Origin of the sequence: Leptolyngbya sp. FACHB-671, from assembly GCF_014695745.1 — a bacterium.
Classification (GTDB): domain Bacteria; phylum Cyanobacteriota; class Cyanobacteriia; order Elainellales; family Elainellaceae; genus JAAUTN01.
This window is the reverse complement of sequence record NZ_JACJOV010000147.1, coordinates 1-57,671: the sequence shown is the minus strand read 5'-3', so window position 1 is coordinate 57,671 and position 57,671 is coordinate 1. Positions and strand designations below refer to the sequence as shown.

At 49.7% G+C, this 57,671-nt stretch carries 54 protein-coding genes, 1 tRNA gene and 1 pseudogene; 18 read left to right on the top strand and 38 right to left on the bottom strand.

The window, feature by feature from the left end:
• Positions 1-326 precede the first annotated feature (326 nt).
• Complete coding sequence (kefF, locus tag H6F93_RS23560) at positions 327-962, top strand: glutathione-regulated potassium-efflux system oxidoreductase KefF (RefSeq protein ID WP_190686155.1); 636 nt, start codon at positions 327-329, stop codon at positions 960-962.
• Positions 955-2,832, top strand: coding sequence for a glutathione-regulated potassium-efflux system protein KefC (gene kefC / locus H6F93_RS23555; RefSeq protein WP_190642722.1), 1,878 nt, complete (start codon positions 955-957; stop codon positions 2,830-2,832). Before kefF ends, kefC begins: the two co-directional genes overlap by 8 nt.
• On the opposite strand, the gene map is transcribed toward kefC, so the two are convergent.
• The 7 genes from map to H6F93_RS23520 all read right to left on the bottom strand — a co-directional run bounded on the left by map (position 2,829) and on the right by H6F93_RS23520 (position 8,106).
• Complete coding sequence (gene map / locus H6F93_RS23550; RefSeq protein ID WP_190686150.1) at positions 2,829-3,656, bottom strand: type I methionyl aminopeptidase; 828 nt, start codon at positions 3,654-3,656, stop codon at positions 2,829-2,831. The two genes, kefC and map, sit on opposite strands and share 4 nt — an antisense overlap.
• 236 nt (positions 3,657-3,892) lie before the next feature.
• Positions 3,893-4,393, bottom strand: coding sequence for a cupredoxin domain-containing protein (locus tag H6F93_RS23545; RefSeq protein WP_190686147.1), 501 nt, complete (start codon positions 4,391-4,393; stop codon positions 3,893-3,895).
• Positions 4,394-4,471: 78 nt separating this feature from the next.
• Positions 4,472-5,260: an energy-coupling factor ABC transporter ATP-binding protein gene (locus H6F93_RS23540; protein WP_190686144.1), complete on the bottom strand. Its 789-nt coding sequence runs from the start codon at positions 5,258-5,260 to the stop codon at positions 4,472-4,474.
• A gap of 13 nt (positions 5,261-5,273) precedes the next feature.
• The gene (gene cbiQ, locus H6F93_RS23535) at positions 5,274-6,083 is read right to left on the bottom strand and encodes a cobalt ECF transporter T component CbiQ (RefSeq protein WP_190686141.1); all 810 of its coding nucleotides are present in this window, start codon (positions 6,081-6,083) and stop codon (positions 5,274-5,276) included.
• 3 nt (positions 6,084-6,086) lie between these two features.
• Entirely contained in the window at positions 6,087-6,737 is a 651-nt protein-coding gene (cbiM, locus tag H6F93_RS23530; protein ID WP_190686139.1) for a cobalt transporter CbiM, read from the bottom strand.
• Between the two features lie 2 nt (positions 6,738-6,739).
• Positions 6,740-7,237 (bottom strand): carboxypeptidase-like regulatory domain-containing protein, encoded by a 498-nt coding sequence (locus H6F93_RS23525; protein WP_190686137.1) that lies wholly within the window; start codon positions 7,235-7,237, stop codon positions 6,740-6,742.
• Positions 7,234-8,106, bottom strand: coding sequence for a DUF4382 domain-containing protein (locus H6F93_RS23520; protein WP_190686135.1), 873 nt, complete (start codon positions 8,104-8,106; stop codon positions 7,234-7,236). The genes H6F93_RS23525 and H6F93_RS23520 overlap by 4 nt, the downstream gene beginning before the upstream one ends.
• 296 nt (positions 8,107-8,402) lie before the next feature.
• Between H6F93_RS23520 and rplS the strand changes: the two genes are divergently transcribed.
• Positions 8,403-8,783, top strand: coding sequence for a 50S ribosomal protein L19 (rplS, locus tag H6F93_RS23515; protein ID WP_524538002.1), 381 nt, complete (start codon positions 8,403-8,405; stop codon positions 8,781-8,783).
• 64 nt (positions 8,784-8,847) lie between these two features.
• A tRNA-Trp gene (locus tag H6F93_RS23510) sits at positions 8,848-8,920 on the top strand.
• A 7-nt stretch (positions 8,921-8,927) separates the two neighbouring features.
• Here the strand turns inward: H6F93_RS23510 and H6F93_RS23505 are convergent.
• The 10 genes and pseudogenes from H6F93_RS23505 to grpE form a co-directional block, all read right to left on the bottom strand.
• Positions 8,928-9,614: a DevA family ABC transporter ATP-binding protein gene (locus tag H6F93_RS23505; RefSeq protein ID WP_190686133.1), complete on the bottom strand. Its 687-nt coding sequence runs from the start codon at positions 9,612-9,614 to the stop codon at positions 8,928-8,930.
• Between the two features lie 2 nt (positions 9,615-9,616).
• Positions 9,617-10,849, bottom strand: coding sequence for an ABC transporter permease DevC (devC, locus tag H6F93_RS23500; RefSeq protein ID WP_190686131.1), 1,233 nt, complete (start codon positions 10,847-10,849; stop codon positions 9,617-9,619).
• Positions 10,850-10,874: 25 nt separating this feature from the next.
• Positions 10,875-11,060, bottom strand: a pseudogene (locus tag H6F93_RS33500) (GNAT family N-acetyltransferase); the annotation flags it as partial.
• Between the two features lie 12 nt (positions 11,061-11,072).
• On the bottom strand, positions 11,073-11,360 hold the full coding sequence (locus H6F93_RS33495; protein WP_206755766.1) for a GNAT family N-acetyltransferase: 288 nt from the start codon (positions 11,358-11,360) through the stop codon (positions 11,073-11,075).
• 37 nt (positions 11,361-11,397) lie between these two features.
• Positions 11,398-12,585, bottom strand: a complete 1,188-nt coding sequence (locus H6F93_RS23490) for an HlyD family efflux transporter periplasmic adaptor subunit (RefSeq protein ID WP_190686129.1) — start codon at positions 12,583-12,585, stop codon at positions 11,398-11,400.
• Between the two features lie 117 nt (positions 12,586-12,702).
• Positions 12,703-13,803 carry a small ribosomal subunit biogenesis GTPase RsgA gene (rsgA, locus tag H6F93_RS23485; protein ID WP_190686126.1) on the bottom strand — a complete coding sequence of 367 codons (1,101 nt, stop codon included), beginning with the start codon at positions 13,801-13,803 and terminating at the stop codon, positions 12,703-12,705.
• 3 nt (positions 13,804-13,806) lie between these two features.
• A complete protein-coding gene (locus tag H6F93_RS23480) occupies positions 13,807-14,082 on the bottom strand; it encodes a sulfurtransferase TusA family protein (protein WP_190642736.1) in 276 nt (91 codons plus the stop codon).
• The gene (gene dnaJ / locus H6F93_RS23475; protein WP_190686124.1) at positions 14,079-15,224 is read right to left on the bottom strand and encodes a molecular chaperone DnaJ; all 1,146 of its coding nucleotides are present in this window, start codon (positions 15,222-15,224) and stop codon (positions 14,079-14,081) included. The genes H6F93_RS23480 and dnaJ overlap by 4 nt, the downstream gene beginning before the upstream one ends.
• Positions 15,225-15,335: 111 nt before the next feature.
• On the bottom strand, positions 15,336-17,291 hold the full coding sequence (gene dnaK / locus H6F93_RS23470) for a molecular chaperone DnaK (protein WP_190686121.1): 1,956 nt from the start codon (positions 17,289-17,291) through the stop codon (positions 15,336-15,338).
• 214 nt (positions 17,292-17,505) lie between these two features.
• The gene (gene grpE, locus H6F93_RS23465) at positions 17,506-18,270 is read right to left on the bottom strand and encodes a nucleotide exchange factor GrpE (RefSeq protein ID WP_190686118.1); all 765 of its coding nucleotides are present in this window, start codon (positions 18,268-18,270) and stop codon (positions 17,506-17,508) included.
• A gap of 497 nt (positions 18,271-18,767) precedes the next feature.
• Between grpE and H6F93_RS23460 the strand changes: the two genes are divergently transcribed.
• The 4 genes from H6F93_RS23460 (at position 18,768) to H6F93_RS23445 (ending at position 24,012) form a co-directional block, all read left to right on the top strand.
• A complete protein-coding gene (locus H6F93_RS23460) occupies positions 18,768-20,771 on the top strand; it encodes a GspE/PulE family protein (protein WP_190642740.1) in 2,004 nt (667 codons plus the stop codon).
• Between the two features lie 106 nt (positions 20,772-20,877).
• The gene (locus H6F93_RS23455; protein ID WP_190642741.1) at positions 20,878-22,005 is read left to right on the top strand and encodes a type IV pilus twitching motility protein PilT; all 1,128 of its coding nucleotides are present in this window, start codon (positions 20,878-20,880) and stop codon (positions 22,003-22,005) included.
• 184 nt (positions 22,006-22,189) lie between these two features.
• Positions 22,190-23,416, top strand: a complete 1,227-nt coding sequence (locus H6F93_RS23450) for a type II secretion system F family protein (protein WP_190642742.1) — start codon at positions 22,190-22,192, stop codon at positions 23,414-23,416.
• 11 nt (positions 23,417-23,427) lie between these two features.
• Complete coding sequence (locus H6F93_RS23445) at positions 23,428-24,012, top strand: hypothetical protein (protein WP_190642743.1); 585 nt, start codon at positions 23,428-23,430, stop codon at positions 24,010-24,012.
• Position 24,013: 1 nt separating this feature from the next.
• Here H6F93_RS23445 and H6F93_RS23440 read toward each other — a convergent pair whose 3' ends face one another.
• From H6F93_RS23440 to H6F93_RS23430, 3 genes are all read right to left on the bottom strand, one after another.
• Positions 24,014-26,011, bottom strand: coding sequence for a monovalent cation:proton antiporter family protein (locus H6F93_RS23440; protein WP_190686115.1), 1,998 nt, complete (start codon positions 26,009-26,011; stop codon positions 24,014-24,016).
• Between the two features lie 15 nt (positions 26,012-26,026).
• Entirely contained in the window at positions 26,027-27,409 is a 1,383-nt protein-coding gene (locus H6F93_RS23435; RefSeq protein WP_190686111.1) for an aldehyde dehydrogenase, read from the bottom strand.
• 88 nt (positions 27,410-27,497) lie between these two features.
• A complete protein-coding gene (locus H6F93_RS23430) occupies positions 27,498-28,631 on the bottom strand; it encodes an ATP-binding response regulator (RefSeq protein WP_190686108.1) in 1,134 nt (377 codons plus the stop codon).
• Between the two features lie 416 nt (positions 28,632-29,047).
• Between H6F93_RS23430 and H6F93_RS23425 the strand changes: the two genes are divergently transcribed.
• On the top strand, positions 29,048-29,587 hold the full coding sequence (locus tag H6F93_RS23425) for a L,D-transpeptidase (protein WP_190686104.1): 540 nt from the start codon (positions 29,048-29,050) through the stop codon (positions 29,585-29,587).
• A gap of 18 nt (positions 29,588-29,605) precedes the next feature.
• Here H6F93_RS23425 and H6F93_RS23420 read toward each other — a convergent pair whose 3' ends face one another.
• The 5 genes from H6F93_RS23420 to trmD all read right to left on the bottom strand — a co-directional run bounded on the left by H6F93_RS23420 (position 29,606) and on the right by trmD (position 33,868).
• A complete protein-coding gene (locus tag H6F93_RS23420) occupies positions 29,606-30,310 on the bottom strand; it encodes a hypothetical protein (RefSeq protein ID WP_190686101.1) in 705 nt (234 codons plus the stop codon).
• A 737-nt stretch (positions 30,311-31,047) separates the two neighbouring features.
• On the bottom strand, positions 31,048-31,752 hold the full coding sequence (locus H6F93_RS23415; RefSeq protein ID WP_190686098.1) for a PHP domain-containing protein: 705 nt from the start codon (positions 31,750-31,752) through the stop codon (positions 31,048-31,050).
• A gap of 50 nt (positions 31,753-31,802) precedes the next feature.
• The gene (gene ispF, locus H6F93_RS23410; protein ID WP_190686094.1) at positions 31,803-32,294 is read right to left on the bottom strand and encodes a 2-C-methyl-D-erythritol 2,4-cyclodiphosphate synthase; all 492 of its coding nucleotides are present in this window, start codon (positions 32,292-32,294) and stop codon (positions 31,803-31,805) included.
• A gap of 16 nt (positions 32,295-32,310) precedes the next feature.
• A complete protein-coding gene (locus tag H6F93_RS23405) occupies positions 32,311-33,150 on the bottom strand; it encodes a sialate O-acetylesterase (protein WP_190642751.1) in 840 nt (279 codons plus the stop codon).
• 4 nt (positions 33,151-33,154) lie between these two features.
• Positions 33,155-33,868, bottom strand: a complete 714-nt coding sequence (gene trmD / locus H6F93_RS23400; protein ID WP_190686091.1) for a tRNA (guanosine(37)-N1)-methyltransferase TrmD — start codon at positions 33,866-33,868, stop codon at positions 33,155-33,157.
• 626 nt (positions 33,869-34,494) lie between these two features.
• Here trmD and H6F93_RS23395 point away from each other — a divergent pair.
• On the top strand, positions 34,495-35,346 hold the full coding sequence (locus H6F93_RS23395; protein WP_190686089.1) for a cyanophycinase: 852 nt from the start codon (positions 34,495-34,497) through the stop codon (positions 35,344-35,346).
• 142 nt (positions 35,347-35,488) lie between these two features.
• A complete protein-coding gene (cphA, locus tag H6F93_RS23390; protein WP_190686086.1) occupies positions 35,489-38,254 on the top strand; it encodes a cyanophycin synthetase in 2,766 nt (921 codons plus the stop codon).
• A 50-nt stretch (positions 38,255-38,304) separates the two neighbouring features.
• Here cphA and H6F93_RS23385 read toward each other — a convergent pair whose 3' ends face one another.
• The 3 genes from H6F93_RS23385 to H6F93_RS23375 form a co-directional block, all read right to left on the bottom strand.
• Entirely contained in the window at positions 38,305-38,487 is a 183-nt protein-coding gene (locus tag H6F93_RS23385) for a twin-arginine translocase TatA/TatE family subunit (protein WP_190642754.1), read from the bottom strand.
• 82 nt (positions 38,488-38,569) lie between these two features.
• Positions 38,570-40,162, bottom strand: coding sequence for a serine/threonine protein kinase (locus H6F93_RS23380; RefSeq protein WP_347277350.1), 1,593 nt, complete (start codon positions 40,160-40,162; stop codon positions 38,570-38,572).
• Positions 40,056-41,516 carry a serine/threonine protein kinase gene (locus H6F93_RS23375; RefSeq protein ID WP_190686082.1) on the bottom strand — a complete coding sequence of 487 codons (1,461 nt, stop codon included), beginning with the start codon at positions 41,514-41,516 and terminating at the stop codon, positions 40,056-40,058. Before H6F93_RS23375 ends, H6F93_RS23380 begins: the two co-directional genes overlap by 107 nt.
• A gap of 149 nt (positions 41,517-41,665) precedes the next feature.
• Here H6F93_RS23375 and H6F93_RS23370 point away from each other — a divergent pair, with 149 nt between their 5' ends.
• On the top strand, positions 41,666-42,403 hold the full coding sequence (locus tag H6F93_RS23370) for a phycocyanobilin:ferredoxin oxidoreductase (RefSeq protein WP_190686080.1): 738 nt from the start codon (positions 41,666-41,668) through the stop codon (positions 42,401-42,403).
• 44 nt (positions 42,404-42,447) lie between these two features.
• Here H6F93_RS23370 and larB read toward each other — a convergent pair whose 3' ends face one another.
• Positions 42,448-43,242 (bottom strand): nickel pincer cofactor biosynthesis protein LarB, encoded by a 795-nt coding sequence (gene larB / locus H6F93_RS23365; RefSeq protein WP_190686077.1) that lies wholly within the window; start codon positions 43,240-43,242, stop codon positions 42,448-42,450.
• A gap of 19 nt (positions 43,243-43,261) precedes the next feature.
• Here larB and H6F93_RS23360 point away from each other — a divergent pair, with 19 nt between their 5' ends.
• Positions 43,262-43,417 (top strand): hypothetical protein, encoded by a 156-nt coding sequence (locus tag H6F93_RS23360; protein ID WP_190686074.1) that lies wholly within the window; start codon positions 43,262-43,264, stop codon positions 43,415-43,417.
• 26 nt (positions 43,418-43,443) lie between these two features.
• Here the strand turns inward: H6F93_RS23360 and H6F93_RS23355 are convergent, their stop codons facing one another.
• Entirely contained in the window at positions 43,444-45,291 is a 1,848-nt protein-coding gene (locus tag H6F93_RS23355; RefSeq protein WP_190686069.1) for an ABC transporter substrate-binding protein, read from the bottom strand.
• 381 nt (positions 45,292-45,672) lie between these two features.
• On the opposite strand from H6F93_RS23355, the gene H6F93_RS23350 reads away from it, so the two are divergent.
• Positions 45,673-46,248 (top strand): sll1618 family protein, encoded by a 576-nt coding sequence (locus tag H6F93_RS23350; RefSeq protein ID WP_190686067.1) that lies wholly within the window; start codon positions 45,673-45,675, stop codon positions 46,246-46,248.
• Here the strand turns inward: H6F93_RS23350 and H6F93_RS23345 are convergent.
• The 6 genes from H6F93_RS23345 to H6F93_RS23320 form a co-directional block, all read right to left on the bottom strand.
• Positions 46,191-47,006 carry an O-antigen ligase family protein gene (locus tag H6F93_RS23345; RefSeq protein WP_190686065.1) on the bottom strand — a complete coding sequence of 272 codons (816 nt, stop codon included), beginning with the start codon at positions 47,004-47,006 and terminating at the stop codon, positions 46,191-46,193. The genes H6F93_RS23350 and H6F93_RS23345 overlap by 58 nt on opposite strands.
• 469 nt (positions 47,007-47,475) lie before the next feature.
• The gene (gene wbaP, locus H6F93_RS23340) at positions 47,476-48,840 is read right to left on the bottom strand and encodes an undecaprenyl-phosphate galactose phosphotransferase WbaP (protein WP_242042569.1); all 1,365 of its coding nucleotides are present in this window, start codon (positions 48,838-48,840) and stop codon (positions 47,476-47,478) included.
• Positions 48,841-48,937: 97 nt separating this feature from the next.
• On the bottom strand, positions 48,938-50,065 hold the full coding sequence (locus H6F93_RS23335; RefSeq protein ID WP_190686057.1) for a glycosyltransferase family 4 protein: 1,128 nt from the start codon (positions 50,063-50,065) through the stop codon (positions 48,938-48,940).
• Positions 50,062-50,340 (bottom strand): hypothetical protein, encoded by a 279-nt coding sequence (locus tag H6F93_RS23330; protein WP_190686054.1) that lies wholly within the window; start codon positions 50,338-50,340, stop codon positions 50,062-50,064. Before H6F93_RS23330 ends, H6F93_RS23335 begins: the two co-directional genes overlap by 4 nt.
• A gap of 341 nt (positions 50,341-50,681) precedes the next feature.
• Positions 50,682-51,686 (bottom strand): sulfotransferase family protein, encoded by a 1,005-nt coding sequence (locus tag H6F93_RS23325; RefSeq protein ID WP_190686050.1) that lies wholly within the window; start codon positions 51,684-51,686, stop codon positions 50,682-50,684.
• 252 nt (positions 51,687-51,938) lie between these two features.
• Positions 51,939-52,499 (bottom strand): YIP1 family protein, encoded by a 561-nt coding sequence (locus H6F93_RS23320; RefSeq protein WP_524538001.1) that lies wholly within the window; start codon positions 52,497-52,499, stop codon positions 51,939-51,941.
• Positions 52,500-52,639: 140 nt separating this feature from the next.
• Between H6F93_RS23320 and H6F93_RS23315 the strand changes: the two genes are divergently transcribed.
• Positions 52,640-53,632 (top strand): hypothetical protein, encoded by a 993-nt coding sequence (locus tag H6F93_RS23315; RefSeq protein ID WP_190686047.1) that lies wholly within the window; start codon positions 52,640-52,642, stop codon positions 53,630-53,632.
• A 59-nt stretch (positions 53,633-53,691) separates the two neighbouring features.
• Here H6F93_RS23315 and H6F93_RS23310 read toward each other — a convergent pair whose 3' ends face one another.
• Positions 53,692-54,045 carry a hypothetical protein gene (locus H6F93_RS23310; RefSeq protein ID WP_190686043.1) on the bottom strand — a complete coding sequence of 118 codons (354 nt, stop codon included), beginning with the start codon at positions 54,043-54,045 and terminating at the stop codon, positions 53,692-53,694.
• Between the two features lie 212 nt (positions 54,046-54,257).
• Between H6F93_RS23310 and rfbB the strand changes: the two genes are divergently transcribed.
• The 3 genes from rfbB (at position 54,258) to H6F93_RS23295 (ending at position 56,303) form a co-directional block, all read left to right on the top strand.
• Complete coding sequence (gene rfbB, locus H6F93_RS23305; protein WP_190686040.1) at positions 54,258-55,337, top strand: dTDP-glucose 4,6-dehydratase; 1,080 nt, start codon at positions 54,258-54,260, stop codon at positions 55,335-55,337.
• Positions 55,338-55,738: 401 nt separating this feature from the next.
• On the top strand, positions 55,739-55,996 hold the full coding sequence (locus H6F93_RS23300; protein WP_190686037.1) for a GlsB/YeaQ/YmgE family stress response membrane protein: 258 nt from the start codon (positions 55,739-55,741) through the stop codon (positions 55,994-55,996).
• 100 nt (positions 55,997-56,096) lie between these two features.
• Complete coding sequence (locus H6F93_RS23295) at positions 56,097-56,303, top strand: hypothetical protein (protein ID WP_190686034.1); 207 nt, start codon at positions 56,097-56,099, stop codon at positions 56,301-56,303.
• Between the two features lie 325 nt (positions 56,304-56,628).
• Here the strand turns inward: H6F93_RS23295 and H6F93_RS23290 are convergent, their stop codons facing one another.
• Positions 56,629-56,841, bottom strand: coding sequence for a hypothetical protein (locus tag H6F93_RS23290; protein ID WP_190686031.1), 213 nt, complete (start codon positions 56,839-56,841; stop codon positions 56,629-56,631).
• Positions 56,842-57,671: the final 830 nt, after the last annotated feature.

The following is a 57,671-nucleotide window of genomic DNA, read 5'->3' as shown; positions in this document are numbered from 1 at the left end:
CCTTGGTTGACCGACAAAACTCCTAAAACCATTGATATATCGTAGGTTGGGTGAAGCATCGCGGAACCCAACAGAATCGAGACAGGAGTTGGGTTCTGCTTTGCTCCACCTAACCTAACATCAGAAAATTTGTCAGCCAATGTGCAGGATCTCAGTTCAAGAGTAGGATTTTCCTGCATCCGAAACTTACCCAAAAAACCACTATTCGATCAGTTCTAAAGCTTTCTCTAACCTGTAAGCTAGGCAAAACTGCATAATTTAGCTTATCCTCTATGCCATATAAGTCATAAGCCTTCATCCTTCACTCCTCATCCCTCCCCAAAAACATGAGCAATCCTAACCAGATTTTGATTTTGTTTGCTCACCCAGCCTTAGAAAAGTCACGAGTAAATCGGCGTTTAATTCAAGCGATTCGAGGGTTAGATGCCGTCACTGTTCATGACCTTTACGAGCAATATCCTGACTTTCATATCAACGTAAAAGTTGAGCAAGACTTACTTCTAGCTCACGACATTATTGTTTTTCACCATCCCTTTTACTGGTACAGCAGCCCAGCCATCTTAAAAGAATGGCAAGATTTGGTGCTGGAGCATGGTTTTGCTTACGGCAAAGGCGGAACGGCACTACGCGGTAAAAAGTTTCTCTCGGCGATTACAACCGGGGGCGGAGAGCAGGCTTATTGCCGTCAGGGATACAATCGCTTTTCGGTACGAGAATTGCTGGTGCCATTTGAGCAAACGGCTCACCTGTGTGGCATGGACTATTTGCCGCCCTTTGTGGTTCAAGGAACTCATCAGATTCAAGAACAGGGTCAACTCGTCAAACACACTGAAGACTATCACCAGGTGATTACGGCATTGCGGGATGATCGAGTGAATTGGGAGAAGTTGCCCCAGTTTAAGCACATCAATCACGGGCTCGACCAAATTCTCAAGTCCCAGGAGGTGTCTCACCATGTCTAATGAAAGTCTCTTTTATCAGGCGTTTATTTACTTGGTGGCGGCAGTGCTGTCGGTGCCGATCGCCAAACGCTTGGGACTAGGTTCTGTACTGGGCTACTTACTGGCAGGAGTGATCATCGGTCCATTTGTGCTGGGCTTTGTTGGCAATGAAGGCGAAGATGTGATGCACTTCGCTGAATTTGGCGTGGTGATGATGCTGTTTCTAATCGGCTTGGAGCTACAGCCTGAGCTGCTGTGGCGTTTGCGAGTGCCGATTGTGGGATTGGGCGGACTGCAGGTGTTGGTAACAACGATAGTGTTTGCAGGCATCAGCCTACTTTTTGGACTTCCCTGGCAGATAGCGCTGGCGATCGGCATGACTCTTGCACTTTCGTCAACGGCGATCGTGCTGCAAACTCTGAACGAAAAAGGGTTAGCCAAGACGGATGGGGGGCAGTCTTCCTTCTCAGTGCTGCTATTTCAAGACATTGCGGTGATTCCCATGCTGGCTTTGATGCCGCTGCTGGCTTTGGAAGGTACTGCAACCGCGCAAAATCAGGTCATTTTTGTGGCAGAGGCGGCAGAGGGAACGGGTTTACCTGCCTGGCAGCAAGCGCTACTGGTGATTGGCACAGTAGTTGGAATTATTCTCGGTGGGCGATTTTTGATGCGTCCAATCTTTCGCTTTATTGCTGATACGCGGCTGCGAGAGATGTTTACCGCAATGGCTCTATTGCTGGTGATTGGAATTGCCCTAGCAATGCAGCAGGTCGGGCTTTCTCCAGCGCTGGGAACATTTGTGGCGGGTGTGGTGCTGGCAGATAATGAGTACCGTCATGAACTGGAGTCCGACATTGAGCCGTTTAAGGGCTTACTGTTAGGGCTATTTTTTATCTCGGTCGGAGCCAGCATCGATTTTAATCTGCTCCTTCGGCAGCCGCTATTGATTCTGGGAATGGTGCTGGGGTTGGCGATCGCCAAGTTCGCCGTTCTCTTTGCGCTGGGTCGTATCTTTCGCCTTGAAATCAGCCAAAATTTGCTGTTTGCCTTTGCTCTGGCACAGGGTGGTGAGTTTGCCTTTGTCCTATTCTCATTTGCGACACAAAACCGAGTTCTGCCTCCAGACGTTTCAGAACCGCTGGTTGCAGTTGTGGCGCTATCAATGGTGATCACTCCACTACTCATGATCATCAATGAGAAACTGGTGCAGCCCAGGTTTGTTACGGCGGAAGTGGAACGGGAAGCTGACGAAATTGACGACAACGAAAATCCAGTGATCATTCTTGGATTTGGTCGTTTTGGGCAGATTGTCGGACGGTTGCTGATTGCTAATGGCTGCCGTCCAACGTTACTCGAACATGACCCTAGCCAAATCGATTTGCTGCGGCGGTTTGGCTGGAAGGTGTTTTATGGAGATGCCTCTCGGATTGATCTGCTCCATGCAGCAGGGGCAGAGCAGGCTCGGCTGCTGGTGGTGGCGATCGATGATCCTGAGAAAGCCTTGGAGATTGTTGATCTGACGCACAAGCATTTTCCCCATCTAAAAATTCTGGCACGGGCGATCGACCGTCGCCATGCCTATGAGCTAATTCGTCGGGGTGTGGAGGTGGTTGAGCGAGAAACCTTTAGCTCGGCGCTGGATATGGGTGTGGAGGCGTTAAAGCTGTTGGGGGTTCGGTCGTATAAGGCGCATCGAGCGGCCCGCACGTTTAAGTTTCACGATGTTGAGGCGTTGCGCGACATGGCAGCGGCTGAGGGAGATGAGACGATGGTGTTGGCGCGATCGCGTCAGCTTGCCAAGGATTTGGGGCAATTGTTGCAGTCCGACGATCGCGAGTTGACTCAGGAGGTCGATCGCGCCTGGGATATTTCAGCCTTGCGTAAAGATTAAAGTTGGCTGCGATCGGTCAAAATCTCATATCCATCCGCAGTAACCAGGACAGTATGTTCAAACTGGGCTGAGAGGGAGCGATCGACGGTGACGACTGTCCAGCGATCGCTCAATGTCCGAGTATGCTTCGAGCCAGCATTGAGAATCGGTTCGATCGCCAGGGTCATGCCTGCTTTAAGCTTGACGTTGGGCATTTCGTGAGTCCGGAAGTTAAACACGGATGGTTCTTCGTGCAGGTTGCGCCCAACTCCATGTCCGGTGAAGTCTTCAACAACTTTGAAGCCATTTGCCTCGACGTGATCTTGAATCGCTCCAGCAACGTCCAGTAAATAACTTCCGGCTTTGACTTGCTCGATGCCTTTGTAGAGGGCTTCTTCGGCAACTTGGATAAGTTTTGCGGCGGCTGGGGTAACCTCTCCAACGGCGATCGTGATGCAGGAATCACCGTGAAAGCCCTCGTAGTAGGCACCTGTATCTACTTTTAGTACGTCGCCTCGGCGAATTACTTTTTTGCGGCTGGGAATGCCGTGAACGACTTCGTTGTTGATGCTGGAGCAAATGGAGCCAGGAAACCCGTGATAGCCTTTGAAGCTAGGGGTTGCACCCATTTCCCGGATACGTTTTTCGGCATGGGCATCCAGGTCGGCGGTGGTCATGCCGGGTTCGACGAGTTCTGAGATTTCTTTGAGAACGGTGGCGACGATTTTGGCTGCCTGACGCATGGTTTCAATTTCGGCTGCCGATTTAGTTTCTACGCCGCGACGCTGTTTCTTGATGCGAGGTCCGGGCGCAGGTTGAGGCAAAAGGTTGGTGAGGAAATTCATGGAAGACTCGGTGGGTGAGAGCGGGAGAGTTAGGATTTGCGGGAAATAATACAAGCAAAGTCTTAATTTTATCAATTGTCTCTCGATTTCAGACTTTTTTGAGGGCTTTGCCCCCAAACCCCCACTGGGGGACGAAGCGCGTCCCCCAGTCCCCCTCCGCAAGGGTCTAGGATAGGCAGCATGACGCGCTTCACATCAGTGGGATGCACGGTTCGTCCGTTCTTTGTGAATTCTAATCAGACGGGTTGCTGTTCTGCTACGGTCAATACGCCCCGCATTCCGGCTTCACTGTGTCCGGCAATGGAGCAGTGCAGTTCGTAGGTGCCTGATTTGAGTGGCACGAAGACCCATTCGGCGATCGCCCCCGGCTTAAGTTCGAGTTCGTGAATTGCGCCTTTGACTTCAACGTTGCCTGCTTCTACTTTTTGCGTCCAGATGGCATCGGCAAAATCTTTAGCGGTGAAGTAATGTTTTTGAGAACTGGGGTTATCTAGTACTAGCTTGTAGCGTCTGCCTGCAATGAACTCTAGATGGTCGGGGACGAATTTTAGTTCTTCGGTGGAGTTGCCCAGGTGAACGCTGATCTCTATTAGCGGTTCTGAATGGGAGAGGACAGCGGCGATCGCCCTTCCACTGAACTGCGGTAGTGCTCCCACCCCAATCACAATACTCAAGCTGATTGCCAGCCCCAGAAACCAATGGAAACTAAACCGTAATCCTCGCCACAGAGTAAACATTGACTACCCTCCATCCGTTTGACGTTGCTTGCCCTAATTATCAGGTGAAGAATTTCTGGTTACAAGACAGAATCCTCTTCACCCATGATGGAGATCAACGTGAGGCATGAGGGAATGCGGTTTTTCCAATCCGTGGCGCTCCATCAGTTCCTGGTTGCCCATGATTTGATGGGGATCGCCATCTGCAACGATGCGACCTTCGTCCATCAAAATGACGCGATCGCACACTTCCAAAATCAGCTCCAGATCATGCGCAGAGATCAGCAGGGTTTCTTGCGATCGCTGCAAAAATTGAATCAGCCGACGACGGGCGCGTAAATCCAAGTTTGCGGAAGGCTCGTCATAAAGCATCACGCGGGGACGCATGGCAAGGACTCCGGCGATCGCCACCATTTGTTTTTCACCACCCGATAGGTGATGAGGCGGGCGGTGAGAGAGCGTTTGTAGCCCGGTGAGGGCGATTGCCTCCTGAACCCGCAGATCGACTTCTTCGGGCGGCAAACCCATATTTTGCGGACCAAACGCGACATCTTCTCGCACCGAGGCTGAGAAAAGCTGGTCGTCTGGGTTTTGAAACAGTAAACCGATCTCAGGACGAAAATCTCCCGGCAAAATGGGTTCGCCAAAGACAACAATTTCTCCAGCGTTTGGTTTGAGAACGCCGCAGATTAATCGAAAAAAAGTAGTTTTACCGCAGCCATTGTGACCAATTACGCCAATCCTTTCTCCAGCTTTGACAAGCAAACTAATTTCATGCAAAACATTGGGCTCATCGGGGTAGCAAAAGCACAGTTTTTTGATCTCCAGTGCCAATTGGATCTGCTGAAGTGCGTTACTGGTTTGGGATAGCCGCTCGGTGGAACTCATAGACAAACTAAACCTAAAGAATCTCTGCCACGACTAAACCTGTCGCAATCAGAAGTGTACAGACCAAACCAAAGCCGCTCCAGGTTCTTAATGTTGCGGGTGATGAGGTCGGCCCAGCATAAACTGGGTGAACTTTAAATTTTTCGCTACCATAGCCCCGTAGCCGCATTGCTTTGTAAATTCTTTCGGATTGCTCGTAGCTACGGACTAACAGCGTCCCAGCGAGCGAAGCCAAAAGTTTTAATTCCCGCAGGTCAGGCATGAAGGGCAGGTACTTTTTTTGCTGGGATCTGCCAAACCCTCTCAGCCGCATGGCTTGCTGCATGGTGCTTAAATTTGCCGCAATATCGTACAGGTAGCGATAGGTAAGCAGCGTCATATCAGCAATCAGACTCGGCAACCCTAGCGATCGCATCGTTTTCACGGTCGTCAAAAAGGGAGTTGTGCCCATCAGAATGAGTGCCGTTGTAATAATCGCGAGAAACCGACCGACCACGAGTAGCATGGCTAAAATGCCTTCTTGCCGTAGGGTCAGCACTCCCCACTGCCAGAGTACCGTTTCACCAGAGAAAAACGGCAGCAGCAAAATTACGCCCAGCAAAAAGAAACCCGGATAGCGTAACCGACTGATCAAAAAGGAGAGCGGCATCCGGGAGAGGAGATAGAGTGTGGCGGCGATCGCCAACACCACAGGCACCAGCCGCAAATCTTTAATGAAAGCAAAAGCAAAAATCAGAACCAGCAAGCCAATCAGCTTAAACCGAGGCTCCCAGCGGTGTAGCGGCGAATCAAGATAGGCATATTCGTCTAACTCAAACCTCATGCACTACCCCCGCCGCTCAATTAGTTCTGGCTTCACCCGTTGCAAAAACATGACCAACAACAGCGTAAAAGTACCCTCAATTAGCATCAGCGGCAGGTGAGCCAGCGACAGCCCATAAACGGCCGCTCGTTCCGTCTGCGCATCAAACCCAGACGGAATGTTGGTAATCACCAGAAAGAAGAAGATCACGGCTGCAAGTCCCAAACCCAAAGCTCCAGCAAGAAATGCAAATACATTAGTCGCTAGCTTCTCGCCTAGCTTCTGTCTGAAGACATGACGCAACTGAAAAATGTGAGATGCTACCAGTGCTGGAATGCCCATCATCACTGCATCTACGCCCAATGTTGTTAGCCCTCCATGCCCAAACATAATGGCTTGAAAAAATAGACCCACCAAAATGGCAGGAAAGGCAAAGTAGCCCAAAACACATCCCAACAGTCCGTTTAGCACCAGGTGAACGCTGGAGGGCGGCACGGGAATGTTGATCGAGGAGGCAATGAAAAAGGCGGCTGTTAGCAACGAGGCTTTGGGCAACTCCTCAGTCGGATCTCTGAGCCGATTGATTTGGCGCAGGGAATACCAGGTTACAGGAACGGCGATCGCATAGCCCGCAATGCACACTGAAGCCGGAAGAATGCCATCAGGAATGTGCATCGCTATTTCTTCCTGGCAAGAAAGAACAAAGCAGTACCCACAAATCCCCAAATCACTGAAACAGCCATCAGCCCTTTTTGAGGAATCGAAAGGTTGTCACCAATGCCAGAAGCAATCTGGCTATTTGACTCACCGTCTGCCTCAGATGCTCCTGCATTTGCCCCTAACACGCCTGCTTCTCCACCTACAGGAATGTTGAGAATTTCGCCATGTCCAGCCTGTCTTACCTGCACCTCCCACGTACCAGGAATGGAGGGATCTGGGGCAAACACAAAGCGCCCAGTTTCATCCGCAGTGCCGGTTAGCCAGGGCGTAGATGGATCTTCAGGCGAATAGACCGACACCTGAGCCTCTGCCATCGGCTCACCGCTGTCATAGTTAGCTTGAAGCTCTATTGCTTCGGTTGCCTGGTAGGTGATCCCCACTCCGTGGGCGATCGCCCTCACCTGCCAACTCACAACTGAGATCAGCGCTAGAGGAATAGCAAACGTTCGTCTCATGTCGTTAACTGTGTCTCCTCACAATGACCTTCCCCAACATGACCCAGGCTCGGCAAAATCTCAAGCAGCTTGTTGTAATCTTCCTCAGAAAGATTTTGCCCCAGGTCAGTCGTATCAACCGTTAGTTCCCCACCCTCAGCCAAATCAGCAAGAGGTTGAAAACCCAAAGCACCCACATTCAGTTCATCATCAGGCGCAGCTTCCCCATCCCCAAAAAGGTGGTCAAAGTGGAAAGTTGCTTCTACGTCAGCCGTACCGCCCGGTTCTAAAATGCCTTTGCGCTCATCACCAACAAAATCTCCGCAGCTAAACGCCAACTCCTCATCTATGTTCAGCGTAAAGTTAACAGTTTCGCCATCCTTTGTGGCAACACCTTGAATTACCATTGCATAGCCACTAGCTGGGCCTTCATCCGCATTCACCATTTGCCAAGAGAGAGCATTGTAGCGACCAGGGGGGGCTTCTACCTCTTCCACCAAAACTGGCTCTGCATTTTCGTCTCCCTCTGCCAGGTCAATCGTCTTCACCTCTTCAACCTTGACTTCCTGACTAGCTTGCAATTCGTCGCCTGCTTCTGGCTCGTAAGGCGGCTCAGTTTGGTATGCTGTCAGGTCAGCCAGGTTTACATAAAGATGATCAAAGCTAATTTCCCATCCGTCTTTAGACACAAATCCCTGACGAACAAAATCTTCTCCATTAGCTCGAATTTGCAGTGTACCTGTTTCTCCTGAGGCTTGAGTCTCTGGAGTTTCAGCGGTTGATTCAGTTTCGGGAGCTTCAGCTTCAGGGGTTTCACCACCAGCGCAAGCCTGGAGTAAACCTGGCAGGATGAGGGCTAAACCTACCAGTGTTAGAAGTTGCTTTTTCATGCAGAAGGTCGTCCTGATTATCTAATCAACAGAAGTTTTGGTGCTAAATTCCGTTGTTCTCATGCTCTGAGTCGTAGAAATGCTCAGGCATTGGGGAATACAACAGTTCAGTGAACCTCGTTCTTCTAAGAAATTCAATCCGCCAAGGGGGGATAAAATAAACCGGATTCTACCCGAATTTGCCCAAATTCCTGATCTTGGGGAAAAAGGACAGGACTGAAAACAGTAGATTTTCTGGAAAAATCAAAATACTGCTAATAGACTTTCTTCCCAAGCTAGGACTATACTGAGAAATTGTGAGTATTGAAAAAGCTATGAAAGCGCAGGAAATCATCCGCTCGATTGAGGCGGAGCAGTTAAAGAGTGACTTGCCTATCATCCACGTTGGCGACACGATTCGTGTGGGTGTACGGATTCAAGAAGGCGGCAAGGAGCGGGTACAGCCCTATGAAGGCACCGTTATTGCCATGCGAAATGGTGGCATCAATGAAACCATCACCGTTCGCCGCATCTTCCAAGGCGTTGGCGTAGAGCGAGTATTTTTACTTCATTCTCCTCGCGTTGCCAACATCAAGATTATTCGTCGAGGCAAGGCACGTCGCGCTAAGCTTTACTATCTACGCGATCGCGTTGGTAAGGCAACTCGCCTCAAGCAGCGGTTTGACCGGGCACTTTAAACTGCTAGGTACTATACAGCGACACAAGCTGTTAAACTGGGGTATGCTCCGGTAAACCCCAAATGCGCTCTTAGTTCAGTTGGTAGAACGCAGGTCTCCAAAACCTGATGTCGGGGGTTCGAGTCCTCCAGGGCGCGCTTTAATTCAACGGATTGTATTCCGCGTCAGTCGTCCATCTTCCATGTGAATGGTTCGATCAGCTACGTCCAGAATGCGATTGTCGTGAGTCACTAGTAAGACGGTGCAGCCTTCTTCTTTAGCAAGTCGCTGCATAATTTCCACGACATCTCGTCCCGATTTGCTGTCGAGTGCCGAAGTGGGTTCGTCCGCCAGCAGAAGTTTAGGATAGCTAACTAAGGCACGAGCGATCGCCACTCGCTGCTTTTGCCCACCCGACAGCTTTTCGGGATAGTAATCGACGCGATCGCCCAGCCCTACAGCAGTGAGAATTTCTAGCGATCGCCTGCGGTATTCACGCGGCGGAATATGTTTATGCAACCTCAAAGATGTACTCACGTTTTCCCAAGCAGTCAAACACTCCAGCAAATTGTGAGACTGAAAGATAAAGCCGATCTGGTTGCGTGTTTGAATCAGTTGCCTTTTTTTTGCGCCCTGCAACTCCTGCCCCAAAATTTTTAGGCTACCTTCCTGCACCGCTCGCAATGCGCCAATTAAGGTCAGCAAAGTGGTTTTGCCACCACCCGATGGACCCTCTAAAATCACCACTTCGCCCGGATATAAATCCAGGTCAACCTCCATCAGCACTGGTTTCCGCAGTGCCCCCTGCCCAAACGCATGGTTCAAATTACGAACCGCTACAACAGGTTCCATGACTAAAATACGTCCGCAGGGTCAGCAGAACGGAGCTTGTTCATGGCGATCGCTCCCGAAATCACACACATCACCAGCGTCAGGATAAATACTTGCAATGCAATACCCGCCCGCATCGTTAGCGGAATCTTAGTCAAATAAGTGAGCAACCCATACATCCAGTAAGAGGTGATGTAACCCGGAACAAACCCCAAAACTGCCAGAATCACTGCCTCCTGAAGCACTACAGCCAGCAGCGAAACATCTGAGTAGCCCATCGCTTTGAGCGTTGCATACTCAGGCAAATGATCACTCACATCGGTGTAGAGTACCTGATATACAATCACCACACCCACCACAAACCCGATCGCCGCTCCAAAGTTAAGAATCTTCCCCTCCGGGAAAGAAGCCCGGAATGCCTGCTCTGACTGCATCAACTCCTCACGAGTCATCACCTTCACTGCTGGCGGCAAGGTACTTTGCAAGCGAGTTCGCACCGTCTCCAGATCGGCTCCCGCCTCCAAAAACAAACTGCCTACATTCACCTGCTGGAGACTATCCTGACCATTGCGCTGAGCAAGATTCCAGTCACTCATGATCACATGCCCCTTATCAAACATGGTGCTGCCCAGGCTAAATAGCCCCACCACATGAGTTCGGCGTTTACTCATCACCGTACTCACTACACCTTGCTGGCTCAATAGGTCTGGTACAGGTCCAAGCTGGTCCTGTGAAAGGCGGTCAAACAAAACACTACCGGGCGCATTCAGCAAATCAAGCTGCTGGTTTACCTCAGGCATATCAAATACCGGACGAGCCGGATTAAACGCCAGAATTCTAACGGTACTGGGGAAGAAGTCGATCTCTGAACTCGCCTCTTCCGTTCTGTCCGCTGAAGGATTCTGTAGATCTTCGGGATTTACCCATTCTGCAGAACTGATATAAAGCGGATTGGCAGCCGCAACGCCAGTCACTGCATCTGCTTGATAGAGATAAACGCGCGCAAAGCTACCAAAGCTAATAGTTGGCGTATAAGCAGACACCAAAAACAAATCACCTGCTAAATTCTCCGGTACCAGCGTGACTCCATCAAACAACAGTGCCCGCAATCCCAACTGGGTAAAGATGAGAATATTAGAGAACGCCACTCCTGTCATCGCAACGAGCAATCGCGCCTTTTGATGAGATAACTGTGCCCACCCTAAGGGTTTGTTGACCTGAAGCCATTCAAGAGAAGATTTAAGAAAACGTTTCATAGAACAATCACTTATGACTCATTGACTAGAGCAGCTTCTCTAAAAAAACTGTGCCAGCACTATCGTTGTATCGCTCGATTGGATAAAAGCCGAGACGCTGATAAAGCTTGATGGCTGGGGCTTGTTTGTACTCATCAACAGTATCTAACCTAACTTTTGTGTAATCATTCCGTTTAGCAAAATCCAGCAGCATGTAACTCATCTTGGTTCCCCATCCTTGTCCTCAGTAGAGTTTAAGGAACCACATACGTTTGAGTTCGCAAATATCGCCACTGGTGTGGCTACTTAAATAACGAATCGCTCCGCAGCCAACAACCGTTTCACCATCAAGTAGAACCAGGAAAGTGCCTCGATTGTTGAAGTAGTGCGATCGCACCTGATCAATATCCGAGAGATTGTCATGCCGCCGAATCACTTCCTCAGGGACCTGAAAAATCTCCTGACATACCGCCAAAATGACTTGCTTAACATCCTCAATTTGATGCGGTTGAATCGGTTTAATTTCAATCATTTCTGTTTGCGTCAAGCCTCAATATCAACTCTTAACATCAGCTTTCAACATCGATCTCAACCCGAACCTGCATATTCGTTAAGTCAGCAACCCTGACGCTATCCTCTGGACTGATCCGAATTTTCACTTCCACAACGCGAGTTGTCTCATCCGTCGTGGGGTCAGAGGAATTGCTCGAAAGAGTACGCGCCCCAATTTGTAAACCAATGTGATCAACAGTGCCCTGAATCCCTCCTTCAAAGCCGCCATATTCACTTGTGATAGTGGCACTTTGCCCGAGTTGGACTTTAGTAATCTCAGTTTCGTAAACTTCGGCGATCGCATACATCTCATCCGTTTGCCCCAATTCCACGATGCCCTGCTCTGTGTTGACCTGTTCCCCTACGCGTGTGTTAATTCGCAAAATCTGACCCGCTACTGGCACTCTGACCTGCGTATCTTCCAGGTCAGCCTGCCTTTGCTCGACTGCAATTAAAGCCTTATCCAGTTCAGCTTGAGCCACCTGCACATCCACCGGGCGAACCTCTTGCAGCATCGCCAGATTTTCCTGCTCCTGCCGAATCTGTTCCCGCAGGGTCGCCAAGGTGGTGTCTAGTTCAGCCCGTCTTTGAGACAGTGCCGCTTGCCTCGTTTCAAATTCCTCACGCGCCAGTTCCAATTCCTCAATGCTAGCCGCCCCTTCCTGCTGAAGCGATTGGTTGCGCCGATAGTTCAATTCTGCCCGCCGCAGTTCAGCTTCGGCACTGGCGATCGCCGCCCGCCGCTCATCTGCCTCGGTACGAAGCTGCGCCTCCAGTCGCGCAATGTTTGCTCGCTGCGCCGCAATTTCTGCATTTTTGGCATCTCCAGACTGCGTTTGAGCTAGCAATGCCTGGTAATATTCGACGTTTTTCTGGGCTTCCTCTAAGTCCCGCTGCCGTCGCTCCTGCCCTTGCAAAATGGCGATTACCTGATTTGCTTCAACGCGATCGCCCTCTTCCACCAGGATTTGATTCACCCGGCTATCTTGAGCATTAGGCACAGAGAGTTTGATCACTTCCCCTTTGGGAGTCAACCGACCTAACGCGACAACGGTGGCGATCGGTGCAACCTCAGCTGTAGTATCAGCGGGAGGCTGTTCTGCCTGCGAAAAACCACAAGCCGTACAAGCTGAAACCATACCAAAAACGACCGCATGAGCAGCGTAGCGACCCAATGCTGGAAGCAGGGAAGGAAAATGAACCATAGCCCGACAGCAGTTTCAGCAAAACTTTCTTAAACCAGTTGACTTGATCTCAGGGAAATTTGACCTCCCCCGCCCGGTCATTTCACTGGTGGATTGAATTTGACCCGAAGAGCAATTTCAGTCTTCTTCAGACTCAGCGTCCCATATCATTGCATCCAAAGTTTGATGCTGGGTACGCCGTGACTGGCGACGATATTTTTTGCTTTCCAGGCGAGGTTCGTAATAGCTCTCGCCTTTCTGGTTGATTTTCAGCTTCATGCTAGAGTCCTGATCAGTTTTTTGCTGAAGCTGAGTTTGACGGGCGATTGCCTCTTCCAAAAACACCAAATAATGCTCGTAGCGTTCCCAGTCACCCCGCACAGCGCAGTTTGGCTCATCTCGGTGCAGACAGTTACTAAACTGGCAGTTCGCCTCTGCCAGTCGTTGTCGCGCTTCTGGGAAAAAGTCTGCCAATTCCACAGGCGCACAGTCCAAATCTGGCTGGTTGAAGCCGGGCGTATCAGCTAACAGACCGCCACCTGGCAATTCAAATAGCTCGACGTGCCGCGTTGTATGACGACCGCGTCCCAACTTCCCGGAAACTGAGCCCACTCGCAAATCTACGTCTGGAATTAGCTGGTTGATCAAACTCGATTTACCTACTCCAGAGGGACCGGAGATGACCGTAATTTTTTGTTTAAGCTGAGTTTGCAGGTTGTCCAACCCCATTTGATGCTGGGTGCTGAGCATCTGAGACTGATAGCCCCATTGCTGAAGGCGATCGCGCCACTCTGCTTGCATTTCAGCACTCACCAAGTCACTCTTATTCAAACCCAGACAAACTTCTAGCCCAGTTGACTCAGCTTTAATCAAGAAGCGACTAAGCTGAAGCGGCTCTGGGTTAGGGTCTGCCAGGGCAAATACCAGCAGAATTTGGTCTGCATTGGCGATCGGTGGACGATCGAGTTCACTGTCGCGGGGAAATACCTGGGCGATCGCCCCTCTTCCCCCAGCCCAATCAGGTTCCTCGACCTGGACGCGATCGCCCACCCAAACCTGCTGCCCAATTTTTTTCAGGCGCGATCGCCGCGTACAGAGCAGCGATTTGTCGCCCAACTGCACCCAATAGTAATTGGCCTGAACTGCCAGGACTGTGCCTACCAGATCTTCAGAACTTGCAATCACCGAGTCGTTCTCGGATTTCTGAGCGTTAGGCTGCTGGTCTAACTCAGCACTCATCACTCAACACTCAGAACTCTTCTCGCTGGGTCGTCGCACTCGAATTGCGAAAAACCCTGCCCGTTCCTCAACTTGCTCAATTCCATAGCCCTCCATCGTCAGGCTATCAGGAACCTGCTCCATCGGCTCTCCTGGGTCTAGCCAGACTTCTAGTAAAGCGCCTGGAGCCATCTTTTCCAGCCGAAGTTTTGTCTTGACAAAATTAATCGGACAGGGCGTTCCCCTCAAATCCAGTTGAGCATCGGGCAGATGCTCAGCAGTAGATGCTGCACTACTCATCCTCGAAACAGCCCCCCTAGAAAGCCTTCAATGCCACCTCCTTTACCAAGGCGATCGCCCCGAATCTTAGCTAGCTTCTCTAATAGCTCACGCTCTTCAGTAGTCAACCGCGTTGGGATATCAATCTGGATAGTGATTAGATGATCCCCACGGCTAACCGGATTGCCTAAGCGGGGTACACCTTGATTTTCCTGGGTGAGCACTGTTCCAGGTTGGGTGCCAGGGGCAATGGTCAGCTCAGTGGGTCCATCTACCGTATTCACATCTATCTGACAGCCTAGAATTGCCTGTAAATAGCTAATCTTGATCTCCGAGAGAATGTTAATGCCATCGCGCTGAAACTCGGCATCTTCATTCACGAACAGGTAAACATACAGATCGCCCGGTGGTCCACCTCGCTGCCCCGCATCCCCTTCCGAAGAAACGCGCAGCCGCGTGCCATTATCAACCCCAGCCGGAATCGTAATTTTTAGCTTTTTGGCTTCCTGCTTCTGCCCACTGCCGCCGCAAATCTCGCACTTCTCCTCAATCACCTGCCCTGCACCATTGCAGGTCGGGCAAACTGAGACTTGAGTAAAGCTGCCAAAGGGCGTTCTGGTGGCACGACGCACTTGTCCTGAGCCGGTGCAGGTCGGACAAGCTCTAGGACGAGTACCCGGCTTTGCCCCTGAGCCGCTACAGTTCGTGCAGGTTTCCAGATGGCTAATGCGAATTTCTTTTTCGCCGCCAAAAACAGCTTCACGAAAATCAAGCTTTAGGTCGAGCCGCAAATCATCCCCTCTGACCGGGCCGCCGCGACGACGACCGCCACCGCCGCCTGGTTGCCCGCCCATACCGCCAGAGAAGCCACTAAAAAAGCTTTCAAAAATGTCGGCAAAACCGCCCAAATCGCCGAAGTCCTGAAAGCCGGCTCCCGCTGCAGAGCCAACTCCTGCTTCACCGAATCGATCGTAACGGGCACGAGTTTCAGGTTCAGAAAGCACTTCATAGGCTCGGTTGATTTCCTTGAAGCGCTCCTCGGCACCATCTTCCTTGTTGACATCAGGGTGATACTTGCGCGCTAAACGTCGGTAAGCACGCTTGATCTCCTCTTTGTCTGAATCACGGGAGACACCGAGCATTTCATAATAATCACGAGCCATAGGAGACTGCTTGCTTAGATAGAAGGGCTTTAGGTTTGAAAATTAGGAAACTCACTAGGGCTAGGATAGCTTACACCCTACACCCCCTATTTAATACCCTAGCACTCTAGGCTAATCGACTGCCTCGTAATCAGCAGTTACCGTGTCATCGTTTTCAAAACCGTATCCAAACTCTTCCTCTAGCGTTGAGCTAACGTTGCCGTTATCTTCTGCAATGGAAGTCTCGTCTGAATAGTCATAATCTGGATCATCCTGGTTGATCTGCTGATACACTGACGCGCCAATTGCAAACAGGGCTTGCTGGAGAGCATCTAGCCGTTGCTTCATCGCTTCAACGGAAATGGAGCGGTCAGCGATCGCCGCCCGCAGTTCAGCCACTCGCCCATTTGCCTCTGCTTTAAGACCATCAGTAATAAACTGAGCATTATCCCTGAGCGTTGTCTCCCAGCTATAGAACAGCCCATCTGCCTGATTCCGCAATTCCACCAGTTGCTTGCGACGCAGATCATCCTCTGCGTTAATCTCCGCATCTAGCTTCATTTGCTCGATCTCAGATGGGGTTAGTCCACCTGTGTTGGTAATTCGCACGCTTTGCTCTCGCCCGGTGCCCTTATCTCTAGCTGCCACCTGAAGAATGCCATTTGCGTCAATTTCAAACGACACCTCAATCTGAGGCACTCCTCTAGGTGCAGGCGGAATGCCCGCTAGCTGAAATTTACCCAAACTTTTATTGTCTTTTGCTAAAGCTCGTTCTCCTTGCAAAACATGGATTTCGACCGAAGTTTGACCATCGGTCGCGGTCGAGAATGTCTGCGTCTTGCTTGTAGGAATAGTCGTATTTCGTTCAATGATTCGGGTAAATACTTCACCTAGCGTTTCAATGCCTAGAGACAACGGTGTTACGTCAAGCAGAAGCAAATCCTTGACTTCGCCAGCCAAGACACCTGCTTGCACTGCTGCACCTAACGCCACAGCCTCATCGGGGTTAACTGAGCGATCAGGAGTTTTGCCATTAAAATACTGGCGAATTGCGTCCTGAACCGCCGGAATTCGGGTAGAACCTCCAACCAGAATAATCCGATCGATATCCTCACCGGTCAGGTCGGCATCCTTGAGTGCTTGATTGACTGGCTCGATCGTGCTGAGTACCAGGTGATTGACTAATTCCTCAAACTTAGCGCGAGTTAGCTCCATTTCTAGATGCTTGGGACCCGTTTCATCCGCTGTGATGAACGGCAAATTGATTGAGGTCGTCAGCATGTTAGAAAGCTCAATTTTGGCTTTCTCAGCCGCTTCTCTCAGCCGCTGAAGCGCCATTTTATCAATCGACAGATCGATGCCTTCATTTTCTCTAAAGCTATCGATCATCCAGCGCACCAAGGCATTATCAAAATCATCACCGCCTAAGTGATTGTTGCCTGAAGTCGCCTTGACCTCAAACACACCATCCCCTAGCTGTAAGACTGAAACGTCAAAGGTGCCGCCTCCGAGGTCAAAAACCAGTACGGTTTGATCCTGGTCTTGCTTATCGAGACCGTAAGATAATGCAGCGGCCGTCGGCTCATTAATAATTCGTAATACTTCTAGCCCTGCGATCGTTCCAGCATCTTTAGTGGCTTGTCGCTGAGCATCCGTAAAGTATGCAGGAACCGTAATCACAGCTTGAGTGGGAGGTTCACCCAGATAATTTTCAGCATCCTGCTTGAGCTTTTGCAGGATCATGGCTGAGATCTCTTGGGGAGTGTAGGTGCGACCCCGAATCTGCACGTCTACCGTGTCATCCTTACCTTTGATACAGGTGTAGGAAACTCGAGTTCGCTCAGTTTCGGTATCATCCCAACGCCGACCAATAAATCGCTTGATGCTGAAAACAGTATTTTCGGCATTCGTTACAGCTTGTCGCTTTGCTAGCTGCCCCACCAGCCGCTCACCCGTTTTGGCAAAGCCAACAATGCTGGGAGTTGTCCGCCCTCCTTCGGAGTTGGAGATGACGATCGGTTGACCGCCCTCCAAGACAGCAACACAGCTATTTGTCGTGCCCAGGTCAATACCAATGACTTTTCCCATAATTAGCGGCTGTGAACGTGTTCAAGTGAATGAGTACAAAATGTAGATGAATTGAACTCATTTCTAACAGAGTATTCCGCAATTTTTCGGGAATCTGATCAGCTTAGCCTAAATTTTATGGGCAACCCCTTAGCAAAGCGACAGCTATAACCGTAGAAACAACACGCACCTCATCAAGAACTTGTAAATAAAGTACGCGTCTACTGAGATTCCCTTAACCGTCAGTCTCGCCCTGATATGCTTCATCCGAAGTTATCACGGGTTCTGGGGCGGTAGCAACTTTAACCATCGCATGGCGTAAAACTCGCTCACCCAGGAGGTAACCTCGTACTAACTCCTCGATCACAGTGCCCTCAGCATGTTCGTCTGTTGCTTCTCGCATGACAGCTTCATGCAGATTGGGGTCAAATTCTTTGCCTTCAGAACGCATAGGCGCTACGCCAACCCGCTTGAGACAATCAACCAGCTGCTTGTAAACGCTCTGGTAGCTCTTGTGGATATTCATCTCCTGATCAGTTTGCGGCTTGATCTGCGATCGCGCCCGCTCAAAGTTATCGACCACTGGCAGCAACTCGACGATCGTGGAGCATTTGGACTGCTGCTCCAAGTCTTCCTTCTCTTTTTGAGTCCGCTTGCGGAAGTTGTCAAAATCAGCGGCAATCCGCATGTACTGCCCCGTGCGTTCTTCAACCTGAGCCTTTAAAGACTCGACTTGTTGAGTTAGCTCGGCGATCGCTCGACTGTCTACCTCAGCTTCTACAGGCTGAACCTCTGGCTCAGCTTCTACAGGTTCAGCTTCAGCTTCGATCACTTGCCCCACAGACTCCGGGTCTGCAGTTGAATACTCTGAAGCGACCTCTTGACTATTTTGTACCGTTGCCTCATCGGGCATTGTTTCACTCTCCACTTGCTGTACATCCTCTGAGGTATCAGCCTCTGACCCTTGAACGTTCTCTAGCTGCTTTTCTTCCTCAATCATTGTCTACTATATCCAGAACCTAGAACTGAATTTCTCGTGGGCTATTTCCAATTAAACCGAATCCGTTGTCAAAACTTTGCTAATTTGTTGTCTTGATTTGGGAAAGGTCTTCAATGGATACGAGTTCATCTATGGATGATTCTAACGATTAAGCGAATTGGACAATGCTTTTTAACCCAGAGCGTTTGGGTAGAGAGCCAAATTTGGTCGTACAGGCTATTATCGTGAACACAAAGTTTAGCTATTTAACCCCATCCAACCGAGTACTACTCTATCGCAACCCGATACGGACAAATCTCTGGTAGTTTCCGACTAGCCTCTTCAGGTTTCATCGCACTATGATTCTTTCATGGAGTTCTTTGAAAAGTGCGACGCTTCCAAGGCCTAGCAAATTTCTCACGCAGCCTTAATTAACTTTAGCTGCGAGTCGATTATCCTCATAAACGCTCTGGTAACAATCCTGAGACCCTCTTGTAAGGAGACTTTCTGCATCAGCTATGGCTAATTCCCCGTCACAGCGCCGTGCCCTAATCGTCCAGCATAATTTTTCGCCCTTTAGTAACAAACTGATTCAGTCGGGCTACATCAACAACGAGCAGATGCAGCAAGCTCTAGTTGAAAGCCGTAAGTCAGGCAGACCCCTGACCGAAGTGCTGGAGATGATTACAGGGCAGCAGCTTCCGCCGGACTTGTTACGCCAATACAAGAAGCAGCAGCTATTTGAACTTAAAATTCTCTACGGCGTTGAGTCTCTCGACCCGGAAATCAACCAGATTTCCTCAAATCAAGTAAGCCTGCTGATTGACACGCTGATTCCAGTTGATTTTTGCCGTCGCCATCGGTTGGTGCCCGTGTCTAAGCAGGAGGGAGACTTACCCTATGTCCTCGTGGCAATGGTTGATCCAGACAATCTAGATGCACAGGACGACTTGAATCGACTGTTGAGACCCAAAGGGTTGGGGCTTCGGCGGATGGTGATTACCGCAGAAGATTATCAGCGCATCATCAATCATTATCTTGACGAGCAACAAGAGCGGGAAAAGCAGCGTGAACAGGAATCGAAGGTAGATGTTAAAGCAGACCTGGAGGTTCTAGACTACTTAGACCTACAAGAAGCACCAGGCGATCTAGATGCAAACCTAGATGAGGCTCTGCAAGATGCAGAGGCGGCTCCAGTCATTGCTCTGGTCAACAAAATCATGGTCAAAGCTCTGCAGGAGGGGGTTTCTGATATTCATATCGAGCCTCAGGAAGAGTCTTTGCGGGTACGCTTTCGTAAGGATGGTGTACTGCGACAAGCGTTTGATCCCCTACCCAAAAAAATTGTGGCTGCGGTGACAGCCCGTTTCAAAGTCATCGCTGAGCTAGATATCGCTGAGCGTCGCCTGCCCCAAGATGGTAGAATTCGGCGGATTTTTGATAATCGCAAAATTGATTTTCGGGTTAGCACACTGCCTAGCCGCTACGGAGAGAAAGTCGTTCTGCGAATTCTAGACAACTCTGCGACTCAGCTTGGTCTAGACAAACTGATTACTGACCCAGATACCTTGCAGATTATGCAGGAGATGGTTGCTCGTCCATTTGGGTTGATTCTGGTCACTGGCCCAACCGGATCAGGTAAAACCACGACGCTATATTCAGCGCTGGCAGAGCGAAATGACCCCGGCGTCAATATCAGTACAGTTGAAGACCCAATTGAATATACACTGCCAGGACTGACTCAGGTTCAGGTCTTGCGGGAGAAGGGCGTAGATTTTGCTTCAGTGCTGCGGGCATTTTTGCGACAAGACCCAGATGTGATTCTGGTAGGTGAGACGCGAGACAAGGAGACGGCGAAGACGGCGATCGAAGCTGCTTTAACAGGACACCTTGTCTTAACAACGCTACATACGAACGATGCAGCCAGTGCGATCGCCCGTCTAGACGAGATGGGTATTGAACCCTTCATGGTCTCCAGTTCTCTGATTGGGGTACTGGCCCAGCGTCTAGTTCGTCGAGTATGTAGCGAATGCCGCATTCCATACAACCCATCCCACGAAGAACTGGCTCGGTTTGGACTTTCTGTCAGCCACGACGCTGAAATTACGTTTTATAAAGCCAACTTTTTGCAAGCAGAAGAAATTCTGCTTGCAAGAGAGGCAGGAGAACTTTGCTCAGCCTGCGGCGGCATTGGCTACAAAGGTCGCTGTGGGGTTTATGAGGTGATGCGCGTTACCGAGCGACTACAAACCATGATTACCGAGGGTGCGCCCACCGAACGCATCAAGGAAGTAGCGGTCGAAGAAGGCATGAAAACGCTGCTGTCCTACAGTTTGAACCTGGTACGTCAAGGGTCTACGACGCTTGATGAGGTTGAGCGGGTTACATTCACCGATACAGGCTTAGAAGCAGAGCTAAAAGCTAAGCGTAAGAGTTCATTGACCTGTCGAGTCTGCGGTGCTGAGCATCGTCCAGAATGGTTAGACTGTCCCTACTGTACGACTCCCCGTTTTCAGGATTAGAAGTTTTTCCTGGAGTATGTATCATCCAAATCATTGTTCAGCTTGAAGCATCGTCAGCGATGAAAGCCGCTAACCCTGCATCACCAAATTTAAAGGAGAAAAACAAATGGAGTTAATGATCGAAGATTTGATGGAGCAGTTGATTGAGATGGGTGGATCGGACCTTCACCTCTCTGCTGGGTTGCCGCCATACTTCCGCATCAGTGGTCATCTAACTCCGATTGGAGATGAACCACTGACCTCTGAACAGTGCCAGCGACTGATCTTCAGTATGCTCAACAATACTCAGCGGAAAAATTTAGAGCAAAACTGGGAACTCGACTGTTCCTACGGGGTAAAGGGATTGGCTCGTTTTCGCGTAAACGTTTACAAAGATCGAGGAACCTACGCCGCCTGTTTGCGGGCGCTCAGCTCCAAAATTCCTAGCTTTGAGAAGCTTGGGTTGCCAGATGTAGTGCGTGAAATGGCAGAAAAGCCAAGAGGCTTGATTCTGGTGACTGGTCCTACTGGCTCTGGTAAGACAACAACGCTGGCAGCGATGATCGACCTGATCAATCGGACTCGCGCAGAACACATTCTAACGATTGAAGACCCCATTGAATTTGTCTACGAACCGATCAAGAGTCTGATCCACCAGCGGCAGTTGGGCGAAGACACCAAGAGTTTTTCTAACGCGCTAAGAGCTGCTTTGCGGGAAGACCCGGACATCGTCTTGGTTGGAGAGATGCGTGACCTGGAAACCATTTCTCTGGCTATCTCCGCTGCTGAAACTGGACACCTCGTCTTTGCGACTCTGCACACCAGTTCGGCGTCCCAAACCGTTGACCGCATGGTCGACGTGTTTCCTTCGGAGCGACAGCAGCAGGTCAGGGTTCAGCTTTCTAACTCCTTGGTAGCGGTGTTTAGCCAGACTTTGGTGTCGAGAAAAAATCCCAAGCCAAACGAGTTTGGGCGGGTCATGGCCCAGGAGATCATGATTGTGACTCCGGCGATCGCCAACTTGATTCGAGAGGGCAAAACCGCTCAAATCTACTCAGCAATTCAAACGGGCGGTAAGTTGGGAATGCAAACGCTTGAAAGAGTTTTGGCAGATCAATATAAAGCGGGGCTGATTTCCTTTGAATCCGCTATGTCTAGAACCTCTCGACCAGACGAGTTGCAACGCTTGATTGGCGGTACTGGTGCGCCAATTCCAACTAAGCCAAATAACTATGCGGGTGCTAACCCCAGATAACCTGGCAACGTGCCAGGATTGTTAGACCTCTCCAGGGATTGAGCCTGCACCTCAGAGACAATCCTGGCACCGGAAACCAATCTTTACTAGGGTGACAAAATTGGCTTGAATCTGGGTAAACTCCCCATTATTCCCTTTTTGTCCTCTTCTCTTCACACCCCCTTACTTACTCAGACGGTGAGACATGCCTACTTACGTTGTTCGCGCACGAGACGCTAAAGGAAACCCAAGACGGCAAAAAATTATGGCAGACACTCCCGCTGAAGCGCGTTCTACGCTGCGGGAGCAGGGATTGTTTGTTCAAGAACTGACTGAAGATCAGGGCTTGAACATGAACGTTGATCTGAGCCAGCTTCAAACTGCCTTAACCAACGTTTCAATCAAGGACAAAGCAATTTTTTCTCGTCAGTTTGCAGTGTTGATTAATGCTGGCGTGGCAATGGTGAGAGGGTTAGGCGTGTTGTCTGATCAGTGCCCTAATCCAAAACTTAAGAAAGCGTTGCAAGAGATTAGCTCAGACGTGCAGCAGGGTACTAACCTTTCAGACTCGATGCGAAAGCACCCTAAATGTTTTGACAATCTCTATGTCAGTATGGTGCAGGCTGGAGAAGTGGGGGGGGTGTTGGATGAAGTCATGAATCGTCTGGCAAAGTTGCTAGAGGACGTTTCTCGGCTGCAAAACCAGATTAAGTCTGCACTAACTTATCCAATCGCAGTAGGAGTGATTGCGATCTCCGTCTTTATTGGGATGACTGTCTTCCTGCTACCCATTTTTGCGGGCATCTTCGATGAGCTAGACGCAGAGCTGCCTATATTTACTCAGGTGATGCTTCAGATCAGCGCCTTTTTAAGAACGCCCACCTACGTGATTGGTCTAATCATTATTCTGGTCGTGTTAGCGTTTGCCTATCGGCAGTACTATAGTACTCGGGTTGGACGGGAAACGATGGATCGGTTTTTCTTAAAGATGCCTCTGTTTGGTGACTTGATCCAGAAAACTGCCACTGCTCGTTTCTGCCGTACCTTTGGTGCTTTATCTCGATCTGGAGTTCCCATTCTGACGGCTCTGGAAATTGTGCGAGATACCGCAGGAAATCAGGTGATTGCAAACGCAGTTGATGAAGCAAAACGGGAAGTACAGTCTGGTGGCATGATCAGTCTGGCACTGCAGAAAGAGCAGGTCTTTCCAGTCATGGCAATTCAGATGATCAGTATCGGTGAAGAAACTGGAGAAATCGATACGATGCTGATGAAGGTGGCAGACTTCTACGAGGATGAAGTAGAGCAAGCCGTCAAAGCGTTGACCAGCATTATGGAACCGATCATGATCGTGGTCTTGGGCGGCATGGTAGGTTCAATTCTGGTTGCGATGTACTTACCGATGTTTAAGGTAATGGACGCAATCAACTAATTCATCAAACCATGACTCGACAATCTCACTACGAAGAGTCTCTGGCGGACTATAGTGACCACTTGGGGGCGATCGCCCTACTCAAGCGATTTCGCCCCTATCTAGAAATGATCCCCAGTATGCGCCGCCCCAGCGAGAGCGTGATTACGATTCCGCTTCCCATCGTTCGGATTCGGGATGCAGCACCTGCAATCAGTGCAACAGAAGTCAGCATTGCAGCCGGACAAATGGTTCGGCTGCCCTGTGACGTTGGTATTTTGATGTGCGATCCAGAGTGGAAAATCAAGACGGGCGTAGAAATTTTTGTTTTTATCCATCGACCTCAAGAAGATTTTTCAGAACTACTGGGTCGTTGGAGACAAACTCAAATTTGGCTCGACAAAGGGTATGAGTGGATGATGCCCCCTCGCCATCGACACATTCTGAGCGAGGGGGCTGATGAGACGCATCCGCTGTTTGTCACGTTTCCAGAAACCCCAGACCGCATCAGACGAGGTTTGCGAGGCGCTAGTCTGCCCTATGTGACAGAAAGCATTTATTCCGTTGAGGAAGAACAGCAAGAGTCGTTAGAGACATTGGCGAATGATGAGGGATGAGTTAACCTTTGCCGCTGATTAGTGCTTTAAAAGCGGTTCGTTCTTCTATGCTGCCGACTCCAAGCAGGCGATCGCCCTCCAACAGCAGCGTGTCTGCACCAGGATAACGGTTTACCTCCCTGCCACGCCGAATTGCCATGATCGTCACACCAGTCTTGTGCCGAATGTCAGCTTCTGCTAGCGTTGACCCATTCAAGGGAGAACTTGGCATTAATGTATGCCATTCCCCTTGAAGCCCTTCCATTGCAGTTTCTAAGTCAGTTACGACCAGTTCCGTTCGTTCGGGCACAATGTCGCGATAGCGCCTAGAGCGATAGGTATTAATTACTTTCAGAACCTGGTTAGGCTGACTGCCTAAATTAAGCAACAGATGCGCTCCCATTTCTAAAGCCGCCTCGAACTCAGGCTGAACGACCTCTTGCGCTCCGAGTTGGTAGAGTACGTCAATCTCCTGGTTAACGTGCGCTCTCACAATCGTGTCCAGATCGGGAGCCAAGCTTAGCACCCGCTTGAGTGTCAGCCGGGTGGCTAGGGGATCGGGTAGGGCGATCGCTAATGCCTTTGCCTTAGGTAGATACGCCTTTTGCAACACCAGCTCACTGGATGCATCTCCGTAAAGGTAGGGAATATCCTGATCTCGCAAAGCTTGAGCAGTCGCCTCATTGTTATCAATCACCAAAACATGATGCCCTTGAGAATGCAGGAGCCGCACGAGTGTTTGCCCAACCCTGCCATAACCTGCCACCACGATGTGGTTAGAGATGCCTGCGTCAACCGCAATGGCACGAGGAGCCTGACTGTCGCGCAGCATTGAGCCAACCAGCGGCAATCTTTCTAGAGTGCTGAAAAGATAAGGAGATGCTTTGAGAAAAAATGGCGTAACCAGGAGTGTTACAGCGGTTGTGCCAACAGTCAGTCCATAGAGTCGGGGCGAAAACAAATCTAGACTTTGGGCAACTCCTGCCAGAACAAAGGAAAATTCTCCAATTTGGTTAATCCCTAGTCCTACCGTGAGTGATGTTTTAAGAGAATAGCCGAACAGTCGGACAACACCAGTCACAATCAAGGCTTTGCCAATCATGGCGATCGCCACCAACCCCAGCAGCACCCAAATATTTTCCAGCAAAAACAGGGGATCAATCAGCAAGCCAATCGAGGCAAAAAATAGCGTCGAAAACACATCGCGCATCGGCAAAACTTTATCTAGCGCCTGGTCTGCGTATTCAACCGCTGAAATCATCAGCCCTGCTACGAAAGCGCCCATTGCGATCCCCAAACCCAACACTGAAGTCAGCAGCGCTACGCCCAGACAAAGGGTAAAAATCGTCAGAATGAACACTTCCTGGGAGCCCGTTCTGACCACCCGCCGCATAATCAGCGGAATCAGCCATATTCCCACAACTAGTGCTATGGCTATAAAAAATAAAGATTTCACCAAGGCGCTGATCAGTGCACCGCCGATCGCCTCTGGCGGTTGAGTTAAAGCAGGCAAAACGGCCAGCATAAGCCCTAAACCTAAATCCTGGGCAATCAGCATTGCCAGCATGACCTGCCCGTAGGCTGTCTGCACCTCGTTTCGCTCAATCAAGCTTTTTAGCACGACTGCCGTTGAGGAGAGAGAAAGCACGGCTCCCAGAAAAATGGCAGTCGGAACGGTATCTACCCAACCTGTCGCATAGGCTAATCCACCTCCCAACAACGTGGTCAGTAAAATTTGAATTGAGCCGCCCCCCAAGGCAATGCGTCGAAACTGCAGCAAGTCTGCCAGAGAAAATTCTACTCCCAGAGTAAAAAGCAGCAGTGCGACTCCGACCTCAGATAAAACTGCGATGTCGCCTTCTAACCTGACCAGCCCAAAACCTGCTGGTCCAACGACAATTCCACTCAGCAGATAGCCCAACAGTACAGGCTGATGAAGTCGGTTGGCTAAGTATCCTCCCAGCGTTGCAGTTCCAAGAACCGTAACCATCTCAACAATCAGCGTCAGTTCTTGAGCCATATTAGTTTTTCTCGATTAACTGAAGACTTTTTTCAGCAGGTCGAGTTTGCCTGCATAGGGTGGATATAAAATTTTGAGCCCAAACCAAAAGGATTTTTGCAGAATGCTTTTGTGATGGGAAAAGGTATCGAAACTGGACTTGCCATGATAGCTGCCAATTCCGCTATCGCCAACGCCGCCAAAGGGAAGTTCTGGAACGCCAATATGCATGATCGTGTCATTGATGCAAACGCCACCAGAGGAGGTTTCTTGAAGCACTCGCTGCTGTAGCTGTTTGTCACGTGAAAAGAGATAGAGCGCCAGAGGTTTGGATTTGCTGTTGATCAGGGCGATCGCCTCGCCGATATCTTCATACTCAATCACTGGCAGAATTGGCCCAAAAATTTCCTCTTGCATCACCGGATCATCGGGTGAGATCTGGTCTATCAAAGTTGGCGCAATGTAACGCTCCTGCTCATTTGTTTTACCCCCAATCAGAATCTTGCCACTCTGCAGAAGGTTTGCTAGTCGCGAAAACTGCTTGGGGCTTACAATTCTGGCGTAGTCTGGACTTGTAGCCGGATCTTCTCCATAAAATTCCTGAATGCAAGTTTGAATCGCGGTCAGCAGGGCAGGTTTAACCTGGCGATCAACCAGCAGATAATCGGGTGCAACGCAGGTTTGACCCGCATTGATAAACTTGCCCCAAGCAATCCGTCTGGCAGCGTCCTCCAAGGAAATGTTGCGATCGACAATACAAGGACTTTTGCCGCCTAGCTCTAGTGTTACAGGAGTCAGATGTTGAGCCGCCGCAGCCATGACAACTTTGCCAATCGCCGTACCGCCTGTGAAAAAGATGTGGTCAAACTTTTCTACTAAAACAGCTTTGCTGACCTCTACACCGCCTTCTACAACGCTGACAAAGGCAGGGTCAAAGGTTTTTTGGATGATTTCTGCGACTAGCCGAGAGGTGCTTGGGGCAATTTCAGATGGCTTTAGCAGGGCACAGTTGCCAGCGGCGATCGCACCCACCAGCGGTGAAATCATCAGTTGAAACGGATAGTTCCAGGGTCCGAGAATCAGTACAACCCCCAAAGGTTCTGGCAAAATCTTTGCCACCGCAGGAAACTGCGTAAACGGTGCGGCTACTCTCTTGGGCTTAACCCAAGTGCGAATATGCTTCAAGGCATAATCAATTTCTTGCGTTACGCCGATTTCAGTGGCAAACGTTTCAAACTCCGGTTTTCCCAGATCTTCTGCAAGGGCGCTCAAAATGGCAGCCTGGTGATCGATGACTGCCTGCTTCAAGGCTTGAAGTTGAGCGATGCGAAAGTCAACGGATTTTGTCTTGCCGCTGTTAAAAAACTGTCGCTGCTGCTGCACAAGTTCGTGAACCTGACTGGTCGCTAACTGCACCATGCTGCCTCAACCTACTTCAAAAAGGGGAATCGCCTTAATTGTGACAGGTTCCACCAAAATTTTGGTAGGTAGACAAAGCGGATCTGTTCTAGAGATGAGTCGGCAATTCCACCGTAAACAGACTACCCTTGCCCAACTGAGATTCAACCTCAATGGTGCCCCGGTGCGCTTTGATAATTTGGCAAGAAAGATGTAGCCCCAGTCCACTACCCGATCGCTTGTGGTTGCCGTGGCGAAACGGCTCAAACAAAGAGCTGTGATACTCTGGCGAAATTCCTGGGCCAGTATCTTCGACTTCTACCTTGACCCAAGATTCAACCGATTGGTCTGCCTTTACGTGAACGGTGGTGCTGAGTCGAACGGTGACTGAGCCAGTGTCCGTAAACTTGACCGCATTGCCAACTAGATTGGTAAAGACACGGTGTAGTTCCAGGCGATCGCCCCGCAGCTCAATCAGCTTATCATCGTTGGCAAGATTCGTTTGCAGAGCCAGTCCCTTATCGAGGGCGATCGGCATCAGCCCTTGCACAACTTCCTTAAGCAGTTGGCGCACATCGATTGGGGTCAGGCTAAGCGTCTTCCGTCCTGCCTCATAGCAATAAACCTGAAGCAAGGTATTGACCATATCGAGCAGATTTTGATTGCTGCGCTCCATGGTCGCCAGGGCCTCTATGACCTCAGGAGACAACTCGCCCAACGCCCCCTGCTGCAGCAACGACATCATCCGGTCTGCTGCTACAAGTGGAGTCCGCAGATCATGGGTAAGACGCGAGACAAAATCTTCACGCTGACGGGCAATTTGATCTCGCTCATCAACACTGTGCTTGAGTCGCAGCAGCGATCGTACCCGGGCTAACAGTTCATCAAACTCAACGGGTTTACGAATGAAATCATCTGCACCAATATCCAACCCTTGCGACACACGGGGTTGGTCGTGAGCCGTAATCAATAAAATTGGAATAAACGGCAGCTTAGCGTTTTTACGAATCCGCTGTGTTACCTCAAAGCCATCCATTCCTGGCATCATCACGTCTAGCAGTAGCAGATCGGGTGGAGACGCATTAATGTAGGCGAGAGCATCGCTGCCATTGTTGAGAACGTCGATCTTATATCCCTCTTCCTCCAAAATTGCTTGAATTAAAAACGTGTTGTCGGGCGAATCGTCTACAACGAGAACGCGATCAACTTTGGAAGATCTACCAAATAGGGGCGAGTAGTCCATGAAAATTATTACTTAGTCACGATATATAGAAAGAACGACTGTCAAGAGCTTTTTTGAAGATCTTCTCACCTCAACCCGCTTTTTGCCTCCTACCAACGAAGTATTCTTCAGATTTTCTTTAGTATTTTTACTTAGCCTGCTTCCTCAGAACAGCCTCTTCATGTCAAGGACAATGAACCCTGCTCAGTGTTCTTATACCGTTTCTATAAAAACAAGCCACAGATGGAAGGGCACCTCGTCTCGCAGGATGTCCTTCCATCTGTGACGCTATTTCTGGTAGCTCTAATGTTTGGAAGTGGTATTAGAGAACCTGTTCAACACGGCTTAAGTGAAGATTTCTAGCAGAAACGCAATTGTAGGAACATTTTGTGTTTTGAAACAGGTCGCTATTCATAGCATTGGTTGCAAATCTTGATATGAAACGCTTCACCTGTCCTGGCTTACTCTTATCTTTGAGAAAATTTGGGGTTCAGGTTTCCCTAACTACGGCATTGGCGCTAGCACTCTCCATTGCTGGAGCAAAATCTGGGTCAGTATTGGCGGTCGAGCCATCTGACAATGCAGAGGCGATCGCTACTCGCATGTACGACTTACAGCAGTCGAGCCAACGTTGGATTCAGGTTGACTTGTCTACACAGCGCTTGATTGCTTGGGAAGGCGGCAATCCGGTGCGGGCGGTGATTGTCTCAACGGGCAGAGACGCAACTCCTACTCTGACGGGCACATTTGAAATCCAGTCGATGCATCGCGTTGCACGAATGCAAGGAGATGACTACGACATTCCCGATGTGCCCTTTGTGATGTACTACTCCGGTAACTATGGAATTCATGGTGCCTACTGGCACAATCAGTTTGGCGTGCCGATGAGCCACGGTTGTGTCAATGTTGCAGTCGATCATGCGGAGTGGTTGTTTAGTTGGACAGAGATGGGCACCCCAGTTGTAGTGCATGAGTGATTGAAGTTTACGAGTAACTTAGGGCGATCGCACTTCTCCTCTGACCACAGCGCTATCACCCTGAAACTCAACTATGCTTAGATCCAGTCCTTCTTGCTGAAGCTTCTGGTTAATTTGCTGCTCGATCTGTTCTCTTGAGACTCCAAACAGGCTTTGGAGTTGGTCGAGCGTTAGCCTCAGATCGCCCACGCGAATAACCGTATCCTCACTCAACAACAAGCGCCCCTGCTCAAAGCTGGGTTGTCCTTCAATGCCAAGGTAAATCTCTCGGTCTGCTAGAGCAGGGAAGGTTTGGGAAAGCCGCTCCAATAAAGCTCGTTCTGTGGGGTTGAGTTGCTCCGTTGGAATTTCAGACAGATTAACCACGGCTCCACTTTGCACCTGACCGTTTTGAATGGTCGTATTAATGTCTCTGGTTCCTTCCAAAACAGGACGGTAGTTGGGATTGGTGGCGATCGCTCCCACAACTAACTGATTAATATCTGTTGCATTGAGTTCACCATCAATGCGGGTGATTCCACTGCTACTAGTTGTGGTTATTCCTCGAATGATTCTATCTCTGGCGATCGTGCTTTCCGTTGCGTCTAGATTAGTTGCTTGTTTCTGACTGTCATACCACTCCGGTAGCTGTGTTGCTTGCTGCCAAGAGAGGGAAATTGCTGCAAGCGCTCCCAAACCAACTCCTAAGAGAATTGCAAAAACAATAAATCCAACTTTTTTCACGACTGCCCCAACATTCGCCCACTCAAACTGTTTGCAGCACTATAGCGAATTCATTTAGAGCATGGGGCGAATGGAGCGATCGCAAAGCAAAGTTTTGGCTTAAAAATTGTGAGTTAGAGCGATCGCAAATCTTAAGAAAGATTAAGTTGATTTAAGTTTCTACCTGTTTCATTTCGCCCCAAGAAGTTCTTTGGTATTCTGAGGAACATTCTTAAAAAATTAAGGAAGAGGTAAGAAACTTATGAAAACTTCAAAACATTTGGGACAATCCATCTCCATGGTTCTTCTATTCGCTCTAGCCAGCGTAGGAGTAATTGGCATTATCACCATGCAGAGTGGCGCTTTACCCTAGAAAAGAGCTGTTCTAAAAAAGCTGTGTGTTTATCATTAGATTTATTAAATCAGCTTTACTCAATCCAATTTGAAGGCACTTCTCAGGAAGTGCCTTTTTGCTGACGCTAATTTCGCCAAGATTCTGCAGTAGATGCCTTCGATCTGCCACGACTGCGACCGTCTGATAACACAGGGAAATAAGAATCGCTTAAAATTACTTAACAGAAAAGAGGATTCAAGCAATTTCTCGCTAATAAACTCCTGGCACGTTCAGCCTGTGCCACAAACAAAAATCAAATTGACACGACTTTCTAGGCTTACTTTCAATACTTAAAAACCTCTAGCAGCCTTGGGTTACACTTTGCCAACCATGTTACGAAAACGGCTGAAAGTTTAACCTGATCTTAAAGCCGTTGTAATAAGCTCAGACCGTGGGTATCTGTGCCACAAGTGCTGAATAGACTGTGGGTCTTGCTTAATAGCTCTATTTCTTGCGTTTGCTTTGGACTAGGTTTCCAGGGTTGAGGGTTGTTGTAAGCGTAGTATGTCTCCACCCCATCAATCCCCAGTCGGGCTGCTTCAGGTATCAGTTGGTGGTGCGATCGCCGATAGCGAGCCGGATGTGCCAACACTGCCAGACCACCTGCCGCTTGAATGGCGTGGATGACTTGCTCCGCCTGGTAGTGATCTCCGGTACTAGACTCTCGTTTTAGATAAGGCTGGAGTGCTAGATGAGTCGGATCAAAGGCATAACCAAGAATGTGTACCTCGGTTTCTAATAGTCCAGCGTTAATTTCTACGCCCGTCCAGAGGCGGGGCACAGAACCGACCTGAGCTAATTCGGGCGTGTACCACTGTAGCCACTCTTGCGCAGCATAGTAGCCCTTAACCGTGTGGTGATCGGTGATTGCTAGTCCTTTTAGACCGAGAGCGATCGCCTGTTCCATCAACCGCTCAGGCTGCAACCTGCCATCTGAGCAGACAGTGTGCATGTGGAAGTTGTATAAGCGTGGGCAGCTCTCTAGGGTGATCGTGTCAAAGACGCGCTTTAGTGCTGGTGCATCCTGCGCTGCTATCTGAGCGGAAGCCTGAGCAAGATTGGCAGCCATATAGGTCTTAAAAATTTACACTCGTCTTCTACTATACCCAAACAGACTCTTTAACTGCCCTGCCTCTCTAGCAGGGCAACCGTGTAAGCAGCAATTCCTTCCTCTCGCCCAACGGGTCCTAACTTTTCATTGGTAGTAGCCTTAATCCCAATCTGGTCGGGGGCAAGTTTTAGAACTTCGGCAAGGCGATCGCGCATTGCCTGAATGTACGGCTTGAGTTTTGGGCGCTCTGCCACAATCACCGAATCTAGATTGCTCACCTGCCACCCCCGCTCCTGGATCAACTGGTTGACCTGCGCCAGTAGCAATAAGCTATCTGCACCCGCCCATTGAGGATCAGTTGGGGGAAAATAATGCCCAATATCACCCAGGCTTAGTGCTCCCAGCATCGCATCCATGATCGCGTGAGTCAGCACATCTGCGTCGCTGTGACCTAGCAGTCCTAATTCATGGGAAATTTTGATGCCGCCTAAGATCAGGGGGCGATCGCGAACCAACTGATGAATGTCGTAACCATTTCCAATCCGAAGATTAACTGACACTGAAACACTCCTAAAATCAAGCCTTAGCTTTTCGAGCAGACCAGGAGAAGACAGCTGCCCCTATAAGCAAAAGAACAAACGCAGCTAAGCCCATTACAAACTGGGGTTGAGGGGTGAAGGGCAAAGGCGTTTGAGGTTCGCCCAATGTCAACCAGGCAGAGGCAAATTCTTCTCCAGCTTTGAGTGTACTGGCTGTGTTCCAGTGAATTGTATCGGACTTAGTGTAGCTTTCAGTCTCAACGGCGATCGCCCGATGGTCGCGCTGGTCAAGCTGCTGTTGGGCTGTTCTAATAGTTTGCAGATACGGCAGTCGCTCGGGATCACCTGACACCATGCCATAAACAATCGGCAGATCAGCTCCAAAGTCGCGCCGAGTTTGGGCAAATAGCCGAGCCAAATTTCTGTCGTAGCGAACTGCCCAGGGACGATAAAGGGCATCGCTCTCCCCTTGCATCCAGAAGAAGCCTGCGACCTCTACCTCATAGCCCTGGTCTTTCAGGTCAGCGATCGCCATATTCGCCCGGTCGCGCATGGCGCAGTAGAGCGTACAGTTTTGAGGCTGCCACTGTTCCCCTAGATCAGTACCATCAACCGCATATTTGACAATGGCGACAGACTGATAGAGCGACTCGGAGAGCGATCGCCCCAGCGAAACCTCCATGCCAAATCGAAGCTCCAGGTATTTGCTGCTCCAGGGCAGTGGCTCGGTAGGCGGGCTGAGCGGTCGCCATCCATCAGAGCCATACCATAATACCTGAAAGTTTGGCTGTTTTAGCTCTTGGGGCAGTTCCGTAAGTTCTCCCCGCCCCACCATGTTGCTTTGCCCAGCCAGAATAAAAAGCTTGATTGCTGCCATGGAGTCACTCTAGTCCACGCGGATCAGGGGAGGATTGGTTAAGCCAGGTTTCGTAGAGGTCAGGGCGGCGATCGCGGGTACGTTGAATTTGCTGCTCTTTTCGCCAGCGATCGATCCCCGCATGATTGCCAGATAGCAGCACTTCTGGCACCTGCCAACCCCGAAACTCAGGCGGGCGAGTATATTGCGGATAATCTAACAGTCCAGCTTCAAAGCTTTCTGCCTTGAGCGATTCTACCTTGCCAACCGTGCCAGGTAGGAGTCGAATTACGCCATTCAGCAATGCCAAAGCGGGAATTTCACCGCAGGTGAGGACAAAATCTCCCAGCGAAACCTCACGCGTAACCAGGTGCAAAACGCGCTCATCTACGCCCTCATAGTGGCCGCAAATAATCACGAGCTGGTCGTAGCCTGCCGCCAACTCCTGAAACATCGGCTGGTTCATCGTCTTGCCTTGAGGAGTCATCAAAATCACTTCTCGTTGAGGCAAAACCGGAAGCGACTCAGTCGCCGCAAAAATTGGTTCTGGTTTCATCAACATTCCTACGCCGCCACCATAGGGTTCGTCATCGACTCGTCGATGCTTGTCAGTGGTGAAGTCGCGAGGGTTCGTTAAATGTACTTCTGCAATCTGTTTTGCTAAAGCTTTGCCCAATAAGCCGGATTGCAGAGGGGAGGCAAAAAAGTCTGGGAATAGGGTAATGATGTCAAAGCGCACGGGTGTTGGGGATTAGGTTTGTGAGCGATCGCATCCATAAGGCGATCGCATTTGAACGCCACTAAGCAAACCAGAAGCGGTTTGGGGAAATGCCTGTCAAGTAACAAGGTTCTCCAATTCAATCCGCCTCAGCAGTTTATATCTAAATATCATCATGTCTGAACATCCCATTACCTCTAAGCATATCGAGGAGGCTGACCTAGGTTCATTAAGTTGAAGCAGTGTTGAGCGGGGATTAGGGTTGGGAACGAGGTTGATCCCTCATCCCCAACCCTTAATTCCCAATTCCTCACCTTCCATAAGAAAAACTCAAGAAACTCTTAAGTTATGCTTAAATATTTGTCATAGTGTGTATTGGTAACGCTCCAGAAACAGAAGCGGCTTGAGTCGGTCTAGTTCTAGTTCAGGCTAAGACAACCAGGTGAAAACCTGTTCCCTTAGTATTCTGCTTAAATTCAGATAGCGGAGGCAGTGGGTAGAATGATCAACGGTTCTGTGTTTCTCAGCTTAAAAGCATCCTGAATCGTGCAAAACCTCAAAGGTGGAGCAAGAGGATGAATAGAGGTAATATCTCAATTAGTAAGCTACTGGAGCGATTGATGAACTTCATGCCCAGGAGCGATCTCATGCTGCAGTTAGAACCCCAATTCCATGAGCAGAGGATGCCTTATTTGACAAAAGCTGCCGTGTTGGTGATTGGCGGTGCTGAAGACAAAGTTCACGGACGGCAAATTCTCAATGTTTTTTTTAATCGAGCGGGGGCAACTGACGCTCGAATTGCTATTATTCCCTGTGCCTCGCGTGAACCTAGCGTGATTGGCAATCGCTATCGCACCATTTTTGAGGAAATGGGGGCAAAAGCGATCGAAATTTTAGATATTCGCGATCGCGAACAAAGCGAAAATCCTGACTGGAAAGATTACCTAGAGCAGTGTACGGGCGTTTTCATGACGGGTGGCGACCAGCTTCGGCTCTGCGGGTTGCTGGCAGATACCCCTATTATGGAAAGAGTCCGCGTTCGGGCACAGTTAGGTGAAATTACTCTGGCTGGTACGAGTGCAGGGGCTGCCGTCATGGGAGAACACATGATTGCTGGCGGCGGCAGCGGCGAATCACCAAATCGATCTTTAGTAGATTTAGCGACTGGGCTAAACATCATTCCTGATGTGATTGTGGATCAGCACTTTCACAACAGAAATCGTATGGCGCGCCTGATGAGCGCGATCTCTATCTACCCCGACAAACTGGGGATCGGCATTGATGAGGATACCTGCGCCCTATTTGAAGACAGTGGCATCTTTCAGGTGATCGGCAAAGGCACGGTTACGGTGATTGATCCCAGCAGCGTTTCTCACACCAATCAATCTGACGTGGGCACAACCGATCCGCTCAGCATCCACAATTTGAGAGTTCACATTCTCAGTCCTGGCGATCGCTACGACATGAACAAACGGCTAGCTCTTGCGACCAGGGCTTAAGGAGTGAGCCAAATTTTAGTCTAATTCAACTCACCTGAGCTCAAAACTGTTCACCGTGAACGGTCTAACAGTTTTCCCAAGCTTGAGACTAGACAGTATTGAATAGCGTCCTTTTCGCCCCAAGCGAGCCGCCAACATTGTTATGAGAATTCTAAAAACCCAAACCTTACGTGGTCCAAATTACTGGAGCATTCGACACCAAAAGCTGGTGATAGTGCGCCTGGACTTAGAAGACCTGGCAGAACGTCCCTCCAATGAAATTCCCGGCTTCTACGAAGGACTAACCGAAGCGCTTCCCAGCCTGATTGAACATTTCTGCTCTCCAGGATGCCGAGGGGGATTCCTCAGCCGGGTACGAGAAGGCACCATGATGGGACACATCATGGAGCATATCGCCTTGGAGCTGCAAACTCTAGCAGGAATGCCCGTTGGGTTTGGTCGTACCCGCGAAACCGCAACCCCCGGAGTGTATCAGGTGGTGGTGGAATACATAGACGAGCAAGCTGGACGCTATGCCACTAGAGCCGCCTTCCGCCTCTGCCAGAGCATTGTTGAAACAGGGCACTACTCACTTAAAGAACTGGAGCAAGACCTACGCGATTTGCAGGATCTCGGAGCCCAGGCAGCTCTAGGGCCAAGTACTGAAAGCATTGTTAAAGAAGCCGAAGCCCGTGATATTCCCTGGATGCAGCTAGGCTCTCGTGCCATGATCCAGCTTGGGCAAGGAGCTTACCAAAAGCGAGTACAGGCAACACTGAGCAATTTCACTGGCATTTTGGGCGTTGAATTGGCTTCTGACAAAGAAGGCACTAAGAAGATTCTGCAAGATGCAGGTGTTCCTGTGCCTCGCGGAGCAGTAATTTATTACCTGGATGAACTGGAACAGGCGATCGCCGACGTAGGTGGCTACCCCATCGTGATCAAGCCGCTAGACGGCAACCACGGACGCGGGATCACGATCAATATTGACTCCTGGGAACTGGCAGAAGAAGCCTATGATGCAGCCAAAGAAGTCTCCAAAGCGGTCATCGTTGAACGTTACTACACCGGACGGGATCATCGCGTATTGGTGGTTAACCATAAGGTTGTTGCGGTTGCAGAACGAGTGCCTGCTCATGTCATCGGAGATGGCAAATCGACGATCTCAGAACTCGTAGACGAGACAAACCGCGATCCAAGGCGGGGCGAAGGACATGACAACATTCTCACCCGGATTGAAATCGATCGCACCACGTGGCAACTGCTCGATCGCCAGGGCTATGATCTCGACACCGTCTTGCCTGCCGGAGAAATCTGCTATCTCAGAGCTACCGCAAACCTGAGCACAGGCGGAATTGCAGTCGATCGCACGGACGACATTCATCCCGAAAATATTTGGCTGGCGCAGCGAGTTTCTAGAATCATTGGGCTAGACATTGCTGGGATCGACATCGTCACGGCAGATATTTCTCGTCCCTTGCGTGAAACCGATGGCGTAATTGTTGAAGTCAACGCGGCCCCCGGCTTCCGAATGCACGTCTGCCCCAGCGAAGGCATTCCTCGCAACGTGGCAGAACCTGTAATCAACATGCTGTTTCCGCCCGGAACTCCGACCCGCGTTCCCATCATTGCAATCACGGGCACCAACGGCAAAACCACCACTACACGGCTGATCGCCCACATCTTTAAGCAAACTCAACAGGTCGTGGGCTACACCACCACCGACGGCATTTACATTCAAGATTATTTAGTGGAAAAGGGCGATACGACTGGTCCGCAAAGCGCTCAGGTAATTTTGCAAGACCCAACCGTAGAAGTTGCCGTATTGGAGACAGCCCGAGGTGGAATTCTGCGCTCGGGTTTAGGGTTTAGCTATTGCGATGTAGGCGTTGTGTTGAACGTCGCGGCTGACCACCTGGGAATTGGTGATATTGAAACGGTAGAAGACCTGGCACACCTCAAGAGCGTTGTTGTAGAAACAGCTCGACCCAATGGCTACGCTGTTCTGAATGCTGATGATCCCCTCGTTGCAGCAATGGCACAACGGGTAAAAGCACAGATTGCCTACTTTTCGATGAATCCAGACAACGAATTGGTGCGATCGCACACCCAACGGGGCGGTCTGGCAGCAGTCTATGAGAACGGCTACCTGTCTATTCTCAAAGGCGACTGGACCTTGCGAATCGAGCAAGCGGTGCATGTGCCGCTGACGATGGGCGGTCGTGCTCCCTTCATGATTGCCAATGCCCTGGCAGCCAGCCTTACTGCCTTTGCTCAGGGTGTCAGCATCGAAAGTATTCGGGCAGCGCTGATGACCTTCCAGGCATCGGTGGACCAAACTCCCGGCAGAATGAACCTATTTGACCTGGGAGAATTCCATGCCTTGATTGACTATGCCCACAACCCCGCCAGCTATGAGGCGTTAGGCAGCTTTGTCAACAACTGGCCCGGAGAATGCATCGGTGTTGTGGGTGGGCCAGGCGATCGCCGCGACGAAGACTTTATCACGCTAGGCAAACTCGCTGCCGATATCTTTGACCGAATCATCGTTAAAGAAGACGACGACACGAGAGGTCGTCCACGGGGTGATGCAGCCGCCCTGATTGTTCAAGGCATTCAGGAAGGAGGAAGCGATCGCCCCTACGAAGTCATTCTGAATGAAACCGAAGCAGTGAATACCGCTCTAGATAGTGCGCCTTCAGGCGGTCTAGTTGTCATTTTGCCGGAAACTGTCAGTCGCGCCATTAGCCTGATTAAAGCTCGACATCCGTTACAACAGCCAACTCCCTACCAAACTGCCAGCATCAGTAACTCCAACGGCGACTATACCGTGACAGTCGAAACTGCTGCCAACACTCAAAACGGCTTCCAAACTGTTGAAGTGCAGGCAGAGGAAGCGACACTGAACTTGGGCGTTAATCGAGGATAAAAGGGTGAACGGTTAAAGGTAGCAAACGTTTACTACCTTTAATCATTCATTTAGTATTTGTCCTCATCCAAATCCTGTTCCTCATCTTCTGAGGGCTGGTTCATTTCTTCCTTAAAGCCTTTCAAGGTTTTGCCCAAAGCGCTACCAAGCTCTGGGATCTTTTTGGGGCCAAAAATTAGCAGTGCGACGACTCCAATAACGCTCACTTCTGCCCAGCCTAAACCTAATGCCATACAGAATCTCCTATCGTTAAGCCCTTTATCCCATTTACTATAGGGCGATTCGGAAAGGAAAGAGCAAGCCTTTCGGTTCTCCTTACTTTCGGGTCAGCGGCAATCCCAGCCAGTCGCTTATCCCATGCGCTAACCATTTCAGTTCCCACTGGTCTAGCAAATCATTCTTGCGAAGCTCGTATTTACTATATTTTTGGGGTTTTGGAGCTGTATCTTCAGTCCAGATAACTAACCTTGGTCTAGCTCCAAATCGCTTTGATTGAATCAGGTGTACTGCTCGAATGTCTTGTCTTGAACTAGATTTTTGCTTGAAGTTGAAGCCAAATAACTCGTGCGTTATAGAAATGTGCTGTTGATCAATCCGCAGCCGAATTCGCCCAAATGCTGAAAACAAAACTTTGGGCAAAGGCAATAGCAGCAACAAACCAAGGAGTGCTAATCCTGGCGTTTCTATCGAAATTGCAGTAAGAATCTGAGCGGGAAGCAAGGTATATAGCGCAATCAGTGCAACTTGACTGAGGCTAAACTTTCCCGGAATCAGAACTTCTAGAAAGTCGGGTTGCTGGGTCAGCGAAATTTGGCTTCCAACAGGTTGAGCAAACCCTCCCAATCCCATTTGCTGAATGGAGCTAGGTTGCCCAAGCGCGTCCAGTGCTTTTTGGGCAGAGGCAAACCGCTTTTCTAAACTTGGCTCTGTTAAAGGTCTGAGCCAGCTTGCGAAGTCTGGAGAAACATTGGTAGCAAATTCAAACCGAATCCGAAAATCTTGCTGAGGTAAATCTGAGGGATGCTTACCTATCACCAGATAAATCAGGGTTGCTCCCAAGCCGTAGAGATCTGAGGCTGGCACTGCCCGTCCGCCAAATTGTTCAGGCGGCATGTAGCCATAGGTGCCTACTACGGTGATGGTTCCTCCTTCTCTTGCTGCCAAATTTTGAACGGAGCCAAAGTCTACCAGGTAAACCTGACCGGGACTGTTGCCAGAGCGATCGCCTAGCAGCACATTACTCGGCTTAATATCTCGATGTACGACCGCAGGCTGCTGTCCGTGCAAATAAACCAGGATTTCCAGCAGATCTTTGGCGATTTGTTTGACTTCCGCTTCACTGAGCGATCGCCCCGCCTTCAGATGTTCCTCTAGCGTTTTGCCTGCTACATAGGTCTGCACCAGCACAAAACCTCTCAAGCCAGGTAAATCTAGCTCAAAATAATCCAAATATTGGGGAATGGCTGGATGAGACAGTGCCTTAAGAACTTCGGCTTCTCGCTGAAATAGCTTCAGATCGTGCCATTCAAAGTCATTACCAAATGATAGTAACTTCAGTACAACCTGTGTTTGAGTGTTTAAATCGAGGCCTAAAAAGGTGCGCCGTCCGGCTCGCCTGCCCAACTGCTGCTGGATCTGATAGCGTCCATGCAGTACCTGATTGAGAAGGTTAATGGAGGCTGCATGAGAAGAACTGGGTAAGGTTTCCCTGGCAAAATCTGTCATGTTGGTTAATGTCTGACAATTGGGACCGTAAACCCGTAGCGACCAGTCTTTGCCTGAATGAGACTGCAAAGCAGAATTAGCTCCGATTGATGAAGAAAAGTTTGTAATTGGGTAAAGCTCGACGAGGCTTTTCTTCTTCGGGATCTCCAATGCGCGATCGCCGCTCATACCACTGAGCAACACTTTGTCCAATCGCTCCTCCCACCAATCCCCACAAGACAACTGACGAAAAGGCTCTTACCGTAACCAAAACCAAGGTTATTACATTATAGGAAGCCATATCAGCATCAGAATTTGTAAGTGCTAGCCCGGCAATGATGAAACCCCAAAAAATTATCACTGCCGCAGCGATGCCAGTCAGAGTACCAACTGCTTTGATCGTTTGTCTGTATTTGCGTGGGTGGTGAAGGGGGTAGTATTGCCGACGCGTCCAGATGCTAATTATAAAACCAACCGGAATTCCTGCAAGTAAGCCATACAATACTGCACCTAATAAGCCCCCCAAAGCAGCGTAAGAGAAAATACTGAGAATGTTGAAAACACTTGCGTCAGAAGTTAACCCGATCAGGATTACTATGGACAGAATATCGATTACAGAAATCACTCCTCCAACCACAAATCCCACACTGCAACTGCGCCAAAGGCTGTTCCACAACAGTTCCCCCATCGGCACGACTTCCTTGGGGGCTAATACATAGGGGCTAATTTGAGCAGGTTGCTGCAATGCTTCTAGGGCTTGCTCAGCAGAGGAGGGGCGATCGCTCGAATTCGGTGCTGTGAGCCAACTGAGCCAACTGGTAAACGCGGAGCTAAGCTGAGCTTCTGACTCAAATTGAATACAGAGATCTTTTTGAGGTAAATCGGCGGGATGTTTGCCTGTCGATACATAAATTAAAGTAGCCGCCAAACTGTACAAATCTGAAGCAGGCGCAGCGTATCCGCCAAACTGTTCAGGCGGCATGTAACCATAGGTACCAACAACGGTGATGGTGCCTCCCTGACTTGCAGCTAGCGTTTGGACGGAGCCAAAATCTACGAGATAAACCTGTCCCGGACTGTTGCCCGATCGGTCAGTGAGCAAAATGTTGCTGGGCTTGATGTCTCGATGAATGACAGGCGGTTGTCGTCCGTGCAAGTAGGTGAGAATTTCTAAAAGGGATTGGGCAATCTGTTTTGCTTCTGATTCGCTAAAGGTGCGTCCTGACTGGACATGTTCTTCAAGTGATCGCCCCTCTACGTAGTTCTGAACAAAGGCAAACCCCTTACCGTAGGTTAATTCCAGTTCAAAATAGTCGAGATATTGAGGAATTGCCGGATGGGAAAGCGCTTTTAGCGTCTCGGCTTCCCGCTGGAATAGCTTCAGGTCATCCCACTCAAAATCGTTGTCAAAGGACAAGAGTTTAACAACAACCAACTCTTGGGTTTGCAGGTCACGCGCTAGCAGGGTTCGCCGTCCAGCATTTTTACCAAGCTGCTGCTGGATTTGGTAGCGATCGTGCAGTACTTCACCGGGAGCGTTTTGCTGGGATTGTGTCATACGTAGCTGCTCCCCTATTGTTGTGCGTCATTTATAGCTCATTTTTTTAGATGAGCAGAATCACCTGATAGGGTGACTCTGCTGCCCTTGATCCCAGATTCCTCTAAGCTGGATCAAGCACTTAATTTCTTATAAAACTCCTGTTTCACATGTCAGAAATTACTAAAACCTCTATTCGCGCCCAACAGCATCCTTTAATTCAGCGGCTTGCCAATCGCATTGAAGCAATCTGGCAAGAGCATCTGGATCTGTCTCCTTACCAACTTCCTGAAGATTTGGGCTACGTGGAAGGACGATTGGAAGGGGAAAGGCTGACGATTGAGAATCGCTGCTATCAGTCACCCCAGTTCCGCAAGATGCATTTGGAGCTGGCGCGAGTGGGGACAACGCTAGACATTCTGCATTGTGTAATGTTTCCGCGTCCTGACTACGCTCTGCCGATGTTTGGCACAGATTTGGTAGGTGGACGAGGACAAATTAGCGCGGCAATCGTTGACCTCTCTCCAACAAGTAGCGATCGCACATTACCCGAAAGCTATCAGTCCAGATTACAAGCTTTACCCCACATCTCTTTTTCCCAACCGCGTGATTTGCCAGATTGGGGTGATATTTTTTCTGAATTTTGTCTATTTATTCGTCCAGGTAATCCTGAAGAAGAAACGCTGTTTTTGGAACGGGTAGCAGCATTTTTAGAAGTTCATTGTCAGGTGGCGATCGCTACTCCTTCTACGCCAGAGCAACGGTCTGAAATCTTTGCTGGACAGCACTATTACTGCACCAAACAGCAGAAAAATGATAAAACTCGCCGCGTTTTAGAGAAGGCTTTTGGTGATGAATGGGCAGAGCGCTATCTGACAACGGTACTGTTTGACCTTCCACCTGAATAACAACATTAGGCGATCGCCCTCAAACTAAAAGACAAGCGTTGCGCCTAACGATCCTTGAGACGCTGAGCGGTGCGGAGAATTTGCCCGGCGAGAATGGCTGCGCCAAAGCCGTTGTCGATGTTGACGACTCCAATTCCAGCGGCGCAGGAGTTGAGCATGGTTAGGAGAGGGGCAAGCCCACCAAAGTTGGCTCCGTAGCCGATGCTGGTTGGTACGGCAATGACGGGACAATCTGCTAGCCCTGCCACGACACTAGGAAGTGCGCCTTCCATGCCTGCTACAACGATGAGAACATCCGCTTCCTGGATGACTTGGCGATTGCTCAGGAGACGATGAATTCCGGCAACGCCAACATCCCACAGTCGGTTTACCCGAAATCCAGATAGCTCAGCGGTGACGGCTGCTTCTTCGGCGACGGCAAGGTCGGCAGTTCCGGCAGAGAGAAGGCTGATTGCCCCCTCATGCTGAACTTCTGGCATTTCACCATCTGCTGAAGAAGACTGCACCAAAGCGCAAATTCTGGCGAGCTCAAAGTAACGTAGCCCAGGAACCTGCGGCTGAAGCTTTTCGTAAACTTCGGGCGTAATTCGAGTCGCCATCACAACGGGGTTGCGCTGCCGCATTGCGGTCATGATGTGAGCAATCTGCTCCGGCGTTTTGCCTGGACCCCAAATTACTTCTGGAAAGCCAGTTCTGAGCGATCGATGGTGATCAATCTTGGCAAAGTCGGCAACCGGTTCAAAGTCGAAATGCTTGAGTTTGTCGAGCGCGTTTTCTGGGCTGATTTCACCCAGAGCGACGGCGTTGAGCAGATTTTGGAGAGCTTCGGGTTGAGACACGGGGAGGGAGGGATGAGGGATGAAAGGAAATCTTCGTCTCCGGGTTCTACCTGGAGATACCTACAGCGAGGCTCTGCCTCGTGAAGGAGGGGAGGCGGAGCCTCCAAATCTGCATTCCCAGGTAGAGCTTGGGAACGAGTTAAAAGGCGAACGGCCGTTCGCCCCTACGGGATAGATTCTACCCTTTCATCCCTCATTCCTTCATCTCTCATCCCTTTCATCTACTACTTTAAGCTCTTGGATATTCCACAGTCCCCAGCTTGGTAGACCTGTGTACTTTAGTCCCTGAATGCGATCGCGCACTGCCACGAGCGCAATTTCGTGTATCAGGTGAATTACGGGTAGCTGTTCTTGAACGATGCGCTGGAAGTTGCCGTAAATTTCCTGGCGCTTGGATTCGTCTAGTTCTCGTGCTCCAGCAGTAAAGAGGCGATCGATTTCCAGTTCCCAGTCGTTGGGTTGCCAACCTGTAATTTGGGGTTCACCCGGCTGTGGCCCAAGATTAAACATGTGCGATCCCCCTTTGCTCGTCCACAGGTTTGCACCGCTGTGGGGGTCAATTCCGCCTGTAAAGCCAATCATGAAACATTCCCAATCGCGGGTTGTAGTGACTCTGGTAATCAGCGTGTTGAAACTGATGGGGCGAAAATCAACCTGAATGCCGATCTGAGCCAAATCTGCACGGATTTGAGAACCGATCGCCTCTCGAATTTCGTTACCTGAATTGGTCAGAAATGAAAAGCGAACACGATTGCCGTCTGCATCAAAGAGCTGTCCCTCAGCGTTAAAGCTGAAGCCAATGGATTGAAGCAGTTGTCTGGCTTTGTCCAGGTCATAGTCGTAAACTTTCAGCCCTTGCTCTGGCGACAGGTAATAGGGACTTTGAACGGAAATAGGCGAGTCTTGCGGTTTGCTGATGCCGCGAAAGATGTTGTTGATCATGCGCGGGCGATTGATGGCGTGGGCGATCGCCTGCCGAAACTCCAGCGTGTTAAACCAGCGTGACTTAATCGGGTCAACCAAAGGCTGTCCCTGAGCATTCTTACCGCGATTCAGGTTGAAGGTGATGAACGTTGTGCCAGACCATTCGCCTCCCGTATAAACCGTGAACTTGCCTCGCTCTTCCTCACGTTTCAGCAACTCAAAATACTCAGGTCGCAGCGGTCGCACATCCCCAATCGCATCCAGATCGCCAGAGCGAAAGCTAAGCAGTTGCGTGTCGGTAGACTCCATAAACTGCCAGACAATTCGGTCGATGTAGGGCAACTGCTGCCCCGCTGCATCTTTTTCCCAGTAGTAGGGATTACGTTCAAAAGTCAGGCGTTCTCCAGGCGTGTAGCGCTCCATCTTGTAAGGGCCATTCACCACCACCTTAGTGGGGTCAGTATTAGTCGCCCAGGTTGAGGTAAACAAAGAATTGCCCTGCGAATCTAAGGTTTCGACCGATCCTTGCAGGGTGTGTTTTGGCAGAATTACAACCCCCGTTGGCGGTCCGTTCAATGCCCGCAGCAATGGTGCATACGGTTCTGGCAGCAAGAATTCAACCTGGCGATCGCTTAGCTTTTGCACCTGAGGAAATTCACCGTTTGCCCCAATTCTCAGGTCGTCTTTGTTGTCAGTTGGAATTTTCTCATTCAAGATCACATCCTGAATGGTAAACACCACATCGTCTGCCGTGAGCGGTTCACCGTCTGACCACCGCAGCCCTTCCCGCAGCGTGAATACGACCCGTCGTCCGTCTTCAGAAATTTCCCAGGACTCTGCCAGATCTGGCTTTACTTCCCCTGTTTCTCCATCTTCCGTAGTCAGCCCGCGAAAGCTAAACAGAAAAATACTGGGAAATTCCTGGTTTAGCATTGGGTTGAAGGTAGCTGGGTCTTGCAGCGAAGTCAGCACAATCTGAGAAAGGCTGCTGGCTTTAGTTTCGGCAATCAGACTGCGGCAGCCACTCAGCAGCAGAGCGATGAGCAGGACGAGGGGAAGCGATCGCCCCAGCCAATGCCGTACAGCGATCGTGAAGTGAAGAAGGAAAGAGTGGGGAAAACGCATACAACCGAGTAAATGACACTTGAAAGTAAAGCAGAGCAGTGAATTAAAGCAATTAATCAGGTTGCATTGCTTCTGCAAACCATCACATTGCTTTTGCACCTATTACACTACGTCTGTATGGCATCACACTGCTTCTGTGTAACATCGCCTTGCTTCTGTAAGTCATCACATTGCTTCTGCGAGCTTTACATTGCTTCTGTAAGTCATCACATTGCTTCTGTAGGCGATTGCATTAGGATTGCAGCGGCGATCGCCGCTTCTTTTGTTAGCTGTTACCTGGGTATGGGCAGGTTGATGCTTTCGTTACCAAAAGTGCATCTTATGGTGTCGTCCCAGAATGTCCTGAGCTACCATCGGCATTAAGAGTACGTTGGATCGAATATGGCTGAACCTAATCTGACTCCAGAAGACGTGTCCACCGAAGAGTTAACCTTCGAGCAGGCGATCGCCCTTACTCAATCCCTTCTAACGCAAATGGAGCAGGGCAAACTGTCAGAGGCAGAAACTGGAGAGGCGATCGCCGCCCTAGTGGGCAGCATGAATGGGGCACGCGGATTCTTTGTCACCTATTTGTCAGATGAACGGGCGATCGCTGACCACCCTGCAGAAGCGGTGATGCAGGCATTGCAAACGTCGCCAGAGATCGTGGCAGACCTGCTGGTGAAAAATTTGGCAATGTCGTCCGCAATGGCGATTACTCATCGGCGTAACGGCAATGAGGAGATGGCGCAGGGGTCGGATCGGGTGCGATCGCGCACTGCTTACCTGATCGAGAAACTTCAGTTGGCAGCCATCATCGAGAAAGCGCAAAAGCTGCACGAAAGCGCCTCTACTGGGTTGGGCGAATACAAAGCCTTTTTGGATCGCTGGGGCTACGATGCTGAGCAGCGTCAGGTCATTCAGCAGAGCATGGAAGGGGCGATCGGCTTGGCGACGGATGATTCTGTTAGCGAGTAAATGCCCGCAAGAATAATCCAGTTCAGTACATTAATTCGGGCATCGTAAAACGTCACGTCAAACAGGGCAAAGGCAACGCAGCCCCAAAAGGCAAAGAGATAGCCGAGCATCAGGGGGCGATCGCTAGCCGCTAGTTGCTTTGTCACCAACAGGTGCACTGCCCGAAAACAAACGTAGCCAACTACAACCGTCAAACCAACCATCACCAACAATCCAGCTTCAGAAGCTAGCAATAACCAAAAGTTGTGTGGATGAAAGATTTTGTCAAAGACCGGATCAATAATGCGAGCGGGATAAAGGAATTTGTAATTTCCTAAGCCCCATCCCAACAGCGGACGTTCCCTAATCAATTCCAGCGCAATTTGCCAAACTCCGACTCTTGGATCATCCGTTAGCCCTTCCAGGGAAACAGCCCGACCGCCAATTCCCACAAGCACAGCAGCAACCACCACTGCCAACAGGCTTAAAAGTCCGCTAATTAAAACCGTTCGATTCGTTTTGACAAAAAGGCTGAAGACCACAAGCTGAGAAATTGCAATCAGCATTCCGTTGCGTGAACCGGAACTAAAAATACCTAATAGATTCAGATAAACTGCCGCATAGACGAGCCAACCAGGTGGATAAAGCCGCTGCAATTTTCTGGAGCGATCGGCAACTCCTCTCTGTTGCACCGATTGCAGCAAAATCAATCCTAAACCCAGCCCTAAAATTAAAACTAAGTAGCTCGCTAAAGCATTGGGATGTTCAAACATAACCATTGCTCTGCCTTTATGTGGTGCAGAACGAAGCCAATCAATAAATTGCCATCGCTGAATAGAACCTGGAATATAGGGCGATTTGATCAGATATTCAACAAAAGCAACAATATTAACTGGAATAGAAGTAATTACTAAATCTATTGCAAGCTGCTCTAACTTTCCTGAACCCTTGAATAGAAAGGGAAGAAAAGCAAAAAAGACAAAAAAAGGCAAAAAGTTAGTCAGTTGTAGAAAAGCTTCCTCTCTACTAAAAGCAAATGCAGAACTTAAAATCATCAGTCCGCTAATAGCCAGCAAACTAATACAAATTGGGGATCTCAAAACGGTCTTGTAGAAATTTCTAATCAGAAAAACAAGAACGAAGAACAATCCCAAAAAACTCAGGTAACTGAGATAGGGCAAACCAATAAAACTGAATCGCGCAACTTTTTGATAAAACCGAAAGGCTTGACTCTCGACCATTGACCCCTCAGTAGGCTCCTTCCCCAAATGCGACGACCCAAATTGTGCGAACTAAAATATAAACGTCTAGCCAGACCGACCAGTTTCGCACGTAATAGGCATCTAGATTGACTCGTTCTTCATAGGTGATGTTGTTGCGCCCGGAGACTTGCCAGAGTCCAGTCAGCCCAGGCGAAACCTTGGTGTAAAGAGCAAACTTGTCTCCATACCGCCAGATCTCTTCATCTACAATGGGGCGTGGCCCGACCAGACTCATTTCACCGCGCAAGATGTTCCAGAGTTGGGGCAGTTCATCCAGGCTAGTGCGCCGCAAAAAGCGACCGACTCGCGTAACCCTAGGATCATCCATCAGCTTGTGATTTTTTTCCCACGATTCTTTTAGCTCAGGATGCTGTTCTAAATGCTCTTGCAGCACTTTGTCAGCATTTTGTACCATCGAGCGAAACTTCCAGGCTTTGAAATAACGCCCTCCTTGCCCAATGCGAACCTGCCCATAGAAGATCGGCCCAGGCGAATCAAGTCGAATCAGCAGAGCAATTAGACCAATGAACGGCAAAATTAACAATCCGCCAATCAGAGTAGAAATCAGGTCCATCAAAAACTTGGCAAAGCGAGGACCAGGCAAGAGCAATTGCTGACGGACCTCTAGCCCCAATACGCCGCCCAGATCTTTGGCGGCAACCCAGAGACTAGAAAAGCCAAACAGGTCGGGAATGATCAGCAGATGGGCGAAGGTATGTCCATAGCGTTCTAGCAGGTTCAACAGCCTGCCGCGTGGAACTCCAGGCATGGCCACGATCGCATAGGGAATTTGACGCGACTTAGCCAAAATGGGGGCTAACTCCAAGCCACCTACAACAGGCACATCGTGCAGCGATCCTTGCTTGTTAGGGTCGTCGTCCAGTACCAAAACAGGCTTTAGCCCAATTCCAGGACGACGCTTAAGCGTACGAATGACCAGATCTCCGGTTTTACCTGCCCCCAACACGAGAACAGGATAGCCCCACCATTTTTTGCCTGCAAAACAGTGGCGGACGAGCGCGCGATTTAGCTGCACCAGCACCAGAGAAAGCGCCCAGGCCATCAGAAAAACGCCTCTAGAGTAAACTTCTCCTTCGCGAAACAGGAAGATAGCTGCCCCCAGAGCCAAATAGATTAGGGTAGTCGTCATGCTGGTCCAGCGCAGTTCGTCTACTGGACTGATAGCAACGCCAGGATAAAGCCCAACGGTGGCGTAAGCAAAAATAAATAAACCCAGGACGGGGTAAAGCTGAAGGTAGAGGGTGGGGTGAAATCTGCCGTCAAAAAATAGCCGCAAGTAGATACTGAGCAGACCTGCAGCGCCTAGCGCCATCAGATCTGAACTAATCATGAATAGAATGGTAGGCAACGAGCGCGTGGATATACTTAAAGCCGAAATAGTAGGCTGTAAGGTACGGTTAAGCTGCATTTCGATTTTTCTCCTCACGCTAATACTCTATGGCATCCCTCCGTCTAAATTTCGTCCATTTTTGGTCAATAAATTGAATGAGCTGTTGACGAAAGCATTCTGGAGAAAATCGCGCTGCATTTTGGCACAGTTCATCCGGGCTAAAGCAGTAGATTCCTGATTCAAATTTCTGAACGGCTTCAACCAAGCTGTCCACCGTCTGGTCAGGGAAAAAGATGCCAGTTTTGCCTGCAATCACGCTTTCAGTCACTCCTCCCTTGCCATAGGCAATGACGGGTGCTCCAGCGGCTTGTGCCTCCACGGGGGCGATGCCAAAGTCTTCAGCAGCGGCAAAAACAAAGGCTTTGCAGCGGGACATGTGGTCAGCGACGACAGTATCCGGCTGGTGTCCTAAAAGCTGAATGTTAGGGGTGACGAGGCGTTCAATTTTGGGGCGATCGCCCCCATCCCCAATTACTACCAGCGGCAGTCCTAATCGAGCAAACGCCTCTACAACTAGATCCACTCGTTTGTAAGGAACAAATCGGGACAAAATTAGGTAGAAATCATCGCGCTGATACTTGGGCTGAAACCGATCAACCGCAACAGGCGGATAGATCACCTCAGCCGGACGACGGTAAGTCTTCCAAACGCGACGGGCAACGTAGCGGGAGTTTGCTAGGAAATAGTCAACCCGATTAGCGGTCGCCAGATCCCATAGCCGCAGGTAGTGCAGCACCAAATGGGTAAAAAATGCACCTGCTCCGCGCTCTAGCTTGCTGCCTTTAAGGTACTGCTGCTGCAAATCCCATGCGTAGCGGATGGGGGTATGCACGTAGCTGATGTGAAGTTGGTCGGCGCGGGTCATCACGCCTTTAGCGACAGCATGACTGCTTGACAGCACTAAATCATAGTCTGACAGATCAAACTGTTCGATCGCCAGCGGCATGAACGGTAAATAACGGCGAAATTTCGTCTTGGCAAAAGGCAAACGTTGCAGGAAAGACGTTTGCACAGGTTTGTGGTGAATGAACGATCGCAACTCAGGCGGCAAAAACTCAACCAGGCTAAATAGATCTGCTTCCGGGTAGAGAGCCAGCATTTGTTCGACGACTCGCTCTGACCCAGCGTAAGTGACTAGCCACTCGTGAACGATCGCCGTTTTCATGGTTTATCGGATTTAATCTGAAGTCTTAGACTGCGTTCAGTTAGATTGAGTTGCAGTATATCGTGCGATCGCCCCTCCCCATTCCCGAACCCAAATCCAAAATCCAAAGTCCAAAATGGCATACCGCTTAAGTGCAGGATTTGGAGGATTTGAACGGAACATGGAATCGAAGCGATCGCTTGTTGTGGTCTACACTGCCGAGAGTAGCCTCGGACACCCCAAGCAGCTTCTCCACCTTTAGCGACGGCGATCGCCCGTCCCCTTTCCCATTCCACGACCCACCATGTCCGGCGTGACTACTCCTTGCTGGTTCATCTACATCAAGAAGCCGGATTAAAAGGAATTAGTGTACGTGAACTGCTGCGAAAGCGCACCCAAAAGCACATCGATCAATTACTGAAGCGTTAGAGCAGTCTCGTTTACTCTCGTTACTGAGCTCTGCTTTGTAATGCAAATGAGGAAGCTCTGTCTCCTGCAATTCTCACGAATTTGATTTGCAGATGTTGCAGATATGGGTAAGGACGCATCGCAATAGGGGCGCACCGCAGTGCGCCCCTACAGAAATTGATAGGTTGCGAAACCTGTCTAGATTGGTGTTAGAAATTCTATTTCTGTTCTAACTTGAGGGACTAGCACTGTATAACTTCTGTCTTTTTGAGCGCAGTTTTGCAATTTGAGCTAGCCGCCAAAAGGCATGGTCTACATAATCTGGCAGAACTTTCAACAGGCTGCGATAGCGAAAAGGTTGCGTCACACATTGATATCCCAACCGTTGCAGATTGCCCTGATTCAGGCTTTCTAGAGCTTCCAATTCCGTTAGGCTTAGCTCATTTTGCCAGCTATTCAAGCGCCCTTTACTGATAGGTTGAAATGTTTTGGCATTCCAACCGTTTTCACCCGTTGGCACCAATTTTTCCTTCGCGTTTTTCTCGTAATATCGCAGCATAGATTCGTCAAAATCTACTCCAAGCCACGAACAAACTGCCCTAAGTTCCTGCTCTGGGTTCTCAATTAACCGCTCATATAGCACGGTGTGAAAATTTGGGTCATTCTTATGCTGCTCAGACAGATCAACCACTTTATGCCACTGCTTTGTGACTGAGAGAACGTTTGCTTGACAAGACCCTTGCCAGTTGTCGAAAGATTCTTCAGTTCGTTTGAGTGAACCATAAGTTCCTCGAACATCTCTAATGATCAGAAGCAGTTTTGCATTCGGGAAGTATTTTTGAATTTGCTCGGTGTAATAGACGTGAACTGGGTTTTTGTCTCCCCAAAAGCGAGCATCAGACCCGATTTGCTCAAGATAAGTGCGATAAACCGTAGCAATAGCAGTTGCGTAATTTAATGCAGGAAACTGGCTTAAGTTTCGGCGCAGCAACTCTGGATCTAGCTTCCAATCAGCGAAAGATTCAATCTTATAAAGGTCAGCGAGAAACGAGCCGAGGCGATCGCTAATATCCTCTAAATGACCGTATTTCGGCTCTAATCTAACGAAAAACAGACATTCAGATGGAACACAAAATTGAGGATGAGCAGTCAACATCAGACGCAAAAGCGTCGTTCCAGAGCGCCCCATTCCAAAGATGAAAACAGGGCGTTCTTTCAAGAGTCCTATCTGCATGTGCTATTTTTCATGGAAATGAACAGCTTCGTCCAGAATGAGATAGCCCTTTGCTTAAAGCCCCTTTCTTTGGATAGAGACTCTTATTTAGATAGAGATTTCTCATGCTCTCTTTATGTCCCTCTATCTCTTGTTATCCCCCTCAATCTTGATAGAGATAATGGGAATTAGGCTATTTCTTGTTATCTTCCTCAATCTTGATAGAGATAGTAGGAATTAAGCCGACTGGATTTTCAAACATCCTCAAGCTTTTTAATTTCCACCATTTAACCTAAATACTTGAATAAATCCGATCGCCAATTGAATTAATGGCCAACCGACCAGACAAATCAGCGTTGCGCTACGAGTCTTAAGGTTCAATCCTTCACGCACAGCAACAATCACAGCTAACAGACTCCAAACTGATAAAACCAATTCAATGGGTCGCCCTAACAGGGGAATCAGCGTCAAAAAGTTTAAGACTTGAGGTGCGTAAGCAAAGCCAATCGGGCTTAGCAATTCTCTATAGCCCGGTGTATTGCGGTAAAACCAACGCCCTAATTTCCAGATTGTGAATGTCCAGAAATAGTAGCCCACCAAAATTGCAGCACCCTGAAGCAGCAAAATCAGTGCCATCAGCGGTAGCGTCGTGCGGCTAATTAGCAAAATGACCAAACTGCCTAGCAGTTGAGATAGCGCAGCAAGCAGCACAACGGTAAGGGCTAGCCGATGGGCATGAGGAATGTGGTGAGCGTTGTCGTAGAACCCAGCCCTTAACGTCAAAGCTCTCCAAAGCGTTCTGCCTAACCCTGTTTTGGTGGTTTGCTTACTCACAATCTGTTCTTATGGCACGAGATAGATGTTATTGATGCAGTGCTGTAATTAAATAGCTACTGCTATGGCTGACCGAATTTCGGTGTGGGGGGCGATCGCCCTAATTTCCTGTATTTCATTAAAGGCTGAAAAGACTGAACATGCTTAAGCTAGTTGGGCAAATTTTGCTCTGGTTGCGAGGCGGAAGTCTAAAACTGTTGGTCATTGCTGGAATAATTCTGCTGGTGTGGGGAGTGTTTGCCCCAGTTGGCACATTGATTTGGTGGGTGCAGCAAGGAGCCAAGTTCGCAGGGCTTGGGAAAGATGCCCCTGCTTTGCCAGAAGGCGATCGCCCAACACCTGAACCGTCTGCCGCTTCAAGCAACTGCTACATCGTCTTTCTCACCGGGGTAGGAGACTTTTCAGCAAACCAGCTTACTCCTGGTGAAGAGCTATTTCTTGATCAGCTAGTTCAAGCGCACCCTAATTGCGTCGCCGTGCGGGATGTTTTTCCCTACTCAGCGGCTAACGAAAGCTTAGGCGGCAACCGATTGCTTGCACCCCTCTGGAGGTTTGCCCAAGAAGCAGACGGCTGGCTGGAAAACCTAAACATTCTGATCAAAATTCGCAACCTCTGGCGGTTTGCCATCTCTGTAGATGATCGCTACGGGATTGCCTACAACCAGGGAATCGCGTCGGCAATCGTAGAGCGAATGTCAGCCGAAAGCCCACTTCCTGCATCCTCAGAGCCAATCACCGTTATCCTAATCGGCACAAGTGGAGGCGCACAGGTTGCTCTGGGAGCATCACAGTATTTAGACCAATGGTTAAACGCGGAAATTTCAATGGTTTCAATCGGAGGCGTTTTCTCTGGGACAGATGGCTTCAAATCCGTCGATCAAATGTATCACTTGTACGGTCAGCGCGACTGGATTGAAGATTTGGGCGCAATTCTCTTTGCCTCTCGCTGGCCCTCAACAGTCGGTTCTCCTTTTAATCAAGCCAAACGAGAAGGCGATTATGCTGCTCAAGTCATCGGCTCTCAAGCCCATGACGGCAACGAGGGCTATTTTGGCTTAGCGCCTCAGTCTGACGGCACGACTCCCCTTGCTGAAACTATAGAAGCGGTGAACCAACTACCAATTTGGCCCTAGCCTTTGCTCTCAGGTTGTTTCTATACGTCCTGCCAAAAAGACAACCCTTGAAACACTACTTAGCGTCGAGTCCGAGGGGAACGGCGTTTGCGCCCAAATAAACGGGGTCTAAAGCCATTTTGACGCTGATCCTGATTTTGTTGGTTGCCAACACCCAGACGGAACTGACTAAACCGCTCTCTAATTAATCGAGCAGATACGCTTTCCGAACCTTTAGGTTGTTCACCCGATTTCCTTTCAGGTGTTTCCTTGGATTGCAAACCCCAGGCAATAATGCCTGCGGCTAACCCCGCCAGCGCACCTAAAAAAATGCTGAGTATGACTGAATAGCCCAACAGAGCAAAGGTCAGCAAAAACAGCATCCAGACTTTTAGCCCAGTAGAAAATCCATCATTGGTGGTCGTTTTTGACATTGCCCCTCCTCTTATCGCCCTTGTCAACAGTATGACGGATGGGAATTGTGATGAGGCAGTTCTTTATCGAGTGCAACATATGGCGCAGGTTCCTCAAGTTGGGAGAAGAAAAGGGGTAAGGCTGAGCCCTACCCCTTTTCTTCTCCTAACCTGTATGGCTACAGATATATATTGGTCATGGGATATAGGTCATTCGTCACTAGTTACTAGTCATGCGGCAACCTCGGCGAATTTTGGTTACTGGAGGGGCTGGGTTTATTGGGTCTAATTTTGTGCATTATTGGTGCAAAAAGTATCCAGGCGATCGCCTCCTCGTCCTTGATGCGCTCACCTATGCAGGCAATCGCCAAAACCTGGCTGATTTGGAAGAGGTAGCAAACCTGCGGTTTGTGCAGGGTAATATTTGCGATCGCGCCTTGGTCGATCGATTGCTTCAGGAAGAGGCGATCGATACCATTGCTCACTTTGCCGCCGAATCTCACGTCGATCGCTCCATTCTCGCACCCGCAAATTTTATTCAAACGAACCTGGTAGGCACATTCACCTTACTCGAAGCCTTTCGACAACATTGGGAAATGCGGGGGAAAAGGGAGGGCGATTACCCCGAAGGGGTAACTGCTTCGCATCGCTTCCTCCAAGTTTCAACCGACGAAGTGTATGGCAGTCTTGGTGCCAATGATCCGTCCTTTACTGAAACTACTGCCTACGCTCCTAATAGCCCCTACTCCGCTTCTAAAGCAGGCAGCGATCATCTGGTCAGAGCCTACTATCGCACCTATGGCTTACCGACCCTGACTACTCACTGTTCAAACAACTATGGCCCGTATCACTTTCCCGAAAAGTTAATCCCGTTGATGTGTATCCACATCCTGCTGGGTAAACCCCTTCCGGTCTACGGTGACGGCAGCAACATTCGAGACTGGCTGCATGTAGAAGATCACTGTCAGGCATTAGATCTCGTCCTTCATCAAGGACGTGTTGGCGAAACCTACAACATTGGGGGGGATAATCAGGTGAGCAACATTGACTTGGTGCAAACCCTTTGTGATGTGATGGATGAATTGGCTCCTGACCTACCTGTTCGTCCGGCTCGCCGACTTATCACTTTTGTGAAAGACCGACCCGGACACGATCAGCGCTACGCCCTTGATATTCACAAAATCACAAGTGAGTTGGGCTGGTCACCCACCATAACTTTTACAGCAGGACTGAGACAAACAGCCCAATGGTATTTAGACCATCCAGATTGGTGGCAACCTTTACTGTCAGCTAGAAAAACAGTAATTCAATAGTATTTCCCTACAAAGGGAGACAGTCCAAAAAATCAAGCCAAAACCCTGTAAATATAGATTTTGTGTACTCAAGCCAACCTGTCTGGTGACTACAAGTATTTAGAGCTAACTTTACCTATCAACCGCCGCAGATGACCTTTGAATTTCAACAAATAACTCCTCAATGGTCGGCGTGCATGGGCGTTGTTAGACTGCGATCGCTTGCTTCAAGCATGAGCATGGTGCGTCTCCAGAAATCTATCAATGGAGAGCAGGAGTTGTATTAAGGAACGCACCCTACAAGATTGACGATCGCACTATTCCTCAAACTGAGAAAAAGCTAACAGAAGGGGGATGCATCTACTTCCCAACCTATGCATCAATTGATGACATCCATTTAAGGATGTACTGTCGGAGAAACCATGGATCTTCTTACTTGGTTGATTGTCGGTCTTATTGCAGGCATACTCTCCAGTTATGTTGCTGGTGGAATTGGTTACGGGCTGCTTGGAGACATTGTTGTAGGCATTGTGGGTGCTTTCGTTGGTGGCTGGCTGTTTGGAGCGCTGGGAATCGCCTCACCTTTACCGGGGCTTGCTGGTACTATCTTTGTTGCCTTTGTGGGTGCTGTCGTATTGCTGTTCATTTTGCACCTTATTCAAAGAGGACGGGCTGCTTGAAGAAACTAGAAATTGAGGAGTCGTCATAGATAGTGCTCAGCAGTTTATAGGACCTGTTGCAAGCGAAACTTAAGGAGCATTGCCGCGCTAGCATTTTGAAATGCGACCACTGCCATTACTCTTTGAAACCCAGGAGGCAGCCCGTGAGGTTGCCTTTATGCTGAGATGTGAGTACGACGGGTGCAACATGATTATGCTGCCGCCAGTGCATGAGGTTTTGGCACTGAGAACGGCGATTGAACTCGCTAGTTCTGATTTTTGTTTTGACGGGGACTGCCATCCACTCCGGATTGCCCATATCAAATGATGAATTGACCCAATTAAGCGATGAACAATTGGTTGAACGAATTAGCCATAACGCAGAGCTGTGGTGCAGTGAAACTCCGTTCTAATAGCAACATTGCCGAAAACAGTGCTTGAGCTGTCTCTTGTAGTACGGCTCAAAGTCCTGCTGGAAGGGAGACTACAAGGAAAACTTTGCCGTCTCAATTCATTTTCGGCAATGATACAAGCTTTAACGCCAGAGTTCAGCTGCGGAGCGGCCCGCACGAGACTCTGGACGCACGATAGACGCTGGGACGCTCCGTCAGCTGCAACGATTCGTTAGCTGGACGGCCAAAACGGACGTGCCTTCAATCCCGCCAGTCGTTAGGCGAACCTAGCGCCGCGAAGTTGATAGCGAGTGTTGCGAAATCCTTTGGCGGTTCACTGTCTCGTCCAAGACGAATCGCACATCCGGTCGCCCCAATGACGATGTTCCCACCGACCTGGAAGTTCACCGCAGGACCACTCACTTGGATGCCCGACCGATTAGCATGAAGCGCATGCCCACCGCCAAGCCGCATGTTCAGCCTTTCCAAACTGATCACTTGATCCTCTGTCCGAAAGGAGACCTGCGCGACGATGTCGCCTGTCCCACGTCGAACCGTGATCGTGGGTCCTTCCATCGAAACATCCCATGACCCATTAACCGCAAGCACCTCGTTGTCGCGAAACCGGAGAGTCTCACGGCCACTTGAGTCGTTGATCGATCCTGTGACGAGCCATTGACCGTCTACGGTTCCCGGTGCGCGAAGGCCAAACACGATGGCACCGTTGACCGAAAGTCCGACACTCGGACCCTGAAGGATATTTCCCGCAACGTTCAGCGTGAGCGATTGCTCCGTAAGATGGTGGGACCACACGGAGGCTCTTCCCGCGTTGAACGGTTTCACCCGCGCTTTCCGCACAGCGTCGACGCTAAGTCGCCCGGCCGTTCGGTCCGTGTGATGCACCGAACATAGCAGCGCAATTCCCACGGCATGATGATCCTTGGCATCCTCGAACGGCGGGTCGAAATGATCGTATTCGTAGGGCATTCGACCGCAGATCACGCATCCGTTAGCGCATGCCTGACGCACCGCCCGTTTGACTGGCTCGGGAATGTGGCGAGCGAGACCGTGCTTGTTGATAACCGTCGGCATGCCTGATTGATCGGGGAAGTGTGTGGACAGCTAACTATTAATAGACTGAAATTTTCCGCCTAAGATCCTAATTCAAGCAGATAGGCAGAATGATTCTGCAGTGCGACACGAAGTTGCACGACTTGAGTGAGAAGCCAACTTCTCTAGGATAGTGTTCAAATCCTATCCCCAATCTCCAAGGGCGTTTCTGGTAACGGAGAGGTCTTTTGCAA

Coding starts and splice junctions, on each gene's coding strand:
- kefF (WP_190686155.1), top strand. CDS start 327: ATGAGCAATCCTAACCAGATTTTGATTTTGTTTGCTCACCCAGCCTTA.
- kefC (WP_190642722.1), top strand. CDS start 955: ATGTCTAATGAAAGTCTCTTTTATCAGGCGTTTATTTACTTGGTGGCG.
- map (WP_190686150.1), bottom strand. CDS start 3,656: ATGAATTTCCTCACCAACCTTTTGCCTCAACCTGCGCCCGGACCTCGC.
- H6F93_RS23545 (WP_190686147.1), bottom strand. CDS start 4,393: ATGTTTACTCTGTGGCGAGGATTACGGTTTAGTTTCCATTGGTTTCTG.
- H6F93_RS23540 (WP_190686144.1), bottom strand. CDS start 5,260: ATGAGTTCCACCGAGCGGCTATCCCAAACCAGTAACGCACTTCAGCAG.
- cbiQ (WP_190686141.1), bottom strand. CDS start 6,083: ATGAGGTTTGAGTTAGACGAATATGCCTATCTTGATTCGCCGCTACAC.
- cbiM (WP_190686139.1), bottom strand. CDS start 6,737: ATGCACATTCCTGATGGCATTCTTCCGGCTTCAGTGTGCATTGCGGGC.
- H6F93_RS23525 (WP_190686137.1), bottom strand. CDS start 7,237: ATGAGACGAACGTTTGCTATTCCTCTAGCGCTGATCTCAGTTGTGAGT.
- H6F93_RS23520 (WP_190686135.1), bottom strand. CDS start 8,106: ATGAAAAAGCAACTTCTAACACTGGTAGGTTTAGCCCTCATCCTGCCA.
- H6F93_RS23505 (WP_190686133.1), bottom strand. CDS start 9,614: ATGGAACCTGTTGTAGCGGTTCGTAATTTGAACCATGCGTTTGGGCAG.
- devC (WP_190686131.1), bottom strand. CDS start 10,849: ATGAAACGTTTTCTTAAATCTTCTCTTGAATGGCTTCAGGTCAACAAA.
- H6F93_RS33495 (WP_206755766.1), bottom strand. CDS start 11,360: ATGATTGAAATTAAACCGATTCAACCGCATCAAATTGAGGATGTTAAG.
- H6F93_RS23490 (WP_190686129.1), bottom strand. CDS start 12,585: ATGGTTCATTTTCCTTCCCTGCTTCCAGCATTGGGTCGCTACGCTGCT.
- rsgA (WP_190686126.1), bottom strand. CDS start 13,803: ATGAGTGCTGAGTTAGACCAGCAGCCTAACGCTCAGAAATCCGAGAAC.
- H6F93_RS23480 (WP_190642736.1), bottom strand. CDS start 14,082: ATGAGTAGTGCAGCATCTACTGCTGAGCATCTGCCCGATGCTCAACTG.
- dnaJ (WP_190686124.1), bottom strand. CDS start 15,224: ATGGCTCGTGATTATTATGAAATGCTCGGTGTCTCCCGTGATTCAGAC.
- dnaK (WP_190686121.1), bottom strand. CDS start 17,291: ATGGGAAAAGTCATTGGTATTGACCTGGGCACGACAAATAGCTGTGTT.
- grpE (WP_190686118.1), bottom strand. CDS start 18,270: ATGATTGAGGAAGAAAAGCAGCTAGAGAACGTTCAAGGGTCAGAGGCT.
- H6F93_RS23460 (WP_190642740.1), top strand. CDS start 18,768: ATGGCTAATTCCCCGTCACAGCGCCGTGCCCTAATCGTCCAGCATAAT.
- H6F93_RS23455 (WP_190642741.1), top strand. CDS start 20,878: ATGGAGTTAATGATCGAAGATTTGATGGAGCAGTTGATTGAGATGGGT.
- H6F93_RS23450 (WP_190642742.1), top strand. CDS start 22,190: ATGCCTACTTACGTTGTTCGCGCACGAGACGCTAAAGGAAACCCAAGA.
- H6F93_RS23445 (WP_190642743.1), top strand. CDS start 23,428: ATGACTCGACAATCTCACTACGAAGAGTCTCTGGCGGACTATAGTGAC.
- H6F93_RS23440 (WP_190686115.1), bottom strand. CDS start 26,011: ATGGCTCAAGAACTGACGCTGATTGTTGAGATGGTTACGGTTCTTGGA.
- H6F93_RS23435 (WP_190686111.1), bottom strand. CDS start 27,409: ATGGTGCAGTTAGCGACCAGTCAGGTTCACGAACTTGTGCAGCAGCAG.
- H6F93_RS23430 (WP_190686108.1), bottom strand. CDS start 28,631: ATGGACTACTCGCCCCTATTTGGTAGATCTTCCAAAGTTGATCGCGTT.
- H6F93_RS23425 (WP_190686104.1), top strand. CDS start 29,048: ATGAAACGCTTCACCTGTCCTGGCTTACTCTTATCTTTGAGAAAATTT.
- H6F93_RS23415 (WP_190686098.1), bottom strand. CDS start 31,752: ATGGCTGCCAATCTTGCTCAGGCTTCCGCTCAGATAGCAGCGCAGGAT.
- H6F93_RS23405 (WP_190642751.1), bottom strand. CDS start 33,150: ATGGCAGCAATCAAGCTTTTTATTCTGGCTGGGCAAAGCAACATGGTG.
- H6F93_RS23395 (WP_190686089.1), top strand. CDS start 34,495: ATGCTGCAGTTAGAACCCCAATTCCATGAGCAGAGGATGCCTTATTTG.
- cphA (WP_190686086.1), top strand. CDS start 35,489: ATGAGAATTCTAAAAACCCAAACCTTACGTGGTCCAAATTACTGGAGC.
- H6F93_RS23385 (WP_190642754.1), bottom strand. CDS start 38,487: ATGGCATTAGGTTTAGGCTGGGCAGAAGTGAGCGTTATTGGAGTCGTC.
- H6F93_RS23375 (WP_190686082.1), bottom strand. CDS start 41,516: ATGACACAATCCCAGCAAAACGCTCCCGGTGAAGTACTGCACGATCGC.
- H6F93_RS23370 (WP_190686080.1), top strand. CDS start 41,666: ATGTCAGAAATTACTAAAACCTCTATTCGCGCCCAACAGCATCCTTTA.
- H6F93_RS23360 (WP_190686074.1), top strand. CDS start 43,262: ATGAAAGGAAATCTTCGTCTCCGGGTTCTACCTGGAGATACCTACAGC.
- H6F93_RS23355 (WP_190686069.1), bottom strand. CDS start 45,291: ATGCGTTTTCCCCACTCTTTCCTTCTTCACTTCACGATCGCTGTACGG.
- H6F93_RS23350 (WP_190686067.1), top strand. CDS start 45,673: ATGGCTGAACCTAATCTGACTCCAGAAGACGTGTCCACCGAAGAGTTA.
- H6F93_RS23345 (WP_190686065.1), bottom strand. CDS start 47,006: ATGGTTATGTTTGAACATCCCAATGCTTTAGCGAGCTACTTAGTTTTA.
- wbaP (WP_242042569.1), bottom strand. CDS start 48,840: ATGATTAGTTCAGATCTGATGGCGCTAGGCGCTGCAGGTCTGCTCAGT.
- H6F93_RS23335 (WP_190686057.1), bottom strand. CDS start 50,065: ATGAAAACGGCGATCGTTCACGAGTGGCTAGTCACTTACGCTGGGTCA.
- H6F93_RS23325 (WP_190686050.1), bottom strand. CDS start 51,686: ATGCAGATAGGACTCTTGAAAGAACGCCCTGTTTTCATCTTTGGAATG.
- H6F93_RS23315 (WP_190686047.1), top strand. CDS start 52,640: ATGCTTAAGCTAGTTGGGCAAATTTTGCTCTGGTTGCGAGGCGGAAGT.
- H6F93_RS23310 (WP_190686043.1), bottom strand. CDS start 54,045: ATGTCAAAAACGACCACCAATGATGGATTTTCTACTGGGCTAAAAGTC.
- rfbB (WP_190686040.1), top strand. CDS start 54,258: ATGCGGCAACCTCGGCGAATTTTGGTTACTGGAGGGGCTGGGTTTATT.
- H6F93_RS23300 (WP_190686037.1), top strand. CDS start 55,739: ATGGATCTTCTTACTTGGTTGATTGTCGGTCTTATTGCAGGCATACTC.
- H6F93_RS23295 (WP_190686034.1), top strand. CDS start 56,097: ATGCGACCACTGCCATTACTCTTTGAAACCCAGGAGGCAGCCCGTGAG.
- H6F93_RS23290 (WP_190686031.1), bottom strand. CDS start 56,841: ATGCGGCTTGGCGGTGGGCATGCGCTTCATGCTAATCGGTCGGGCATC.